Source organism: Halopelagius longus (assembly GCF_900100875.1).
Taxonomy (GTDB): domain Archaea; phylum Halobacteriota; class Halobacteria; order Halobacteriales; family Haloferacaceae; genus Halopelagius; species Halopelagius longus.
The window spans coordinates 1-57,460 of the sequence record NZ_FNKQ01000006.1 but is presented as its reverse complement, the minus strand read 5'-3'; the positions used below and the strand labels follow the sequence as shown (position 1 = coordinate 57,460).

Annotated in this window: 47 protein-coding genes and 3 pseudogenes; 29 read left to right on the top strand and 21 right to left on the bottom strand. The window is 65.0% G+C overall.

What is annotated here, in order from left to right; translation table 11 throughout:
• The first annotated feature begins 230 nt into the window (after positions 1 to 230).
• From BLS11_RS17845 to BLS11_RS19900, 3 genes are all read left to right on the top strand, one after another.
• Positions 231 to 1,079 (top strand): aldo/keto reductase, encoded by an 849-nt coding sequence (locus BLS11_RS17845; protein ID WP_092539161.1) that lies wholly within the window; start codon positions 231 to 233, stop codon positions 1,077 to 1,079.
• Between the two features lie 1,048 nt (positions 1,080 to 2,127).
• Entirely contained in the window at positions 2,128 to 3,666 is a 1,539-nt protein-coding gene (locus BLS11_RS17840) for a helix-turn-helix transcriptional regulator (protein ID WP_092539160.1), read from the top strand.
• 697 nt (positions 3,667 to 4,363) lie between these two features.
• Positions 4,364 to 7,822 (top strand): S8 family serine peptidase, encoded by a 3,459-nt coding sequence (locus BLS11_RS19900; RefSeq protein WP_139172823.1) that lies wholly within the window; start codon positions 4,364 to 4,366, stop codon positions 7,820 to 7,822.
• Here the strand turns inward: BLS11_RS19900 and BLS11_RS17825 are convergent, their stop codons facing one another.
• On the bottom strand, positions 7,823 to 8,164 hold the full coding sequence (locus BLS11_RS17825) for a PRC-barrel domain-containing protein (protein ID WP_175454497.1): 342 nt from the start codon (positions 8,162 to 8,164) through the stop codon (positions 7,823 to 7,825).
• 84 nt (positions 8,165 to 8,248) lie between these two features.
• Between BLS11_RS17825 and BLS11_RS17820 the strand changes: the two genes are divergently transcribed.
• Positions 8,249 to 9,211 carry an AAA family ATPase gene (locus tag BLS11_RS17820; RefSeq protein ID WP_092539156.1) on the top strand — a complete coding sequence of 321 codons (963 nt, stop codon included), beginning with the start codon at positions 8,249 to 8,251 and terminating at the stop codon, positions 9,209 to 9,211.
• Positions 9,212 to 9,239: 28 nt separating this feature from the next.
• On the opposite strand, the gene BLS11_RS17815 is transcribed toward BLS11_RS17820, so the two are convergent.
• From BLS11_RS17815 to BLS11_RS17800, 4 genes are read right to left on the bottom strand one after another with little or no spacing between them, the layout of a single operon-like run.
• Positions 9,240 to 10,865 carry a DUF7519 family protein gene (locus BLS11_RS17815; protein WP_092539155.1) on the bottom strand — a complete coding sequence of 542 codons (1,626 nt, stop codon included), beginning with the start codon at positions 10,863 to 10,865 and terminating at the stop codon, positions 9,240 to 9,242.
• 13 nt (positions 10,866 to 10,878) lie between these two features.
• On the bottom strand, positions 10,879 to 12,294 hold the full coding sequence (locus BLS11_RS17810; protein WP_092539154.1) for a DUF58 domain-containing protein: 1,416 nt from the start codon (positions 12,292 to 12,294) through the stop codon (positions 10,879 to 10,881).
• Positions 12,291 to 12,917, bottom strand: coding sequence for a DUF7269 family protein (locus BLS11_RS17805; protein ID WP_092539153.1), 627 nt, complete (start codon positions 12,915 to 12,917; stop codon positions 12,291 to 12,293). Before BLS11_RS17805 ends, BLS11_RS17810 begins: the two co-directional genes overlap by 4 nt.
• The gene (locus tag BLS11_RS17800; RefSeq protein ID WP_092539152.1) at positions 12,914 to 15,712 is read right to left on the bottom strand and encodes a transglutaminase TgpA family protein; all 2,799 of its coding nucleotides are present in this window, start codon (positions 15,710 to 15,712) and stop codon (positions 12,914 to 12,916) included. The genes BLS11_RS17805 and BLS11_RS17800 overlap by 4 nt, the downstream gene beginning before the upstream one ends.
• A 648-nt stretch (positions 15,713 to 16,360) precedes the next feature.
• Here BLS11_RS17800 and BLS11_RS17795 point away from each other — a divergent pair.
• The 3 genes from BLS11_RS17795 to BLS11_RS17785 all read left to right on the top strand — a co-directional run bounded on the left by BLS11_RS17795 (position 16,361) and on the right by BLS11_RS17785 (position 18,265).
• Complete coding sequence (locus tag BLS11_RS17795; protein WP_092539267.1) at positions 16,361 to 17,185, top strand: ParA family protein; 825 nt, start codon at positions 16,361 to 16,363, stop codon at positions 17,183 to 17,185.
• Positions 17,178 to 17,708, top strand: coding sequence for a DUF7970 domain-containing protein (locus BLS11_RS17790; protein ID WP_092539151.1), 531 nt, complete (start codon positions 17,178 to 17,180; stop codon positions 17,706 to 17,708). Before BLS11_RS17795 ends, BLS11_RS17790 begins: the two co-directional genes overlap by 8 nt.
• A gap of 368 nt (positions 17,709 to 18,076) precedes the next feature.
• Positions 18,077 to 18,265, top strand: a complete 189-nt coding sequence (locus BLS11_RS17785; RefSeq protein WP_092539150.1) for a DUF8097 family protein — start codon at positions 18,077 to 18,079, stop codon at positions 18,263 to 18,265.
• A 113-nt stretch (positions 18,266 to 18,378) separates the two neighbouring features.
• On the opposite strand, the gene BLS11_RS17780 is transcribed toward BLS11_RS17785, so the two are convergent.
• Entirely contained in the window at positions 18,379 to 19,275 is an 897-nt protein-coding gene (locus BLS11_RS17780; protein ID WP_092539149.1) for an alpha/beta fold hydrolase, read from the bottom strand.
• A gap of 194 nt (positions 19,276 to 19,469) precedes the next feature.
• Entirely contained in the window at positions 19,470 to 20,126 is a 657-nt protein-coding gene (locus BLS11_RS17775) for a helix-turn-helix domain-containing protein (protein WP_092539148.1), read from the bottom strand.
• Positions 20,127 to 20,383: 257 nt separating this feature from the next.
• On the opposite strand from BLS11_RS17775, the gene BLS11_RS17770 reads away from it, so the two are divergent.
• The 3 genes and pseudogenes from BLS11_RS17770 (at position 20,384) to BLS11_RS17760 (ending at position 22,915) form a co-directional block, all read left to right on the top strand.
• The gene (locus BLS11_RS17770) at positions 20,384 to 21,571 is read left to right on the top strand and encodes a hypothetical protein (RefSeq protein WP_092539147.1); all 1,188 of its coding nucleotides are present in this window, start codon (positions 20,384 to 20,386) and stop codon (positions 21,569 to 21,571) included.
• A gap of 98 nt (positions 21,572 to 21,669) precedes the next feature.
• Positions 21,670 to 21,825: pseudogene (locus BLS11_RS17765) on the top strand (anion transporter); the annotation flags it as partial.
• 259 nt (positions 21,826 to 22,084) lie between these two features.
• Positions 22,085 to 22,915: a CPBP family intramembrane glutamic endopeptidase gene (locus BLS11_RS17760; protein ID WP_092539145.1), complete on the top strand. Its 831-nt coding sequence runs from the start codon at positions 22,085 to 22,087 to the stop codon at positions 22,913 to 22,915.
• A gap of 122 nt (positions 22,916 to 23,037) precedes the next feature.
• Here the strand turns inward: BLS11_RS17760 and BLS11_RS17755 are convergent, their stop codons facing one another.
• Entirely contained in the window at positions 23,038 to 23,622 is a 585-nt protein-coding gene (locus BLS11_RS17755; RefSeq protein ID WP_092539144.1) for a hypothetical protein, read from the bottom strand.
• 221 nt (positions 23,623 to 23,843) lie between these two features.
• On the opposite strand from BLS11_RS17755, the gene BLS11_RS17750 reads away from it, so the two are divergent.
• From BLS11_RS17750 to BLS11_RS20045, 6 genes and pseudogenes are all read left to right on the top strand, one after another.
• Entirely contained in the window at positions 23,844 to 24,125 is a 282-nt protein-coding gene (locus tag BLS11_RS17750) for a hypothetical protein (protein ID WP_092539143.1), read from the top strand.
• 94 nt (positions 24,126 to 24,219) lie between these two features.
• Positions 24,220 to 25,107 (top strand): endonuclease/exonuclease/phosphatase family protein, encoded by an 888-nt coding sequence (locus tag BLS11_RS17745; protein ID WP_092539142.1) that lies wholly within the window; start codon positions 24,220 to 24,222, stop codon positions 25,105 to 25,107.
• 149 nt (positions 25,108 to 25,256) lie between these two features.
• The gene (locus BLS11_RS17740) at positions 25,257 to 26,240 is read left to right on the top strand and encodes a CDP-glycerol glycerophosphotransferase family protein (protein ID WP_092539141.1); all 984 of its coding nucleotides are present in this window, start codon (positions 25,257 to 25,259) and stop codon (positions 26,238 to 26,240) included.
• On the top strand, positions 26,228 to 26,944 hold the full coding sequence (locus tag BLS11_RS17735) for an NTP transferase domain-containing protein (RefSeq protein ID WP_092539140.1): 717 nt from the start codon (positions 26,228 to 26,230) through the stop codon (positions 26,942 to 26,944). The genes BLS11_RS17740 and BLS11_RS17735 overlap by 13 nt, the downstream gene beginning before the upstream one ends.
• Positions 26,945 to 27,119: 175 nt before the next feature.
• Positions 27,120 to 28,418 (top strand): AI-2E family transporter, encoded by a 1,299-nt coding sequence (locus BLS11_RS17730; protein WP_139172822.1) that lies wholly within the window; start codon positions 27,120 to 27,122, stop codon positions 28,416 to 28,418.
• A gap of 471 nt (positions 28,419 to 28,889) precedes the next feature.
• Positions 28,890 to 29,093, top strand: a pseudogene (locus BLS11_RS20045) (family 4 glycosyl hydrolase); the annotation flags it as partial.
• Positions 29,094 to 29,170: 77 nt separating this feature from the next.
• On the opposite strand, the gene BLS11_RS17720 reads toward BLS11_RS20045, so the two are convergent.
• From BLS11_RS17720 to BLS11_RS17710, 3 genes are all read right to left on the bottom strand, one after another.
• On the bottom strand, positions 29,171 to 31,120 hold the full coding sequence (locus BLS11_RS17720; RefSeq protein ID WP_092539137.1) for an archaea-specific SMC-related protein: 1,950 nt from the start codon (positions 31,118 to 31,120) through the stop codon (positions 29,171 to 29,173).
• 124 nt (positions 31,121 to 31,244) lie between these two features.
• Positions 31,245 to 32,021, bottom strand: a complete 777-nt coding sequence (gene rdfA, locus BLS11_RS17715; protein WP_394327407.1) for a rod-determining factor RdfA — start codon at positions 32,019 to 32,021, stop codon at positions 31,245 to 31,247.
• Positions 32,022 to 32,255: 234 nt separating this feature from the next.
• The gene (locus tag BLS11_RS17710) at positions 32,256 to 32,675 is read right to left on the bottom strand and encodes a helix-turn-helix domain-containing protein (RefSeq protein ID WP_092539266.1); all 420 of its coding nucleotides are present in this window, start codon (positions 32,673 to 32,675) and stop codon (positions 32,256 to 32,258) included.
• Between the two features lie 1,330 nt (positions 32,676 to 34,005).
• Between BLS11_RS17710 and BLS11_RS17705 the strand changes: the two genes are divergently transcribed.
• Together BLS11_RS17705 and BLS11_RS17700 are read left to right on the top strand one after the other, a co-directional pair.
• Complete coding sequence (locus BLS11_RS17705; protein WP_092539136.1) at positions 34,006 to 35,259, top strand: orc1/cdc6 family replication initiation protein; 1,254 nt, start codon at positions 34,006 to 34,008, stop codon at positions 35,257 to 35,259.
• Positions 35,260 to 35,798: 539 nt separating this feature from the next.
• A complete protein-coding gene (locus BLS11_RS17700) occupies positions 35,799 to 36,596 on the top strand; it encodes a hypothetical protein (RefSeq protein ID WP_092539135.1) in 798 nt (265 codons plus the stop codon).
• Between the two features lie 973 nt (positions 36,597 to 37,569).
• Here BLS11_RS17700 and BLS11_RS17695 read toward each other — a convergent pair.
• The gene (locus BLS11_RS17695; protein WP_092539134.1) at positions 37,570 to 38,880 is read right to left on the bottom strand and encodes a sulfatase-like hydrolase/transferase; all 1,311 of its coding nucleotides are present in this window, start codon (positions 38,878 to 38,880) and stop codon (positions 37,570 to 37,572) included.
• A gap of 72 nt (positions 38,881 to 38,952) precedes the next feature.
• Positions 38,953 to 39,510 carry a metal-dependent hydrolase gene (locus BLS11_RS17690; protein ID WP_092539133.1) on the bottom strand — a complete coding sequence of 186 codons (558 nt, stop codon included), beginning with the start codon at positions 39,508 to 39,510 and terminating at the stop codon, positions 38,953 to 38,955.
• Between the two features lie 231 nt (positions 39,511 to 39,741).
• Here BLS11_RS17690 and BLS11_RS17685 point away from each other — a divergent pair, with 231 nt between their 5' ends.
• The 3 genes from BLS11_RS17685 to aglF all read left to right on the top strand — a co-directional run bounded on the left by BLS11_RS17685 (position 39,742) and on the right by aglF (position 42,559).
• Entirely contained in the window at positions 39,742 to 40,074 is a 333-nt protein-coding gene (locus BLS11_RS17685) for a DdfA family disk-determining factor (RefSeq protein WP_092539132.1), read from the top strand.
• An 85-nt stretch (positions 40,075 to 40,159) separates the two neighbouring features.
• Positions 40,160 to 41,485 carry a phosphoglucosamine mutase gene (gene glmM, locus BLS11_RS17680; RefSeq protein ID WP_092539131.1) on the top strand — a complete coding sequence of 442 codons (1,326 nt, stop codon included), beginning with the start codon at positions 40,160 to 40,162 and terminating at the stop codon, positions 41,483 to 41,485.
• A 276-nt stretch (positions 41,486 to 41,761) separates the two neighbouring features.
• Positions 41,762 to 42,559, top strand: a complete 798-nt coding sequence (gene aglF, locus BLS11_RS17675; RefSeq protein WP_092539130.1) for a UTP--glucose-1-phosphate uridylyltransferase AglF — start codon at positions 41,762 to 41,764, stop codon at positions 42,557 to 42,559.
• A gap of 77 nt (positions 42,560 to 42,636) precedes the next feature.
• Here the strand turns inward: aglF and BLS11_RS17670 are convergent, their stop codons facing one another.
• From BLS11_RS17670 to BLS11_RS17655, 4 genes are all read right to left on the bottom strand, one after another.
• Positions 42,637 to 43,035 (bottom strand): hypothetical protein, encoded by a 399-nt coding sequence (locus BLS11_RS17670; protein WP_092539129.1) that lies wholly within the window; start codon positions 43,033 to 43,035, stop codon positions 42,637 to 42,639.
• A gap of 206 nt (positions 43,036 to 43,241) precedes the next feature.
• Positions 43,242 to 44,540 carry a nucleotide sugar dehydrogenase gene (locus tag BLS11_RS17665; RefSeq protein WP_092539128.1) on the bottom strand — a complete coding sequence of 433 codons (1,299 nt, stop codon included), beginning with the start codon at positions 44,538 to 44,540 and terminating at the stop codon, positions 43,242 to 43,244.
• Positions 44,537 to 45,676 carry a non-hydrolyzing UDP-N-acetylglucosamine 2-epimerase gene (gene wecB / locus BLS11_RS17660; protein WP_092539127.1) on the bottom strand — a complete coding sequence of 380 codons (1,140 nt, stop codon included), beginning with the start codon at positions 45,674 to 45,676 and terminating at the stop codon, positions 44,537 to 44,539. Before wecB ends, BLS11_RS17665 begins: the two co-directional genes overlap by 4 nt.
• 515 nt (positions 45,677 to 46,191) lie before the next feature.
• Positions 46,192 to 46,470, bottom strand: a complete 279-nt coding sequence (locus BLS11_RS17655; protein ID WP_092539126.1) for a PadR family transcriptional regulator — start codon at positions 46,468 to 46,470, stop codon at positions 46,192 to 46,194.
• Positions 46,471 to 46,818: 348 nt separating this feature from the next.
• On the opposite strand from BLS11_RS17655, the gene BLS11_RS17650 reads away from it, so the two are divergent.
• From BLS11_RS17650 to BLS11_RS17630, 5 genes are all read left to right on the top strand, one after another.
• A complete protein-coding gene (locus BLS11_RS17650) occupies positions 46,819 to 47,355 on the top strand; it encodes a DUF7344 domain-containing protein (RefSeq protein WP_092539125.1) in 537 nt (178 codons plus the stop codon).
• Positions 47,356 to 47,708: 353 nt separating this feature from the next.
• On the top strand, positions 47,709 to 48,317 hold the full coding sequence (locus tag BLS11_RS17645; RefSeq protein WP_092539124.1) for a DUF7344 domain-containing protein: 609 nt from the start codon (positions 47,709 to 47,711) through the stop codon (positions 48,315 to 48,317).
• A 429-nt stretch (positions 48,318 to 48,746) separates the two neighbouring features.
• A complete protein-coding gene (locus tag BLS11_RS17640; protein ID WP_092539123.1) occupies positions 48,747 to 49,919 on the top strand; it encodes a sugar phosphate nucleotidyltransferase in 1,173 nt (390 codons plus the stop codon).
• Between the two features lie 3 nt (positions 49,920 to 49,922).
• Positions 49,923 to 51,740 carry a glutamine--fructose-6-phosphate transaminase (isomerizing) gene (gene glmS / locus BLS11_RS17635; RefSeq protein ID WP_092539122.1) on the top strand — a complete coding sequence of 606 codons (1,818 nt, stop codon included), beginning with the start codon at positions 49,923 to 49,925 and terminating at the stop codon, positions 51,738 to 51,740.
• A gap of 274 nt (positions 51,741 to 52,014) precedes the next feature.
• Positions 52,015 to 52,503, top strand: coding sequence for a helix-turn-helix domain-containing protein (locus tag BLS11_RS17630; RefSeq protein WP_092539121.1), 489 nt, complete (start codon positions 52,015 to 52,017; stop codon positions 52,501 to 52,503).
• A 101-nt stretch (positions 52,504 to 52,604) separates the two neighbouring features.
• On the opposite strand, the gene glmU is transcribed toward BLS11_RS17630, so the two are convergent.
• Entirely contained in the window at positions 52,605 to 53,795 is a 1,191-nt protein-coding gene (gene glmU / locus BLS11_RS17625; RefSeq protein WP_092539120.1) for a bifunctional sugar-1-phosphate nucleotidylyltransferase/acetyltransferase, read from the bottom strand.
• A gap of 329 nt (positions 53,796 to 54,124) precedes the next feature.
• Between glmU and BLS11_RS17620 the strand changes: the two genes are divergently transcribed.
• Positions 54,125 to 54,865, top strand: a complete 741-nt coding sequence (locus BLS11_RS17620) for a DICT sensory domain-containing protein (RefSeq protein ID WP_092539119.1) — start codon at positions 54,125 to 54,127, stop codon at positions 54,863 to 54,865.
• Between the two features lie 7 nt (positions 54,866 to 54,872).
• Here BLS11_RS17620 and BLS11_RS19895 read toward each other — a convergent pair whose 3' ends face one another.
• A complete protein-coding gene (locus BLS11_RS19895) occupies positions 54,873 to 54,998 on the bottom strand; it encodes a hypothetical protein (protein WP_258555550.1) in 126 nt (41 codons plus the stop codon).
• A 285-nt stretch (positions 54,999 to 55,283) separates the two neighbouring features.
• A complete protein-coding gene (locus tag BLS11_RS17615; protein WP_092539118.1) occupies positions 55,284 to 55,952 on the bottom strand; it encodes a helix-turn-helix domain-containing protein in 669 nt (222 codons plus the stop codon).
• A gap of 187 nt (positions 55,953 to 56,139) precedes the next feature.
• On the opposite strand from BLS11_RS17615, the gene BLS11_RS17610 reads away from it, so the two are divergent.
• Positions 56,140 to 56,532 carry a DUF7344 domain-containing protein gene (locus BLS11_RS17610; RefSeq protein WP_092539117.1) on the top strand — a complete coding sequence of 131 codons (393 nt, stop codon included), beginning with the start codon at positions 56,140 to 56,142 and terminating at the stop codon, positions 56,530 to 56,532.
• A complete protein-coding gene (locus BLS11_RS19565) occupies positions 56,525 to 56,698 on the top strand; it encodes a hypothetical protein (RefSeq protein ID WP_175454496.1) in 174 nt (57 codons plus the stop codon). The genes BLS11_RS17610 and BLS11_RS19565 overlap by 8 nt, the downstream gene beginning before the upstream one ends.
• Before the next feature lie 405 nt (positions 56,699 to 57,103).
• Here BLS11_RS19565 and BLS11_RS17605 read toward each other — a convergent pair.
• Positions 57,104 to 57,460: pseudogene (locus BLS11_RS17605) on the bottom strand (cytochrome bc complex cytochrome b subunit); the annotation flags it as partial.

Sequence of the window (57,460 nt, the reverse complement as noted above, 5' to 3'; positions counted from 1 at the left end):
TTCGTCAGACGCTCGGCGGTAGATACGCGGTAATCGTTGTCGTGGAACGCGGGGTAATCGGCGTCAGATGGGGTAGGGTAGATCGGGGGAGGGTGGGTCGCGTCGGACGGAGTGGAGAGAGTGCGCGGACGAATCGGAGTCGCGTACGGACGGATCGGGTCGGACTCCCGGAACCCCTCGTATCCTCCGCTGCCCCACCGTTTAGGGGAACACGGTTCGTCGGAGGAGTCATGACGCTTCGCAACGAGAGCGACACCTTCGACATCGGCGGCGAACTGACCGTCCACCGCCTCGGCTTCGGCGCGATGCGACTCACCGGCGAGAACATCATCGGCAGGCCGGACGACGAGGAGGAGGCGAAGCGTGTCCTCCAGACGGCGGTGAACCTCGGCGTCGACTTCATCGACACCGCCGACTCCTACGGGCCGGGCGTGAGCGAACGACTCATCCGGGAATCGCTCGCGCCGTACCCGGACGACCTCGTGGTGGCGACGAAGGGCGGCCTGCTTCGGAACCGCGACGGCGATTGGCTCGCCCGCGGCGACCCGGACTACCTCCGCAACGCGCACCTCGCCAGTCAGGACCGACTCGGCGTTGACGCCATCGACCTCTATCAGTTCCACCGCCCGGACCCCGACGTCGACTTCGAGGAGTCCGTGACGGCGCTGGCGGAACTGAAAGACGAGGGCGTGATACGGCACGTCGGCCTGAGCAACGTCTCCGTCGAGCAGTTGGAGACGGCGCGCGACATCGTCGAGATCGCTACCGTCCAGAACCGCTACAACATCGCCGACCGGGAGTCGCAGGACGTCCTCGACGCCTGCGAGGACTACGACATCGGCTTCATCCCGTGGGCCCCCATCAGCGCGACCGACTTCGAGGACAAAGAGTCGGCGCTGGTGGAGGTTGCGAGCGAACACGACGAGAACGAGTACCAGATAGCGCTGGCGTGGTTGCTGGAGCAGTCGCCGGTGATGCTTCCGATTCCGGGCACGTCGAGCGTCGAACACCTCAAGCAGAACGTCGCCGCGACGCGGGTCGACCTGCGCGAAGACGAGATGGCGCGCCTGAACGAGTGACCGCCGAAGCGACGGACGCGGCGTCTCCGCCGTCGCGGGACTGACGACGAACGCGGGAACCCAAGCGGGACGGTCCCCCGTCCGTTCGTCCGCGCGTCTTTTCGGACTACTCGCTACGGATAGTAGAACGGAGAGACGCGTCTATCGGATGAGAGACGCGTCTGAATGAGTGGGATTGCCCGCCCGTAATCGACGGGCAGGGGTTCGGTCCGAGGTGGGGGACCTCGGGTCGATGGCAGGGAGGCGACGACCCACCGAGGGAGCGCAGCCTTCCACAGCGAGGCGCCGGGACACGGATGGGGGAGTCGTGTGGCCGGTGCCCGCGTTCGCCGTCGGCGCGACCGACGAGGGTGAACGGCGCGATGGGGGGCGCGCCGAACGAATCGGTGGGGTGCTGGGGTGGGATGTGACGGGATTCTACCGTCGTTCGCGCCGCGCGGTGGCGGTGAATTTGGCTCGCTCGGATGCGATGACTGACATTCGCGTGCTGGGGATGGGACGAGGCTCCCGCCGAACGCGGGCACCACTGCGGGCCTGCGTGCTGGGGAGTTCCTCTCCGGTGGGTCTGCTCGTCGTCTCGATGGCGTCCGACAGGGTCGTCGAGGCAGCCTGCGTGATCGTCGCGTACGGGCGCGTGCCCACACCATCGGAAGCCGCGCCGTCCCCGAAGGGACCGGACGCGGAGCCTACGAACGGTGTTCGTCGCAGTGCCATCGATTAGTAGCAAGAACGCTAGACGTATAATGCCGAACAGCCGTTGCAGTTTGTTGCACCGTTTCACTACTGTTTCACGTTCTGACCGGTAGTTAATCGGTCATGAACTCCAGAACCGGCTCAGAACGCCTCTTCTGACGCCGAAGAACGCGGTCGGTGTCGGATCCGAGAGAAGTAGGGATAGCATACACTGAGTTTAACTAACTAGTTATGACCCCATACATTCTTCATAAAATGAAGGAATTATGCTCACGTTATTGTGAGATGCCCCCTAAAGCCAGTAAGTTTTTGAATCATTCACACCGTGAATACTCACGACAGGGACGACACCCACATGACCCACACCATTCTCCGCTTCGTGTTCGCGTGTGCGGTCCTCATAGCCGGGATTACCGGTGCCTTCGTCGGGCCTGCGGCGGGCGCGGCGGCGGAGGGGACAGTAACGGTCACCAACGGGACCGTGGCGACGGCCGACGGAACGGCGTACGTCTGGCGCACGTCCGCGACCGACGTACGCGTCGAGACGACGAACCCGATTCCGTCGTCGTCGTCGATATGCATCGCACCGACCGGACAGAACACGACCGCCGTGAAGTGCGTTCCCGGCGACGGGACGGACAACGTCACGCTCAGCGTCCAGTCGTGGTCCACGGACGCCTCGGGAACGTACACGGTCTACGAGAAGACCGAAAACGGCCGGAACGTCATCGAACGCGAGGCGATACACGTGATGTCGCAGTCCGGCGACATCGACAACGACGGCCTCTCGAACGCCGACGAAGTGAGCGGCGACACTCAGTTCCGAACCGCCGACACGGACGGCGACGGTCTCAACGACGGCAAGGAGGTCAACACCCACGGAACCTCCCCCACCGAGTCCGACACGGACGGCGACGGCCTCTCGGACTCCATGGAGGTCAACACCTACGATACGAATCCGACGAAACCGGACACGGACGGTGACGGTATCAACGACGGCAAGGAGGTCAACCAACACGAGACCGACCCGACGAAAGCCGACACCGACGGCGACGGGTTAGACGACACCCCGGAACTGCAGACCTACGGGACGAACCCGAACAAGCCCGACACCGACGGTGACGGCCTCGAAGACGGCGCGGAGATAAACCAGTACGAGACGGACCCGAACGACCCCGACTCGGACAAGGACGGCCTCGACGACGCCTCGGAGGTCAAGGAACACCAGACGAACCCGAACAAGGCCGACACGGACAAGGACGGCCTCGACGACGCCTCGGAGGTCAACGTCCACGGAACCGATCCGAACGACCCCGACACGGACGACGACGGGCGGGACGACCAACTCGAAGTCGAGGAGGGAACCGACCCGGTCGAGTCCTCGCGCGCGGCTAACATCCCCGACGAAGCGATCGCGGGCGCGGGCGTCGTCCTCGCCGCAATCGCCATCGGCGGGTACTACTGGCGTCGGCGCGGCGGTGCTACCCTCCCCGAGGACGACGGCGACGACGACGACCGGCACGCGGACGTCACCGCGACGCCGCCCGTCGAGGAAGACCCCGACGTCGAGAACGCGGGATGGATGGAGACGCCCGCAAAGCGAACGTTCGGCGCGGACGCGGGCGGCGAAACCGGCGACGGCGAGTCGAGAGTCCCGCGACCCCTCACCCGAGAGGACGAGGTAGTGATGCTCCTCGAAGAGGCCGGCGGACAGATGGAGCAGAGCGAAATCGTCGAACACACCGACTGGTCGAAGGCGACGGTGAGTCGCGTTCTCTCGTCGATGGCCGACGACGACAGAATAACCAAGATATCGCTCGGCCGGCGGAACCTCATCACCCTCCCGGGCGAGGAACCGGAGGGCGCGAAGTCCCCGTTCGAACGCGAAGCGTAACCGCCCCGTAGACGCCCTGCGGCCCCACAATTTTACAAATTTTAAAATTTCTGCCGGTAGCTGAGCGTCGAACGTCACCGCCAAACGTCGCGGGCGGACGGCGGCGACACGGCGCGAGGCGAGGCGGGGCGGAGCGGTATCGTGAGGGGGATGGGAGGGGGAGCGCGAGGGGGAGGGAAGGGGGAGAGTCCAATCGCGCCTCCTCGCGAAATGTAATTCAAAGAGAGATTAACGAATGGAAAAGTATACAAATGGAATACCATACACACTGGACGCTGGTCGAACGCGCCATGGGCAGGGCCGTTTACGAGAACACCAGCACCGGCACCGAGCGGGTGGGAGTTAGGGGGCTCACCTCCGGTGCCACGCCCGCCGCGTTCGGCGCGGCGGCGCCCTACCCGGCGGCGGAATCGGTTCCGACGCCACGCGGGTGACGCGGTCCGACCGCGACCCACCCGTTCTCTTTCGTGTCACTCCGAGAGCGTCGGCTACGTGTTCGCGCCGAATCTGTTTTGGTTCTGATACGTATAGGTAGAACGCAGCCACAAACTGTTTAGACTGATAGTCATCAGAGGCTGATAGTGTTCGAAAGTGGGCAGACCGGGCAACTATCTGACGAGTTCAGGGACGGCTCGTCGGAGTCGAGAACCGCGGGGAACGCGTGAACCGGGAGGGACGCGGTTGGATAGCCATCACGTTGGTTACACTTGTCGTGCTGGCGGGTGTCGCCGCTCCGGTTCTCGGAGCCGGTGATGGCAGATATCGGATAAGCGGCGCGGATGGGCGCGCCGTCGAGGGGTCGGCGGAGGTCACCGCGACGCAGACGCCGGAGTCGACGGCGTCGGCGACACCGACCGACTCGGCGACGCCGACAGCGACTGCTGACGATTCGACCGACGGGGACGCGGACGGGGCGGCGGAACGCAGGCCGGGGGCGAAGATAGACTCGTCGCTCGGAACCGCCGGCGGGACGGCGCAGTCCGGCAGTGACGGGGGCGGTGTCGCCGTCGCCGCGGCGTCGAGCGACGACGCCGAGACGGTGGAGGTGGTCGTCGAACTCGACCCGAACGCGACCCGAACCGGGCGCGACGCCGTGCGCCGCGTTCTCGGTTCCGAGGCCGTGCGCGGTGGCCACGGCCGGTACGTCGAGGCGACGGCGACGGAAGCGCAGATTCGCGCCCTCGCGAACGAGTCGAGCGTCTCGTACCTCCGCGCGCCCGCCCGCCCCGTCTCCTTTGCGGGGTCCGACGGGACGACGGAGGCCGTCGAGACGATGAACGTGAGCGAACTTCACGAGGCGGGGTACACCGGCGAGAACGTGACCGTCGCCATCATCGACGTTCAGCAGTTCGACTTGGACCACCCGGCGTACGCCGACCGAATCGCGGCGACGAAGGACTTCACGAACAAGGGTATCGGCGGAAGCGGGGGTCACGGGACGGCGACGGCGGAACTCGTCGGGGAGACGGCCCCGAACGCATCGGTCGTCTTAGTCCGCGTCAACCGCCTCTGGCAGTTCTACGAGGCCGTCGAGTGGTTGGAGGCGAACACCTCGACGGACGTGGTGTCGATGTCGCTCGGATGGTACAACGCCGGCGCGTTGGACGGCACCTCGGAGATGGGCGACGCGATAGACCGGAGCGTCGAAAACGGGACGGTGTGGACCGTCTCCGCGGGGAACTCCGCGAACGGGGACCACTGGAACGGGACGTGGAACGACCCGGACGGCGACGGCCGGTTGAACGTCTCCGGGTCGCGCGAGTACTTCACGCTCGACGCGCGGGCGACGAACGGCGACGTCCCCCTCGGAATCTACACCTCGTGGAACGATTGGCCCGGCACCGACCAAGACTACAAAATCTGCCTGTACGAGACGTCCGACGTCGAGGGGACGACGCCGTACAAGTGCGCAGACGGTCCGCAGGACGGGAGTCAGCGCCCGACGGAGACCATCGGGGGCACGTGGGGCGGCGTCGATTCCGACGGCGACGGCCGGGAGAAACTGTACCTGACCGTCGAGAACGTGAGCGCGACCGAACGGGCCGACTTCGACATCTTCCTCGGCAACTACCTCACGTTCAGCGAGTCGGCGACGAAAACGCGGAGCCTCACCCTCCCCGCGACGGAACCGAACCTGCTGTCGGTCGGCGCTGTGGACGTGACGACCGGGAAACTGGAGGGCTACTCCTCGCGCGGGCCGACCATCGACGGGCGGCGGAAACCGGACCTCGTCGCCCCGGACAACGTCACCTCGAGCGCCTACCACCCGACGTTCCGGGGAACGTCCGCCGCGGCCCCGCACGTCGCGGGCGTCCTCGCGACGCTCATCGACGCGAACTCGCGCATCTCGCCCGCGGACCAGCAGATTCGACTGCGAGAGAGCGCGCGCCTCGTCGGGTCCGAACCGAACAACGACACGGGGTACGGGGCCGTGGACGCGACGCGCGCCGTCGCCGGACTGGGGTCGTACGACCTGCCGCCGGACGGCCGCCTCGCGTGGAACGGCACCTACCGACTCGACACCGGTGGCGGCCCCGCGCCGGACGCCCTCGTCGTCTCCGCGCCGAACGCGACGCTCGACGGCGAAGGCCGAGCGTTCGACGCCGGGCGCGCGGACGGAACCGCGCTCTCGGCCACCGACGACGCGAGGACGCTGGCGGTGCGGAACCTGACGATTCGGGACGGGACGGACGGCCTCGACGTGTCGAACGCGACGGTCCTCGCGGTGCGGAACGTCTCCGTGGAGGCGACGACGGCGATGACCGCGACGAACGTCTCGAACGTCACCGTCGCCGACAGCGCACTCGGAGGGACGGCGACGCTGACGAACGCCACCGTCGTCCGCCTGTCGAACGCCTCCGTGGACGGCGATGCGACGGTTCGCTCGGCGACGACGGTGAACGCGACGGGCGTGAGAATCGGCGCGAACGCGTCGCTGGTCGGTCGCACCGGCGTCGCCGTACGAGACGCCGCCATCGGCGGCGAGACGACGCTGGACGCGCCAGAGGGCAACGTCACCGTCGTCGACGGCACCGCGGCGGGGGACGTGACGCTTGCCGCCCGGAACGGGACGGCGAGCGTCGCGAACCTCTCGGCCGCCGGGATGCCGTCGGTGAACGCCTCCGGGCGGAATCTGACGCTCGCGCTCGGCGACGCCTCGGGCGCGCCGAATTCGAGCCTCGCTCGACTCTCGGCCGCCGCAACGACGACCTACCGGACGAACGACTCCGCGAACCTCACCCTGCGCTACGACGACGAGTACGTGAACGAGTCCGTCGTCGGCGTGTGGGTCCGGCCGTCGGGCGAGTGGACGGAGGCGAACGCCTCCCTCGATACGGAGGCGAACGTCGCGACCCTCGAATCGACCGAGAACGCGACGTACGCCGTGTTCGGACGCGGCCTCCCGGCGGTGTCCGCGCCGGACGGCGTGGCCGTCGAGTCCGAAGTCGAGTCCGAGACGACGGCGCACGTGGACGTCGAGAACGTCGGCAAGGCCAACTTCACCGTCCTCGACTCGGACGTCGAGGGGCCGGACGCCGACCAGTACTCCCTCGCCGCCAACGGCACGGGGAACGTCACGCCGGGCGGGGCCGCGACGGTGTCCGTCTCGTTCGCGCCGAACCGAACCGGGACGGCGAACGCGACGCTGTTCGTCTCGACGGACGAGTTCGGCGTGCTCGAAGTCCGGCTGAACGGGACGGCGACCGAGAAAGTGACGCCCACACCGACGCCGACGCCCACGCCGACTCCGACTCCGACGCCGACGGAGGAACCGGACGACGGCGGCAGTAGCGGCGGCGGTGGCGGCGCACCTGCACCCGCGCCGACGCCGGAACCGACGCCCACGCCGACTCCGACGCCCACCGTCACGCCGACTGCGACGCCCACGCCGACTGCGACGCCCACGCCGACTCCGACGCCGAGGCAGACGCCCGTCGCGAACCCGACGATAACGCCCGTTCCGGAGCGAACTGACGCCGCGAACGGGACGCGGACGGACGGTCCGACGGAGCGACCGACCACCGCCGCAACCGAGGCGGCGGGCGGCGAGTCGGGCGACGAGAGAACGGACACGAAAGCGCCGGGATTCACGCCGCTTACGGGTGCGGTGGCGTTGGTACTCGCGACGCTCGCACTCGTCCGCCGGCGCGGGTGACTACTCGGCGACCGAGGAGTTCGCGTCGAGCGTCGCCGGGGAAGCGCCGTTGACGCCGGCGAACTGCGAGAGGGGCGCGTCGACGACGATGGCGTCCTCGATGGAGCGGAGCGATTCGAAGGGCACGCGGACGCCCTTCCGTCCCGCGTCGAGGTGCGGGAACCGCTCCGTGTCCACGTCTTCGACGAGTATCTCGGTGACGCGGTTCGCGTCGAAATCGAGGACGAAATCGACCGCGATGCCGAGTTGGTACCCCTCGGATCCGTACACCGGCTTTCCTTCGATGGCTGGGAGAGGGGTAACGTCGTTCGAACTGTCGTAGGGGGCAGGGCCGAAAGGCATACCTGTCATTCTGACCCCCGGAAGACAATAAAACGTCGGCCATTCGAGGGGAACGTTCAAAGGGTGGTCCGTCCAACCGCCGGCATGGACGTACAACGGGCCGCCTCCACGTGCGACGACGTCGTCGCCGCCGTCGGCGAGGCGGTCGTCGCCGACCGCTCGTTCCTCGAAACCGTACTGACCGGCGTTCTCGCACGGGGACACGTGCTCTTGGAGGACGTACCGGGGACGGGCAAGACGCTCACCGCCCGGAGCGTCGCCACCGCCCTCGGCCTCTCCTTCTCGCGCGTGCAGTTCACGCCGGACCTCCTGCCCTCCGACATCACCGGTTCGACCGTCTACGACGAGTCGACGGGGACGTTCGAGTTCTCGAAGGGCCCCATCTTCGCGAACGTCGTCCTCGCCGACGAGATAAACCGCGCGCCGCCGAAGACGCAGGCCGCCCTGCTGGAAGCGATGGGCGAGAGTCAGGTGACGGTGGACGGCGAGACGTACGAACTGCCGGACCCGTTCTTCGTCATCGCCACGCAGAACCCCGTCGAACAGGAGGGGACGTTCCGCCTCCCCGAGGCCCAACGGGACCGCTTCGTCGTCAAGACGCGACTCGGCTACCCCGACCGGGCGGGCGAACGCGAACTCGTCGACCGGCGGGCCGACCGGACGGCGCGGTCACCCAGCGTCGAACGCGTGGTCGAGGGCGACGACGTGGCCGCACTCCGGCGCGTCCCCGAGACCGTCCGCGTGGACGAGAAACTCCGCGACTACGTGGTCGACCTCGGACGCGCGACGCGCACCGACGACCGAATCGAGGTGGGCGTCTCCCCGCGGGGCATCCAACGCCTGTTCGAGGCCGCCCGCGCCCGCGCCGTCGTGCAGGGGCGCGACTACGTCGTCCCCGACGACGTGAAGACGGTGGCGGGGCCGGTGTTCAGACACCGCCTCGTCCTCAGTTCCGCCGCGCGCGTCCGCGGCACCGACTCCGTCGACGTCGTCGCGGACGTTCTCGACGAGGTTCCGGTGCCGTCGGTGGCGTCGCAACGGCGCTGAATCGGACTTTTCCGCTCGATTTTTCCGCTCACCTGAGCGCCGCGGCGAACAGGACGACCCCGAGGAACGCCGCGCCGAGTGCGACGGGGACGACGCCGGTCGAAACCGACGGAACGCTCTGTACGACGCCGCGGAGGCCGACTGCGGCCGCCGCGCCGACGACGCCGACGGAGAGCGACGCGCCGAGGTGGACGAGTTCGGAGCGTCTCGTCGGCGCGGTTCGCCCGACTTCGGTCCCGAGCGTCGACCCGTGCGCGCCGGCGTCGCGGACGACCAGGCCGGCGACGAGGCCGGCGAGAACCAGCGCCGTTCCGGCACCGAGCGTGCTGGCGACGGCCGCGGCGACGAAGACGCCGCCGCCCGCGAACGCCGCGCCGGTCGCCCGGTCGGTCACCGCGCCCGCGACGACGGCGACGTACACCGTCACGACGGCGACGGACGCCGCGAGGAGGAGGCAGACGGCGACGCCGAGGAGGACCACCTCCGGACCGTAGAACTCGACGACTGCGACCGTGTGCGTCCGGAACGTCGCCGCGAGTTCGCCGGGGAGAACGTCCGCGACTGTCGAAACGAGCGCCGAGAGGAGTTGCCCCCGGAAGGCGAAGATGGCGGCCACGACGGCGAGAGCGGTGACGAACGGCGCGCCCGTCTCCGCGGCGTCGCGCGCCGTCGCGGCGTGCAGTCGGCGGACGGTCAACGACCCCGCCGCGAGGAGGAGGCAGACGCCGCCCCCGACGAACAGCAGAGCACGGAGGGCGGAGACGGACGCGAGGTCGGACACCGCCCGGAGGACCGCGGAGGGGACGAACTCGAACCCGCCGGGCGAGAGCGTGAGAACCGCGAGTGCGAAGAGGGCGGCCGGTCCCCACCGCGAACAGACGCCCGCGAACGCCCGAACCGGGTCCACGACGCGCCGCGCGGAGTCGGGGTCGTCCGGCGAGAGCAGGTCTGCGACGGGGAACGCCCGGAGCGCGGACCACAGGCCGAACGCCGCGACGTAGCAGACCAGCCCGAAGGAGAACAGGTGCGGCCCCTCGTGGGTCGGGTCGAGGAGGTATCGAGCCACACCACCGAGGAGTGCGCCGGGGAACTCGGCGGCGGGGACCGGGTCGGGGACGAGAACGGGGAGATACAGCGTCTCAGCGAACTCCCCGACGACGGGAGCGGCGGCGAGCGGGAGGAACACCGCCGCCGCGAACGCGGTGACGACGATTCCGACCGACGCGGCCGAGCCGAGAGCGTCCGCGGAGACGACGGCCCGCGCGCCCGCCGCCGCGCCGAACGCCGCGACGGCGAGGGCGACGACGACGAAGACGGACCCCACGGGGAGCGTTCCGCTGATCTGCTTCGAGAGCGCGTAGCCGACGCCCGCGACGAGACCCGCGCCCGCCGGGAGGAGGAGGGCCGCGGCGACGGCGCGGGTCAGCGGTCGGTAGGCGTCGGCCTCCGCGAGAGCGACGGCCGCCGCGAGGACGCCCGCGCCGACGACGGCGGGCAGGACCGCGTTCCAGAGGCCCGTCGACGCGGTGAGCGCCGCCCCGACGAGCGCCGTCGCGAGGGCGACGAACGCGACGCTCGTTCGCGTCGGTCGCCAGTTCGAACGGGGCGGTGCGGCGTCGGTCGGGGCGAGTTCGGTCGTGTCTGCGTCGGTCATCGGTGTTCCTCCGTCATCTCCGTTCGAGCGCGCGGCCGAGCGATTCCGAGAGCGGTTCGGTCGGGTCCCAATCGACGACGCTCGCGCCGGCGTCGCGGAGCGCGGAGCGCCGGAGTCGCCGTTCGAGGTCGGCCACCGCGAGTCCGGGCGTCTCTCCGCCCGTCACGTCCGGCGAGAGCAGGGTGACGCGGCGTCCGCGGCGGCCGAGTGCGCGGCAGAGCGCCACCGGAACGCCGTCCAAGAGCGGCGAGAACAGCACGACGCTCGCGTCGCCGGGGAATCGGGCGTCCATCGACGCCGCGAGGTCCTCGACGGCCGTCCGCCCCGCCGTGTCGGACCCCGAACCCGCCGAACCGCCGTCCGGAACCGCGTCCCGCACCCACTCCGGCGCGTCGGCGTCGCTGGCGTCGCCGTACCGGCCCGTTCGGGCGGCGTCGCCGTCCGCGCCGGTCCGTCTCGGTTCCGCGCCCGCGACGGCGGACGCGACTTCCAAAATCGCCTCGGCAGCGCGCGGGCCGTCGGGCCACGGGAGACCCTCGGGACCGACGGCGACGCTCTCGGGGACGTCTACGGCGTCCAGACCGAGAACCGTCACGTCGGCGTCGTCGTTCGCCGCGAGGAGGGCGCGGTGCGTCCGTCCGGCGGCGTGAGCGCACAGTTCCGCCGCCGTCGGGTGCCCCGGCCGGGCGACGACCCTCGATTCGGGGCGGACGTCCGCGACGAGAGCGACCCGCGTCGCCCGTTGCTCGCGGAACTCGACGGTGGTGAGTTCGCCCGTCTTCGCGAGGTGTCGCCAATCGACGCGTGAGAGGGGGTCGCCGGGCCGGTACTCCCGCGTCGAGTGGAACTCGATGCCGGGGCCGCCCGAGTCCGCCGGGAGGGACCCGGCGCGGACGGGGGCGGCGTCCGGCGCGGGGCGCGAGTCGAGCGCGTTCGTACAGGAGAGCGTCGTCTCGCCGCCGACGGGGAGTTCCGTCGTCGCGACGCGGACCCCCGAAAGCGAGCGCAGGCGGACGAGGGCGTCCTCGAAGGCGTGGTCGCCGCGCTTGCCGACGACGCAGTACTCGACGGTCCGTTCGTCGCCCGGCGCGAGAGAGAGGGCGGCGCGGGGCGACCCCTCGGTGACCGCCAACGCCTCGGGCACGCCGTCCACGACGCGGAGGTCGGTGAGCGTCGAGTCGCCGGCGTTCCGGACGGTGAGCGTGACCGTCGTCGTCTCGCCCGGCGCGGGCGCGTCCGGGTCCAGTTCGCGTTCGAGTTCGAGCGTCGCGCCGTCTGGAAGCGACGAGATCAGCCCGTAGAAGACGTACGCGAGGGGGACGGCGGCCGCGGCGACGAGTTCCGTCGAGGCGTACGCGAGGCCGAGGCCGACCAGAGAGAGCGTCCCGACGATGCCGGCGTTCCACCGCGGGTCGCGGCGGACGTTCATTCTCCCCCTCCGGTCTCGCGGAGTTCTCGAACGGCGTCGAGCGTCCGTTCCGCCCGGCGGCGGCGTTCGCGCGCCGGGTCGAGCCACAGTCGGAGGCGGGAGCCGAACGGGTACGACGCGTCGTCGCCGTCGGCGACAGTCGCCGCCGCGAGTCGGTCGTCGGTCCACTCGCCGGACTCGACGGCCCGCCTCGCCTCGTCGGCGGGGGCGTTCCGAACGTCGGCGTACGTCTCGGCCGCGAGCGCCCGGAGTCGGTCGCGAACGGCCCGCATCGACCCCTCCGAACGTCCGTCCGTCGCCTCCGCGAGCAGTCCGTCGAACCGACCGCCCGGACGGGGAGCGCTCGAACCCGTCGCCGCCTCCGGCGGCGCGTCCCGGAGCGACTCGAACCGCGCCTCGGCGTCCGTTCGCGGACGGGGTGCGGGGCGACGCCGGGAGAACCACGCCCCCGAAAGCACCGCGACGGCCGCGAGGCCGAACAGGTACGCACCGGTATCGACCGACGCGACGGCGCTCTCGGCCGTCGCGACCGGTCCGTCGGGGACGACGCCGACGACGAGAGCTACCGCGACTGCCACCGCGACGACGCCGAGGAACCCCGCGAACGCCCGAAGGCGGTTCACGCGCCGTCACCTCCGTTCGGTCCCTCTCGGCCGGTCTGTGCCGCTTCCTCCTCTCGGTCGGCGAGTGCCTCGCGTATCTCCCTCGTCGCGGCCTCCATCTCCGCGGACCGGTCGGCGGGGGAGCGTCCGCCGTACTCCACCTCGCGGAACCCGTCGCGGAGCGTTCGAACCGGGCCGACCGGGAGACGGTCCACCTCGACGGCGTGGGCCGCGAGTTCGCCGGGGGTTCGGGACGCCTGTTTCGGGACGCTCACGCGTTCGCGGAACTCGTCCCAACACTCGCGGACGGTTCGGGCGTCGGGGTCGCCGTCGCGAACGCCGGCGTCTTCGCCCCCCGGAGTTCCGACGGTCCGACGCCGAATCCGCCGTCCGCGCTCTCTCGCGTCCGCGTATCGGTCGGTCGCCCACGCGAGGAGTATCGCCCGAACCTCGGTCAGCGAGTGCGTTCGGGCGACGACTCCCCGGACGACGGCACCGACTCGGCGGCGGAGGCCGCGGAAGCGGTCGAGTGCCGCGTCCGCGACGCTCGCACCCGAGAGGAGGGTCGCGAGGAAGCGGTCGAACAGGCGAGGGACGCCGCGCACGAGTGCGAGAACCAGCGTTCGCGGCGTGAGTCCGCGTCGGTACGCGCCGCCGCCGACGGCGACGAGGCCGGCGAGTCCGACGCCGAGGAGTGCGAGACCGTTTACGAGCATCCCGGAGACGGTCGTACTGCGCGATTGGCCGTAGCGTTCGACGGCGACCGTCGCCGTCCGCGAAAACGGGAGCGAGACGGTCGCAGTGCCGTCGGGGCCGGTGGTTCCGACCGTCCGTCCGTTCATCCTGACCGGCACGCCCGTCGCGTTCTCGTCGCCGAGGGTCGTCCGAACCGTCGCCGACGTAAAGGGAAGCGAGAGGGGGAGCGACCGCTCGACGCTCACGTTCAGTTCGGGCAGCGAGAGCGTCTCGCTCCCGCGGACCGGGCCGCGAGAGACGTTCACCGCCACCTCGCCGGGGTCGGAGGGGAGCGTCACCGAGACGCGTCCGCGGTCGTTCGTCCTGCCGGCGGCGTCGCCGTCGACGGTAACCGTCGCGTCGCGGACGGGGACGCCGTCTACGGTCGCGACGAGGAGTACCTCGCTCCCGGTGACGGGGTCGACGACGACGGAGAGCGTCGCGTTCGTCTCCAACTCGTAGGAGGCCGAATCGTTGTCGGTCACCTGCGAGATAGTCGGCGATCGGACGGCGTACGCGGCGTCACCCGTCGCTCCGCCGGTCGGGGGCCGACCGCCCGCACTCGCCCGGAGCGACGTTCGTCCGTCGCCGTCGGAGTCGGCGAGTTCGACTGTCAGCGTCTCCGCGTACGGTACCTCGCCGACGACTCTCCCCTCGGCGTCCGTCGTTCCGACGGGGCGGCCGTTGAACGTCACGACCCGCCCGGAGACGGGCTCGTCGCCGCGCGTGACCGTCACTTCGACCGTCGCACCGGGCGCGGGGGTTCGGTTCGTCGCGAACGTCACGGACGGTGGGGCGGTCGTCTCCGACGCCGTCCGTTCGCCGTCCGACGACACCTCCTCGTCCGCTGTTCTCGTCCGCTCGGAGCCGTCGGGCGTCGTCGCGTCGTCGGTCGATTCTGAACCGTTCGGCGTCGCCGAAGTCGGTTCGGGCGTGGCGGTGTCGTTCGCGCCCGCGGCGTCGTACGTTCCCTGCTCCCGTTGCTCGTAGGCGCGTCGTTCGGAGTCGATTCGGTCCTGTCCCGGCGTCGGATCGAACCGGACCCACCCGGTGTCGGGGAAGTACACCTCGACCCACGCGTGGGCGTTCATGTTGCGGACGGTGTAGGTGTTCGGTCCGGTCCGTTCGCCCGTCGAGTAGCCGACGACGTAGCGCGCCGGAACGTCCTGCGACCGGAGCATCACGGCCATGGAACTGGCGAAGTACTCGCAGTAGCCCTCGTCCATGTCGAAGACGAACTCCTCGACGACGGTTCCGCCGTCGTCGTCGTGCGAGGCCGACAGCGAGTACTCCTTGTTCGACTCCAACCAGCGCTCTATCGCGACGGCCTTCTCGTACGGCGTGGAGGCGTTCGCCGTGATGTCCTCCGTCAGGCGGGCGACTCGCGGCGACGCGTCGTCCGGGAGAGTCGCGTATCGGGATTCGACGCCGTCGGGGTAGTCGGTGCCCGCGGTCCGGAGGACTTCGGGGTCGCGCGTCTGCACGCTACTCTCGCCGACGTAGGAGGTGCCCTCCGGGAGGGTCGTCTCTGCGACGACTGCGCGCCCGTCGGTGACGCGCAGGGAGGGGGACACCCCGGAGACGGAGACGGTGTTCGGACGCCAGACGGTCGGAAGCGCCGTCGCCGACTGGTTCAGCGTCACCGAGTAGGAGACGCGTTCCCCGCGGGCGTCGGGCGATACGTCGCCGTCGTACGGTCGGGAGTCGTCGGTCTGCGTCCATCTGTCGCCGGTGTACGTGCCGTACGCGCCGGTTCGCCAGTAGCTCGGGGACGAACTCCGAACGGTGAAGTGGACTTCCGTCCCGAGCGAGCGGTAGGGGTTCTCGCCGTCGGCGACGGACTGGCCGACGGTCGTCGAGGGCGTGGGGTCGAGTGCGCCGAGTCTGCCTCCCGCGCCGTCGCCGGTCCCCTCGCCGAACACGAGAAGCGAGTGCACGGGAGAGGAACCGAGCGACGCCGAGGCGGGGACGAGGAGGGAGGCCGAGAGGACGACGGCGACGACACAACAGCACGCGAGGAAGATTCGACCGAGGTTCGGGCTGTCCGATCCGGACAGCAGCGTTCGAGAGTCGTCTGACATCGTTGGAGGGTGGAAGTTCGACGGGCGGCGTTCACGTATTCGAACTCGTCGTACCGACGAGTCTCTTCTCCCGGTATAAATACTCTCGTCTGCGTTCGGTGCGACGATCGGAAGCAGTTCGGACATCTCACACGAGGAAAAATGCGCACCGAGTCTCCAGTTCCTAAACAGCGAGGACCGCTCAGACAGCGTGCACACCGCTGAAATCCCACAAATTGTAGAATTTGTGCAGTTTCGATAGGCCCGCATCCCGCTGAAGTTTTAAGAATCCCACATGACCCACAAATTTTAGAAATTGTGGAAATTGTAGTATTTTTGGATAGTTTAAGAGTTTTTAGATGTGAACGCTTTTCGAGAACTCCAGAGTTCGCAAATTGTTTACAAAATTCGGCCGGATATAGATAGGCTATCCATATTATAGGGATAGTTGTAGACACATCTTGCATTATCTGCGCCGCTTAGAGTTTCTGCAATTTTCACAATTTGTAGAATGCTCCCGAACTGTCGCCTAGTTCGAATATCCGGGGAGGAATTATATGGGAAGACGCGGAAGGGAAGAACGATTCCGGACGGAAACGCCGTCCACAAATTCCACGATGTCTACAATGTGTGCAACGTCCGAACGCGCTGGAACGGGAGGAAAGTAGGATGGCGAGGGCAGTGAGCGTCTCACTACAGAAGGGCGGCGTCGGGAAGACGACGGTGGCGATAAATCTCGCGGACGCACTCGCCGCGCGGGGGAACGACGTCCTCCTCGTGGACCTCGACCAACAGGGCAACGCGACGGAAGGCGTCGGTCTGAAGGAGTTCTACGAGGACGCGACGCCGAACATCGGCGACGTGTTGACCGACGACGACCCTCTCGACGTCCGCGAGGTGATTCGCGACCGGGAGGCGTTCGACGTTATCCCGGCGCACGTGGACTTAGACGACATCGAAGACCGGATTCGGAACTCCACGTTCGGGGTGCTGTGGGTTCGCCGCCGCATCATCGAACCTCTCCTCGACGACGAGTACGACTACATCGTCATCGATTCGCCGCCGAGTCTGGGCCCTCTCTCCGACGCGTCGCTCATCGGCGCGGGACACGTCATCGTCCCCCTCCTCATGAGCGAACCGAGCGTCAGCGGATTCGAACGGATGGTCGAACAGCAGATTCGGCCGATTCGGAACGAAGTCGGCCTCGAAATCCTCGCGATCGTCCCGAACGACCTCAGCGGAAACAACGAGGAGCGCCGTATCATCACGGACTTGGAGGACTCGCCGTTCGAGGAGTACCTCCCCGAGTTCGCGGGGTCGGCGAAGTTCGACGAGACGGGGACACCCGGACCGGGCATCCGACACCGCATCGCCTTCAGTCGCGCGTGGCGCGACGGGAAGACCCTCCGGGAGTACGACCCCGAGAACGACATGCTGGACCGCCTCGACCAACTCGCCGCGGTCGTAGAGAACGGAGGGACCGACGATGCCTGACGAGAACCGATTCGCCAGACTTGGCGAAGCGATAGGGGAGACCGACGAGGACGCCGACGCCGAGGAGGCGGACGAATCCGGAGAGGGAGAGTCGTCCGCGCCGGCGCGAACCGACTCCGAGTCCGCCGAACCGACGCCGGAGTCCGAACCCGAACTCGACGAATCGGAATCGGAGGCGGAAGCCGACGACGCGGAGAGTCCAGAGGCGTCCTCGGAATCGACCGAAGGCGAGGAGGACGAGACGGCGGACGACTCCTCGGAGACGGACGACTCGTCCGAAGAGACGGCCGGCGGGCCTGCGTTCGAGTTCGAGGACACCACCGCAAAGAGCATGTACGTCCGCCCGGAGACGGTAGCGGTGTTGGACGACGCTGAGTTCGAAGTCGAGTCGCACCTCCGACGCGAACACGACGTGCGGGACCTGACGGGGCGGGAGTTCCACGATGCTCTCGTCCGCGTCGCCGCCGAGTACCCCGAGGAAGTCGCCGACGCGATTCTCGACGCGCGCGAGGAGACGGAGTAAACCACACAGCGCGATATTCTCCGTCGTCGGACGACAACGATACTCGCCCTCCTCGAAATGCGTTTACTCGAAGACTGAACGATAACAGGGATTTCTCGCTCCCCTGCACAGACGGTAACTACGTGTGTGCATCTGCCGACCCGCAAACCAGCCGAATACCTATTTAGAGGCAATACGAAAGGAGGACGATGATTTCACGACGAACGTGGGCCCGAATCCAGTTTTTGCGTAGTCTATCGATATTGGTTCAAACAATTGCTCGAATGTGGAGCAATCAAGGTGACGAAACCAGCCGACTCGACCTTCGATATTCCCTTCTCGGAATTGTAGAGCAACTCGGTTTTTCATGGATACACGACCGTGATTACATGAGACTCCGTACGAACTACTGGCGTCGTTCGTACACCTTCGTCGGGGGTGTTCTCCTGTTTTTGAAGTGGTTAGATTCGCTTACAGAGGCAGAACGCGAGAGCCTCTCGCTGGGGACCGCAGTTGGAGGAGTACTCTACCGACTCTGGTACGGCGTCCTCTATCCCCTCCCCAACTCGATTGAGTAGCTACTGATCTGATCATCCTCCGAGGGCGTGAGACATCAAAGAACGGTCGGACCCGACACCGAACGAAACTCCGTAACTGTGAGAAAGTGGATGGACCACCCAGAGAGCCGCGGTTACGAGAGGTGACTGAGCAGTGCTTCGGTTACTTCCTCACGCTCGTCGTGTTGCACCCAGTGTGAAGCATCGGAGAACATCCGCAGCTGGCTGTTTTCACAGTAGCCGAGGCTCTTTACGGCCAGTGAGGGGAGGAGCGCGATGTCGTCTTGTCCCCAACAGATCAGCGTCGGTTGGACAACCGTGTCGCGCGGTGGGCCCTCCGACCGACGGAATCCGCGATACCAGTTGATCCGCGGGGCAACGCCGGTGTGCCGCCACGCCGCCCGGTAGCGACGGATCGTTTCTTCGTCGAACGTCCCCGGATTCGACGTTTTTTCGAGGGCGGTGACCATCGCGTCCGCGTCGTTCCGACCGAGTATCCACTCGGGGAGCTTCGGTACCTGATAGAACCAGACGTACCAGCTCCGAGCGATCTGTCGGGGACTGGAGCGTACCACGTCTCGATACGCCGTCGGATGCGGCACGTTCAAGATACCGAGTCGGTCGACCACGGACGGCCGACGGAGCGCTACGTTCCACCCGACGAACCCGCCGAAGTCGTGTCCGACGACGTGTGCCGGTTCCCGGCCCTCGCTGCGGATCAGTTCGCAGACGTCGGCGGAGAGTTCCGATTGCCGATAGGCATCGACTCCGTCGGGAGCGTCGCTCAGATTACAGCCCCGTTGGTCCGGTACGACCACGCGGAAACCGGCTTCGACGAGCGGGAGTATCTGGTCGCGCCAGCCGTACCAGAAATCGGGATGGCCGTGCAGTAAGACGACCAGTGGAGCGTCGGGGTCGCCCGCGACTACGACGTGTAACCGGACGCCGTTGACGTTTCGATAGGTGGATTCGACGCGGTGATCGGCGAACAACGATGCGTCAGTGTTCGGGTGCGTTTTCGTCTCAGTCATCGGTATCGGCTCGGATGCGCAGTAGCTGTACCGCGGTAGAGTTTCGGGTCAATACGGCTGAGGATACACGCTGTGGCCGAATACGATTACTGCCGCACTCGTGAGGCTACTTTTAATCCTCCTCCGAGTCGCTCCGGTCGTATCGGTTGGGAAGGAGCGAGAGAGTTCACGAACGGGAGAGGTGCGGGGCAAAATCAGCGAACGATTTCGCTAAACACGCGTGCTTCGACTTTTCGAAGGTGTTCGCTCGCCGTCGGCGGAGCGATTCCGACAACTTCGGCGACGTCTTCGAGTTTCGCCCGTCGGGGAACGTCATAATATCCCATATCGACTGCCGCTTCCAGCACTTCCTCCTGTCGAGACGTGAACATCCTGCTGAACGACGAGTCGTCGGGGTCGTAATCGCCTATCTCGAGAAGTTCGAACGTAATCGATTCTACGTCGTCGACGTCTTCGGACAGCTTTTCGAACGTCTCGTCGGCCCCTAAGCACGTTACCTTGAGCGCTCCGTCGGACGTGAATCGAATCGGCGTCTCGATTACGAGATGCGATTCTCGTTGTAGCTCCAGAGCCCGACGAACCCCGTCCGTCGGTTCGAATCGACTCACGGCCATCCAACGGTCGCCTCCGGTGACGAGATACTCCTCGACGTGAGGCGAGTCCTCCATAATCTGCTCGTAGCGTTCCTGACTGCCGCTCGCCTCGGCAAATAGCAGCACGGTATCGTCGGCAAGAAGTTCGACGCGGTGGATGGCTCGCCGTTCGATAGCGGGGTCGTCCGTCAGCCTCCCCCCGAGTGGATGGAACGCCCTCCCTCCATCCGGTTCGATGAGAATCGTAAGATATCGCATACGATGGCTTGGAGTGCGTTACTGTAAAAGAACGCGGACGGACTGCATCTCGGACCGCTCGTGCCGTCCGGTCGGTTCGCTTCCGAAGTTTCACCCGCACCGAGACGGTCACGGGGACCTCCCCCCGCCATCGCACGGTGGACGCCGCAACGTCGCGTCACCGCGTTCGTGAGTTTCCGCGATTCTGAGAGAGATTCAAGTTTTGACGCTCCTCGCGATTACTATACGTGACCGTACTGTGAATCAGACCGACTGATATGAACGGACTCGAATTCGGGGAGACGACCGTAGCAGTCGGCGACGATACAGTCGGCCGAGCGCTGGTCGAACGGTTCGACCGCGTTCATCGGACGAACGCCGACGAAGCAGACGTGACCATCGAGTTCCGTCCGGGATTCGTCCGCCCGCCCGACGGATGCGTGGAGATACACGGAGGGTTGTGGGTGGACGGCGACGAACTGTTCGTCGACGCGAGCGGCGGGTCCGCCGCGTTCGGTCCGTTCGGGGAGGTTCTCGAACGAATCGGTCGGGCCGGCCATCAAGCGAGAATTCGGGGGAATCCGCTCCGAGAGCCGGTCGAGGTGACCGTATTCTACGACGACCGGGTGGTCGATTCGGACCACCGGATGCTGCGACAACTCGTCCGGAGTTACGACAAAAACTACGCGAGTCGGCCCGAAGTCGTCGCAGTCAAACTCGTGGACGATATCGTCGAAGCGGTCCTCCACCAACGGTTACTCGCTCGCGGGAGCGGACTGCTTCACGCCAGCGGCGTCGTTCGAGACGGCGACGCCGCCCTCTTTTCGGGATGGAGCGGCGTCGGAAAGTCGGACGTGAGCGGGGAACTCGTCCGCGAGCACGGATACGACCTGTTGGGTGACGACCTCGTACTCGTCTCCGAGGACGGAACCGCGTCGCCGTACCGGAAACGAATGCGGGCGTCTCCCCGGTCGATAGCCGACGGGGAGGCGACCTACGACGAGGTGATGAACGGGCGAGGACTCCTCGACCGAGGGCAGTGGCGGGTTCGAGAGCGAATCGGCGGACCGACGGCCGTCCGCCGGAACGTCCTCCCGTCGGTACTCGACGGCCACTCGGCGGACGTCGGCCACCTCTCGGAGAGTCCGGTGGCGACCGTCGTCAATCTGGTCGTCGAGGACCGCGAGACAATCGGCGTCGAATGGACGACTCCCGACGATATCGCGGAACGCGGTGCATCCACGGTGATGTCGGAACTCGAACCGTTCACCGGCGAGATGCGGGCGGTTCACGCCGCGGCGCCGACGCGTTGGCCGGACCCACGAACGGTCGCCGAACGGTCCGACCAGATATACCGGCGGGCGTTGGCCGACGCCGAGACGTACGTCGTCTCCGTTCCGCCGGAGGTGTCCGGGTCGCGACTCGCAGACGAACTGTCGAATCGGGTGCTTTCGGACGCGAACTGACGTTCACCCGCGAAGTCGCGGAGACGAAGGACGTGCGAAACAAACCTCGAAAGCGGAACCCGCGCGCTATCCCAGTCCCGACGGCGGGTCCTGAGACCTCTACGCCGCCGAACGCCATCGTCTTCGGGAGCGGGTACATCAAGCAGAGCCACATGTTGCGGGCCGGGACGATTCTCAACGTCCTGATGACGGGCGTGCTGACGGCGCTGATTTGGGGCCTCTTCGAGTTCGTCTGGCCGCACCTCCTCTGGTGACCGACTCGTGTCGTTACCGAGTCGAAGTCCCCCGGTTTCGGAGGAGATGTTCCGACAGTGGACGGACGAGTCCTCCCGACGGTACTGGAAGAGGGGAAAACACCATATGTATTCTGGTTGATGTGAAGACGACAGATGGGAGATGGTACCGCTCCAGCCCGTACGGGACAGTACGACGCCGGTGCGGCGGTCTCGGGGGCGCGGTTCGACGGCGTCCGCGGACGACAGACCCGCCGGCGGTTCGACGGAGTGAGGTGAGATGGTTCCCGCCGTACTCGAACGGTCCGCCGAGGACCACCCGGTCGCGACGTTCTTCGCCGTCGCGTTCGGGTACTCGTGGGGAGTCGCCGGACTGCTGTACGCGCTGACCCGCGGCGACGTGTTCTATCTCTTCGCGGTGCCGTTCGCGTGGGGACCGCTGGTCGGCGGCGCGGTGACGCTACGGTTGCGCGGCGAGTCCGTCCGGAAGTGGGTCGGACAGGTCCGCAACTGGCGAGTCGGCGTCCGCTGGTACCTGCTCGGTGTCGCGTTAGTGATGGTGGGGGACGACGCGGGCGCTATCGCGGCGTTCCTGCTGGGCTCAGACGTGACCGTCGCGCTCGGCGGGTGGCAGCTCTACAGCGCGCTGTTCAACTTTCTCGTGACGCTTCTGGTCGCCGGTGCTCTCGAAGAGTTCGGCTGGCGCGGGTTCGCTCAGGCGCGACTCCAGCGGCGGTACGACGCTGCGCTTGTGAGCGTCGGCGTCGGGCTCGTCTGGGTGGCGTGGCACGTCCCCCTGATGGTAATGAGTCTCGGGTCGTTCGCCGACCCTATCAACTACACCGTGTTGATGGCCGCAAAGTCGGTCCTCTTGGGGTGGCTCTACAACAAGACCGGAGGCGCGTTGCCAGTGGTGATGGTCACCCATGCGGCGGGCAATATGCCCGGCTTCCTCACCGTGACCGGGGAGACACCGCCCCTGCTAGCGACATCGCCACTGAGCGCGAGTGCGCTGTTCACGCTCGCCGTCGCAGTCGTCATCGTTTGGTACGCCGGGTCGGAGACGCTCACCAGAAGCGGGTCGTTGCCGGACCGCCTCGGGTCCCGATAGCGCCGAGGGGTCGTTCGAGAACCGGACTAACTGCAAGCATCCGAAGGCGTCGGGAACGCGCTCGAACGTCTAGCGTCCAACTCACTCGGGGTGCATCGCTACGTTCTCGACGGTGTGAGCGGTCAGAACTCCACCCCGTCGGCGGCGTCGAGGGCCGACGCGAGTCTGGAGTCGGACGGGACCGCCCGCCGGAACGTCTCGGATCCGAAGGGCACGTCGCCGTTCACCGAGAGGAAGCCGAGTTCCCCTCGGTTCGCCGCGTCGAGGTTCGTCAGGAAGGCGACTTTCCGGACGGCAGGGACGCCGTCTATCGCGGCGTCCTCCTCAACGCTCCCGTACAGCGTCCGGTGTTCGTTCACGTGTTCGACGCAGGACTTCGTGGGCGCGAACAACAGCAGAAAGTGGGCTCCCGGCCCGTTACGAGCCAGTTTCGGCCCGATGGAGTGCTCGTCGTCCTTGTAGAAGTACCGCTCCATGCGCCGGTACTGGCGGAGAATCTCGTTGGCACCGCCGGCGATGCGAACCGCCGGGTCGGCTTTGAGTTCGACGAGGTAATCGACTCGCGCGGGCGTCCGGACGCGCGCGTACACGTCCACCGAACCCCGATTTCCGTAGTGGTCGTACGGTTCTTCGAGGCGCACCGCCGACCGTTCGAAGGCCGCCTCGAAGTGTTCGACCACCCGCGTCGCCAACTCGTCTTCGCGCATCGCTCTCGGTCGAAGAAACGCGAGGACGGATATAGGTTCGCCGATTCGGAGAGACGAACGGCGAAGAGAGGGGCGAACGTGACCCCTCGTACCGAGAGGGATGCCGACGCGGTTCGTGATTCCGAAACCGACGTTCGCCGGGGGGAAAGAGTCACCCTCGCTGTTATTTTCGGTCGTTATCCCCGTCAAAACTATTGGTATCAATACCACTAAGTAGAGGTATGGACGCACACGAACGCCTCTTCCTCGAGGAGATGGTCGAGACGTTGGCGGTGAGCATCGCGAGCGGAATGAGGAGCGAACCGAACGAGCGTCTGGTCGCGTCGCGGGACGAACTCACCGACCGCGGGCGGTTCTGGGTTCACGGCTACCTCATCGGTCGGCTCTCGATGCTGAAGAGTTGGACCTCCGGCAACCCCAACCTCTCGCAGAACGACGTCGAAGAGGTGATCGAGTTGGTAGACGGACACGAATCGAGCATCGCAGCGGAGCTTTACAGTTAATTAATCGTGGGAACGAGGACAGAACTCTATCGTTAAGTAGGCTGGGGCGCAGACAGTACAGCTAGATACCCTAATGCCGCGGCCCATCACCGTAATGTCGTACAACATCCGATACGACAACCCGAACGACGGGAGGTACGCGTGGCGAATCCGCCGAGACAACGTGGCGGGCGTGATTCGATTTCATCGACCTGATATCGTCGGACTCCAAGAAGCGCTTCACGACCAGCTACAGGACTTGCGCGAGCGACTTCCCTCGTACGAGTGGCTCAGCGCCGGCCGGGCGAAGGCGGAGAACGCGGGGGAGTACGCCGCCATCGGCTTCGATAAGCAGCGCTTTAATCTCGAAGAATCGTCCACGTTCTGGCTGTCGGAGGAACCCGACGACGTGGGGAGCGTCGGCTGGGACGCTCGCTTCCCGCGTTTGGTCCGGTACGCCAAACTCCGCGAGCGACAGACCGGAATCGAGCTGTACCACTTCAACACGCACTTCGACCACGAGGGGGAGACGTCCCGACTGAAGGGCGCGAAACTCCTCCAACGCCGCATCGACGAACTGGCCCCGAACGAACCCGTCGTCGTGACGGGAGACTTCAACTGCCGGCAGTCGTCGCCGCCGTACCAACACCTGACGAAGCGCACGCAGGCGTGCGAGGGGAGAACGCTCCGCGACGCGATGTTCGCCTCGCGGACGCCGCACCACGGTCCGACGACGACGATGACGGACTTCCAGAACCTCGTCCCGGACAAGAAGATAGACCACGTGTTCGTGACCAGCGACGTAGTCGTCAACCTCCACGGGGTCTGTTCGGACAGTTATCGGAACGGACAGTACCCCTCCGACCACCTGCCCATCGTCGTGAACCTCTCGTTCCCGACGCACACCGCCGAGGGGGAGACCAAAACACGTAGCCAATCGACGTTTTACCGCACGGATTCGATTACAGAGTCCGTACGAGTTCCGTCGAAAGACGTCGAATAGCCGACGGCGGCGGACTCTCTCCCCACGACGTTGTAAATACTGGTAGAAGGTTAACGTGGTTGGGGAACGCATAGCATAAGCGCCGAATTTCAGGCCGAGAAGGCGGTGAGAGCCGTTATTTCGGCAGAAAATCCCCAACAGGTGATAGTATGGTTTCCATCCTCTACACGTTCGACAGAGAGTTCATGAAGAAAACGTTCGAGGCGGTGGACGGGCACGTCGATGTCCCCTCCGCGTACCTCCCTCTCGCACCGGAAGCGCGGGGATGCTCGGACGAACTACGCGAGGTGAACGTCGACGACGTCGAAGCGGTCGACGAGAACGTCTTCGACGTGGACCCGGACGTCGTCGTCCGCAACCACACCTTCCGCGCGGGCGAGTTCCGCTACGAGGACGAGTACCCCGTCGTCCACGTTCGACACGGAGCGTCGTACGGAAGAGACGAAGTCGAGACGACCGTCTCGCGCCTCAAAGATCACATCGACGCCGCGTTGGCCCCGGGGACGTGGTGGGCGGACCGGTACCGGGAGGGGTTCTCCGACGACACGCGCGTGGAAGTCGTCGGCATCCCCGAGGCGGACCGACTCGTGAACGCCGACCCGCCGCGACGACGGCGCGTCCTCTACGCCCCGACGAACCACAACTACGGCGGCGGGAGCTACCTCGACACCGCGGAACACGTCCTCGACGTCTTCGAGGGCACCGACTTCCACCTTCGTTTCCGACCGCACCCGATGGACCGAACGGAGGAACCCGGTCGGTCGGTGACCGACCGGTGCAAGGAGCGAATCGAGGAGATGCCGAACGCAGTCTTCGACCGCAACGAGACGCCGACGGAGAGCCTCCTCGATTCCGACGTTCTGCTGTCGGACTACTCCGGCATCGTCACCGAGTGGTTGCACACCGACCGCCCGTTCGTGCAGTTCACGACGCTTGCGGCCGACGCCGAGGTTCCGAAACTCGGCTACCAGACCCGCCGCCTCGACGTCGAGACGGTGGACGAACTGTACGAGAACGGACTGCCCGATGACGTTCTGCGGCGACAGGAGTCGTTCCGCGACGAGTTGGGAATCCCGATGGACGGGCGGGCGGGCGAACGCGTCGCGACGGAGGTGACCGCATGCACGCAGTAATTCTCTCGGCCGGCGACGGCGGCCGGATGGGCCACCACACCGAGGAGGTTCCGAAGACGTTCATGGAGGTCGGCGACCGCATCCTCTACGAGTACCAGAAGGAGTCGATAGAACCCCACGTCGACGCCGTCACCGTCGTCCTCGGCTACCGCCACGAGGCGGTCGAAAGCCGGTTCTCGCCGCGTCGAACCGTCGTCGTCGAAGGGTGGGACGAGTACGAGAACTCCGAGTCGCTTCACCGAGCGCTCCGCGAAATCGACGACGACGTGCTCGTCCTCAACGGCGACGTGGTGGTCACGCGAGACGCCATCTCGAAGGTGTGCCGCGCCCACGAACGGGCTGACGACCGGAGCGTCGTCGCCTGTCTGCCGGGCACGCAGACGGAACACACCGCCGTCCAACTGGACGACGACGGGCGAGTGGTCGCCTACGGGAAGATTCCCGGCCACCGCCACGCCGGACTCGGCATCATAGACGAAGACCACCTCGACGCGGCGGTCGAACACCTGCGGAACAACCGCTACGAGTGGTACCCGACGGTGTACGAGGAAATCGAGACGCGGGGCGTCCGCATCCCCGCCGACAGCCACCTCGAAATCAACCGCCCGGCGGACAAACAGGCGGCGAAGGAACGATTGCCGCTCGATTCGCCGCGCGAGACCGAACCGACCCCCTCCCAGACCCGACGGGACAGTTCGCTGTAACCGGACGCGAACCCTCGACGCCGCACCGCGGTACGAGACGGCCCGTCGCTACTTCTCGTCTCCCTCGTCGAACCTATCAGTATCGTTTATAGTACGAATTTTCTGCGAGTAGAATTATGTCAACTGAGGACGTAATTCGGGTACGTTCGCGGTTTTTTCGAGGCGAGATACAAACGTGACAGACGAAACCGACTCAGACCGGCCGACCGGGCTTCGAGAGCGTGGTAGTACCGTCTTCGACGTAGTGGAGTTCCGTCGCGGGCGCGTCGCGTTGTGGGTACTCGCGTTGTTCCTGTTGATGGTGCTGCTGTACCTCTCCTGGACGTACGTCGGGACGGTCATCCTCGGCCTGTTCGCCTACTACGTCACTCGGCCGGTGTTCCACCGGATGCTCCACCGCACGTCCTCGCGGACGGCCGCGGTGGCCGCATCGCTGTTGCTCGTCGCCCTGCCGGTCATGGTTCTCATCGGGTGGACGCTCATCGTCGCAGTCCGAGCACTCCAGGACTTCGGAAGCGAGGGTACGCTCGGCCAACTGGAGGACGCGCTGGCCCCCTACTTCGACATCGAAGCGTCGGTGGAGGGACTGCAGACGACGGCGGAGCAGGTTATCGCCAACCCGGGTCAGTTGAACCAACTGAACCTCGGGAACATCACGACGAACGTGGTGGACGTGCTGAGCACGTCGGCCATCATCCTGCTCAACGGCGCGCTCCACATGTTCATCGCCCTCGTCATCGTCTTCTACCTCCTCCGAGACGGCCACCGAATCGCCGACTGGGCGCGGGACACCGTCATCGAGGAGGGCGGTGTCGTGGACACGTACCTCCTCGCGGTGGACCGCGACCTGAAGAACGTCTACTTCGGGAACATCCTCAACGCGCTCTTTACGGGCCTCCTCGGGGCGGTGACGTACACCCTGTTGAACGTCTTCTCCCCCGAGGGCGTTGCAATCCCCGAGGCGGCCCTCATCGGACTACTCGCCGGCGCGGCGAGTCTAATCCCGGTCATCGGAATCAAACTCATCTGGGTCCCCGTCGGCTTGTACCTCGTCGGACTGTCGCTGTTCGTCGACCCGGGGACGCTGTGGTTCCCCGCGGTGTTCATCGGCGTCTCCGTCGTCGTCGTCGACTACATCCCCGACCAACTGCTCCGCCCGTACGTCTCGGGTCGGTCGCTCCACGTCGGCGCGGTGATGATAGCGTACACGCTCGGTCCTCTGCTTTTCGGCTGGTACGGCATCTTCCTCGGACCGTTCGTCCTCGTCGTCGTCTTCGAGTTCGCGCGCATCGTCTTCCCGTGGCTAATCAACCCCGACCGCCCGGTGACGGACGCCGACTCACTCGCCGAAACCGACGAGTCCGAACGGTCGGAAGCGGCGGAACCCGCGTCGGACGCCGGCGAACGCGAGTCGTCCGCGGACTCGACGGGCGGGCCGGACGCCACCGACACGGACCACCGAGAGACGGGGTGACTCCGCGAGCGAGCAGCGACCGCCGCGCTCGAAATTATTTGGTCATCTATACGTGAACTTCATTAGAAATAGAGATGACATCGCCGCGGAGTCGTCGTCCGAGCGAACCGAACCGGGAGACTGCACGACCTGAACGATGTAAACCCCGTCTGAGTTCCGTTATCGTGAGAATAGAGGCGGTACGGCCGCATTCGAGACGCGAGAGTCGCCGGAAGGCGGTTCGGCGTTCTCGTCACCGTCTCGAATCACCTCGATCGGGCGTACCTCGTCAAAGTGGTCGTTTACCCGGTCCCACGCATTTTCTCCGAATCGATGTCCGCCCGAGCGGTGCGATCGAACGGTTTTCGTCGCGTCCCCCGAACCGACGCCGACATCGGGGACGGGGCGGACGTCGGGCGAGACGATTATCCAATCTATTTCGTTCGGAAGCGCCGATTCGGTACCGGTTCCCGTTCGTCTTCGGCCCGCGGCCTCGACGCCGCCGTCACCGCACCCACCGACCGGCGGGAGGCACTCGGCGGGGCAGATTGCGTCCTGAGCGTCATCACCGTCGGCGGGCGCGAGCCGTTCGAAAACGAGATCCGAATCCCGGAACGCTACGGCGTCGAACAGACCATCGGCGACACCGCCAGCCCGGACGACATCTTCCGCGGCCTGCGTACGATTCCGACGTTAAACAGGGGCGAATCGGGCCGACGAAAAGGAGGACGGACCGAGTCCGACGAAAACGAAGGCGAATCGAGCGCGACCGCTCAGATTTCCGTGACGCGTTCGTACTGGTCGCTGACCGCCGCGGCGTCCTCGGGAAGGAGGGCGGCGACGGTGTAGTCGGCGTGGTCGCTGATGTAGTCGATGAGTTGTGCGATGCGCTCTGAGTCGATGGCTTCCAGCGAGTCCAACAGCATGAACGGCACCGTCTCGTGCACGTCGTGGACGAGGTAGCCCGCGAGGGCGAACACGAGTCCGGTCACTTCGCGTTCGCTCTCCGAGAGGTGGTCGATGGTGTCCTCGTAGGACGCACCGCTCTCGGAACTGCGGATGATGTGCATGTCGAAGACGGACTTATCGACCTTCCGCCGGCCCTCGCGGACGGTCTTTTCGGTCCGTTCGATCCAGATGCGATCGAGGTTGGCGTAGTCGAGGATGTCGAGGACCGTCTCCATGTGGGTGTTGAACTGCTCGATGGCCTCGCGTTCGATGCGTTCGATGCGGGTGCGGAGCTCGCCGAGCTGTTCCGAAATCTCCTCGCGGCGTTCTTCGAGGTCGTCGCGTTCGTCGAGGCGCGATTCGACCTCCTCCATCTCCGATTCGACGTCCTCGACTTCGCTCTCCAGGCGGCCGATTTCGAACTCCAACTGGTTCGCCTCGCGGTGCAGTTCGAGCACGTCGCCGTAGTCGCGTTCTTCGAGTTCCTCGACTTCGCTCTCGAGGTCCTCGATGCTCTCCGAGAGCTCCGTCCGGCGGGACTTCAGTTCCTCGCGGCGGTTCTGCCGCCGGTCGAGTTCGTCCTCGATGCTCGCGATTCGGTCGTCGAGCTTCTCGCGCCGTCGCCGCATCGAGTCCAGTTCGGCGCGTTCGTCCTCCAGTTCGTCGATTCGCGAGCGCACGTCGTTTCTGCGGTCGAGCTTCTCGCGTCGCAGGTCGCGCAGGCGATCGATGGTCGCCTCGATCTGCGACGTCTCGACGTTCGTCCCGCACGTCCAGCAGACGACGGTGTCGGACTCCACGAGTGCGTCCGTGACGGACCCGTGGTCGTGTTCCTGCCCGTCGCGAAGCGCCTCGGCGACGTCCGCGCTCGTCCCCTCCAACATGTCCTCGTTGAACTGGATGACCGTCTGGAGCTCGTTGACGGTCGAATCGAGCGTCTGCATCCGGTCGCGGAGGTCGGAAATCTCCGACTGGATGGCGGTGCCGTCGTCGAGTTCGTCGGGAATCTCGGCTCGCTCCTCCCGCAGTTCTTCCTGTTCGTCTTCGAGGGCTTCGATGCTCTCGGCCTCCGCGTCGAGGTCGTACCGAACGTCTTCGAGGTCCGACCGCGCGCTCTTCAGTTCGTCGAGCTTGTCCTCGAGTTCGGCTCGGTCCTCGCGGGACTGCTCGATGTTGGCGTCGGCCTCCTCGATTTCCCGCTCTTTCTCCTCCAGTTCGTCGCGCTTCTCCTGAATCTGGGACTTCAGTTCGGTTCGGCGCTGTTCGAGTTCGGGGAGGCGGCCGTCGAGCGAATCGAGGTCGTCTATCTTTCGGTCGAGCTGTCGTTTCTCCGTCTCCAGTTGTTCGACCTCGGCCTGAATCGCGTCGGTGTCGATGGGCCGCATGATGAGTTCCCGGAGGTCGTCGCCCCGGGCGACGGCTTGTCGCGCCTCGTTCGTCTCCAACAGGAACGCAAAGAGGTCCGCGAGCGTCGAATCTTCGAGGTACGGGTCGCCCTCCGTGACGACGGTGTCGCCGCGGCGCTTCAGCGTCCGCGAGTACGTTCGGTCGCCGATGGTGAGCGTGACGGACCCCTCCTTGGCGTCGCCTTTCAGCGACGCGCGGTCGCTCCCGAGAGCGGCCATTATCGCTTGCAGCAGAGACGTTCTGTTTGTCGCGTTTCGACCCGACAGCGCCGTGACGCCGGGTTCGAGTTCGACCGTCGTTTCGGATATGCCGCCGATATTCTCGACGTGAAGCCGAGCGGTCTTTTCTGTGGACTGCGCGGAACTCATACGCGACAATCAGAGGGCGCGTATATAATACTTCATCTGTTTCGTCTCGCGCTGTTACAGGTATAAGGGTGTAATGGGCGCTGTAACAGTGAAAGAGCGCATCGGTGGCAACGGAAAAATCGGGTTATTCGTTCGCGTACTCGTCCGCGTCTGTATCCGGGTTCGCCGCTGTATCCGGGTTCGCCGCTGTATCCGTGTTCGTGGCTGTATCCGTGTTCGTGGCTGTATCCGTGTTCGTGGCTGTATCCGTGTCCGCGTCTGCGTCCGCCACGATGTCACCGCCGCATTCGCACCCTCCTCGGTTGAGGAGTTCCTGCACGTCGTACTGCGTGCCGCAGTCGCGGCAGAACACGCGGACGTCCACGAGAACCTCGAAGTCGCCGAGGTCTATTCGCTCGGTCCCCGCGAGGTTCTCCACGATGTTCTCCGAGACGGCCGAGGTCCGACTGCGGAGACGCTGAATCGTCTCTAAGCCCTTCTCGACTCGGTCGACGTCCGCTTGTTCTTCGCGACTCGCGTCGCGGTATTTCGTGAGGTAGGTGTGAATCGCTTGATGAGAGACGAAGTCCGACCGGAGCGATTCGACGTCGACTCCCTCGCGTTCGAGGGTCTGACGCGCTTGCGTCTGCATCCCGCGACTCACGTCGTCGTCGGTCAACAGACGGTAGGTGTTCTCGACTTCGCCGTCGAGCGGATTCATCCCCGCCGCCTCCATCGCCGCGCGGAGGAGGCGACGGTTGAAGTAGTCCGCCAGTTCGCGGAGACTCCGCCTGTCCTCGCCGTCGGTCGTCCAGTACGCTTCGAGGCGTTCGCCCTCCCCTTCGAGTCCGTACTCCCCGATGAGACGTCCAACCTTGCTCCCCCGACCGGTGGTGGACGAATTATTCCCTTCAGTACTCATTCACAGTTTAAATTAGCGTTCGACTCGGTATATACGTTTCCGTCCGCGACGAGACGACGGTGGTCTGACGACGAGTGCAGACGATGGTCTGACGAGAAGTAGACGACCGAACGGTGGCGGACGAGGGCGACTGACCGACGACGGACGAGGGCAACTGACCGACGATGGACGAGGGTGACTGACCGACGACGGACGAGGGCGACCGGAATCGCCGTGTCTGGCAGTAACGAGGGCTCAGACGTCGAGTTCGCGGAGGAGACGCCGGACGTGACCGAGGGAGTAGGAGACGTCGAACGTCCGTTCGATGTGTTCCTGCACGAGTTCGGGCGTCCACTCCGCCGCGTCGATTCCGTGGGCGTTCGGTTCTTCGCGGAGATGATCGCGGAGTCGACGTCTGTCGTCGTCGTCCAGTTTCCGCGGCCGTCCGGGTCGGTCCTCGTCCGTCACCGCCTCGTCGATGGACTCCTCCTCGAATCGGTCCAACCAGTAGTACAGCGTCGAACGAGGGATGCCGTAGCGTTTCGAGAGCGTCGAGACCGGAACGTCGTCGAGGTAATCGAGCGCAACGACGAGTCGTTTGGCGGCCTTCGCGGAGTCCGCATCCGAGAGTGACTGACGAAGGTCGTCCGGATCGACGCCGTCCAGTTTCCCCATGAACGCCATTCGACGCCGCGTCGGATAAGTCTAATCACTTCTATCATCTTAGTTTCGCGCTCGCGTCGTATCTCAAGGCCCACCCGAACGACGAGACGATTCCGTACCGCCGGTTCGCACTCGTCGGTTTTCGCCGAACGGCCCCACGGAACGGCTCTCGTATCGACTCGTACCCGCCGTTCGGGTGACTCCTCGTGGCCGACTGGGGGATGAATCCTCGCCGGAAACTCCGGACGAAGTGGTGTCGTCCGTCTCTCGGACGACGAGGAGACGGACGAGAGAGTGATGACCTCCTCCCGTTCGACTGAGAAAGCGACTGGCGAGACGGTCACTCTCTCGAAGGGTTACGGCGGACACGTCGGTGTGGTTCGGTAGGACATCCCGTTCACAGAGGCGGTGGTCGGTTTTTACACGCAGTACGGTGAACACTGTCACCGGCTCAAAGACACCACCGTGTCCGCTGTTTTCGGCGATTATCGTTCGGACACTCTCTCCTCGAAGCGCAGGTCCGTTCGAGTTGGTCTCCCGTCCGACGAGAGGTCGTTTATCCGAGCTGGGAAGATGATCTCGGCGCCGAGAATGTCGTTCGGATCGACCACACACCACCGTGTCCGCTGTTCTGGATGCCGGTCGAGCCCTGTCCGCGTTCGGAGTCGTCCGAACACACCCCCTCCACTTTGTCCGCTGTTCTGCCTCGAACGGGGGACCCCCCAGCTGAGAAGGCGCGAGTTCCCCCGGACCGTTTCGCTGCGCGTCTGCGTGGGTACTCTCGTCGATTGGCGGGTAGAACTACCGATACAGCGGTTGTAACTCTCGAAATCGCCTTTTCGGTGGTTTTGCGGGGAACGTCGCTCTCCGAGAGGAACCGAGACTACGACACACCCACACCACCGTGTCCGCTGTTCCGGGGGAGAGAGGCGGGTGGTGGGGAGACGAAAACTCGCTTCCGGCGTGAGGCCGGTGCCTACTCCGCCGAGGTAGCGCCGATGGGGCTCTCGGGCGCGACGTCCTTCGCTGAACATTCGAATTTTCCAATTCGGTGTTTCCCGTCCTTAGGGCTCCTCGCTTGCCGCATTGTCTCGTTTCCTTACGCTCACTGTTCCGTTCCGCAACCGCATAAATTGGATTACGGACTAACTCGTGCTACTGTTACATAAAGCCACTGGTGTATAATACTCCGCCGTACTGTCCTCCCCCCACCCCCACCCTTGAACGGCAGAACAGCGGACATGGTGGAGGGGGTGTGTCCCACCGATCATTTATATACTCGGAGAACAGCGGACACTCCGGACACGGTGGTTTTATTATCGCGGTGCGAAATTGAGACGGTATGGCGCTGTTCGAGCGAGACACGGATATCTATCGGGACCGTGATGCTCTCCGGGAGGATTACCAGCCGGAGCAACTCGTGGGGCGCGACGAGGAGTTGCAGACCTATCAGGCGGCGTTTCAGCCCGTGATCAACGGCGAACAGCCGAACAACGTGTTTCTCTACGGGAAGACAGGCGTCGGAAAGACGGCGGCGACGAAGTATCTCCTCTCTCATCTCCGCGAGGACGCGGCGCAGTACGACGACTTGGACCTCACCGTCATCTTACTGAACTGCGACGGACTGACGAGTTCGTACCAGATAGCCACCCGCCTCGTCAACACCCTCCGCTCGGAATCGAACCAGATTTCGACGACCGGGTATCCCCTCGCCTCCGTCTACGAGATGCTCTGGGAGGAACTCGACAAGTGCGGCGGAACCATCCTCGTCGTCCTCGACGAGATAGACCACGTCAACGACGACAGTATCCTCTATCAACTCCCGCGCGCCCGCGCCAACGGAAACCTCTCGGAGGCGAAAATCGGTCTCATCGGCATCTCGAACGACTTCTCGTTCCGCGACGATCTCTCGCCGAAGGTCAAAAGCTCGCTCTGCGAACAGGAGATTCACTTTCCGGCGTACAACGCGGAGAACCTCCGCGCCATCCTCGAACAGCGTGCGGAAGTCGCGTTCCACGAGGGCGTCCTCAGCGAGGAAGTCATCCCGCTGTGCGCCGCGTACGGGGCGAAAGACGCGGGCGACGCCCGACAGTCCATCGACCTCCTGATGAAGGCGGGTGACCTCGCCCGCGACGAACAGACCGACAGCATCACCGAGGAACACGTCCGTCGCGGACGCCGCGCGCTCGAACGAGGGCGAATCAAGGAGGGTATCAACGGTCTCACCGAACACGGCCACCTCGTTCTGTACGCGCTGTTGACGCTCGATTTGGAGGGGGAGACGCCGATTCGCTCCCGCGACGTTCGGCCGCGGTACACCCGATTCGCGGAACTGGCGAACCGCGACCCCCTCGTTCCGCGCCGGATGCGCGACCACCTGAGCGAACTCGCGATGCTCGGCATCGTCTCGGTGACCGAACGAAACGAGGGGCGACGCGGTGGGACGTACCGGGAGTACGCACTCGACATGGACGTCGAGCTCATCCTCTCGGCGATGGCGGAGACGATAGAACTCGTCGGCCTCCACGACTCCGTCGCACCATACGTCGAAGGCGACGAGGAGATGACGACGCTCAACGACTTCGGAAGCGCCTGACCGTCAGTTCCCCGCGGCGACGCTTCTTCAGTAAACTCCGTGTGCTAGTCCTTCTCTGTAAGAGTTACTTCGGACATTGTGGTGTTCGAACGTATCTGTTCCGGCGAAGGAACACCACCGCGTCCGCTGTTATGGACCATATAAATGTCAGAGAATGTAGTGATTCTCGACTGGTAGATTTTGACTGTACTGTTCCCTACCCCTCGATGTCCGCTGTTCTTCACCGACAAATCCGGAGTTAAGAACGCCATAACTCGGCGGTTTCGAACCGCATCGCTCCGGCGGAACGCTCCGTTCGTCGAACGTGCCCTCGTCGCTCTCTCGGCACACGTGATATGTACGGAGTAACGCGCCCGCGAGTTACGGACCGCAAGGTTGTGTGTACAGTACTTATGCCGGTCGGATCCGACGGACGTGATGACGCACTCGGAGCGGACGATTTACCGACGGACGACTCGAAGGAGATTCCGAATGGTTCGATCGATAATCCGGACGACTCGAAGGAGACTTCCGCAGCGTAGTCCGTTCGCAACGTATCCATGTCACTCGCAATAACTCACTTCGTCGTCGGCGCAACCGCGACGATGCTCGTCGTCATCTTCTTTCTACCGCGCGTCCGGTTTCCGCGGACGCTGATGGTTCTCGGCGGTCTGTGGGCGATGATTCCCGACCTGAACAAGGTCGTCCCCTCGGAACTCGGTTTCGTCGACGCCGTCCACGATAGCGCGTGGGCGAACGTCTTCTGGGCGCACCACTTCCTCGACACCGTCGACCCTTCGGACACGACAAAGGCGGCCGTCCTCGCCCTCGCCGTCTTCTTCCTCGTCTCGTTGGTCGCCGAGGGCGTCGGCTACCACCTTCGGTTCTCCGAACCCGCCTCCAACGGTGGCCGGACGCGAACGTCCTCGCCGTTCGAGACCGCTACCGAGTCGAGGGCGTCGGCTTCCTCCGGCGCGTTCGCGGCATCTCCTCCTTTCCGACTGGCGTACGGGGTGAGACAAGCGGGCGGACTCTGTTCGGTCGTCGTCGGTACGGGACTCCTCTCGTTCGTGTTCCGAACGCCGGAGTACACCGGTCTCCTCGCCGGAATCGGTCTCTTGCTCGAACTCTCCGGCCTCGTCGTTCTCCTCGAAGGGATCGACCCCGACGAGTTCGCGCGCCGAGTTCCGAGTTGGGTCTCGACGGGGACGAAGACGGCGCTGACGCTCGGGTCGTCGCTCGTCGTCGTCGCCCTCCTCGTCACCCTCTCGAACGTCACACCCCTCAGCGTCGCCTACGCCGGTATCTCCGTCCTCGTCGTTCTGCAACTCGTTCGACTGTGGGAACTCCCGATCTAACTCGTCTCGCGCTCGCCCTCGCGCGCCCGCGCAAAGAAATATAACAACTCCTCTAAGAATTCACTCTAAAACAATCTCTCTAAGAACTTCCTCTAGAGGCGGCTCTTCCTGAACTCCACGTACTCTCCCCGAAAAGTAGACCCGTTACGCGTTCGAATCTGCCTCGACACGCAAAACCGCTAGTACCTCACGTTCGACGTTCAGTTCGGACGAATCGGACGGCGACTCCCCCGAGTCTCCGACGACGTCCGTAACCTCCCTGCAATCGCGCGTCCCCCGAGTCTTCGTTCGGATTCCCCAATCCTCACGTCCCCCGGATCTCGTTCCCATGCGTCCCGTTTCCCCGCAGGTCGTTCCCCCACGTTCCCCAAGTGGTACCTCTGGCCGTCTTCCCTTCTGCGTCCCCCGACGCAGGTGCCTCCGACGTACGGCGGCACGGTAGACGACGTTCGTTTCCGCGTTCGAGAGGCGGCGACCGAAGCGGACGTCCGCTCGACGATACACGCACGATCGGGAGCGACGGTGACAGTCGCGGCAGCATCCGTCTCGTCGAGTTGCGTCCGGCGGCGGTCGCTCTCTCGCAGTGCGAGGCGCGAACCGAGAGTGGTGACGAAAGTAACGTCGCGCCCCGCGTCGGTACCCGCAGACTGGCACACCCGCAGGTACGTTCGGATGGCGTCGGACCCTCTACTCCGAAGCCGTCGAGGTGCGACGGCCCCTCGGAGCGTAAGCGAGGACCATCGACCGACGCGAGACGCCGGTCGGTAGAGCGGGCGAGTAGTCGCCCGCGCTTCATGCCCGGAAGCGGTTTTCCACACCATCCACATGGTTAATCGACTGTTAATTACAAAAGCCTTCCGATGGAATATTAGTAGGATTGGATGAATTTCACGTTTCGAAGAACGACCCTCGATAGGACGTGTTCGGCGAAGTGAGCGTTCGAGAGTCCGATTATTCGGTCGTTATAGGTGCGTTAACGACCGGGTTTACGGACCGCTTCGGTGCTCGAACGGCCGCCGAATCGAGAACGGTCGCGGAGGCCGCGCGATTCGACGAAGCAATCGAGGGCGTGTCGGAGCGCCCGGTGGACGGGAAGGTTCTCGCCGGACCGGTCCCGCATTCCGTCGGCGTCCTGACTCCGGTCGTAGAGGCGTTCTCGACCGTCCGACTGCCGCCGGACGAGTTTCCACCGGCCGTTGCACACCATCACTTCCGGAGGGTCGCCTGTCGTTCGGGCGAACACCTGACGCTCCGTCACCCGGCGGTCGGTGAGAGAGCCGAGGTCCGACCCCGCGCCGACCTCCGGCGGTTCGCGGTTCGCGGCACCGATAAGCGTCGGGAGGACGTCGACGGCCGACACCGCGAAGTCGTACCGACCGGAGGTACACGTCGGACCGTCGACGAAGACGGGGACTCGAACGCACTCGTCGGCCAACGAACGACCCTGTTCGTGCCACCCGTCTCCGTCGCCGAGAGCGCACCCGTTCGTTCCGGCGAACGCCACCGTACTCTCGGTACGGTCGAGGCGGGCGTCGAGACCCTCCAGCAACGTGCCGATGCACCGGTCGAGGTGCTGTAGTTCGCCCCGGTAGAGCTGCTTCAGGTCGGCCTCGTCCTCCTCGGAGATGTCGGCCGAGTCGCGTCGGCACGCGTGGGCGAGTCTCGTCGCCCGACGCGACGTGAGCGATTCGCTCTCCGTCTCCGGTCGGGGCTGGTGCGGTGGGAGCGCGTCGCCGTAGTGGACCCACAGGAAGCGCGGACCGTCCGTCTCGTCCATCCACTCCAGTGCGCGGTCCGTGAGGACTTCCCCGGGAACGAACGACGACGAGGCGATGTTGACGCCGAACGACGACCCGAGCGTCCGGTTGGTCGCTTCGAGGGCGCCAGAGAGCGTCGAGTCGTCGGAGATGCGCCGACCGACGGCGCGTCGGAACCGGTCGGAGACGCCGCTCTCTCGACTCTCGCCGTTCGGAACGGTGAACCCCCGCGACGTCAGTTCGTCGTCGTCGGGGTTCCCGTGGAAGGCGGCGGTGGCGTACCCCGCGTCTTCGAATCGTTCGAGTATCGTCGGTAACTCCGCGGCGTTCTGGCCCGTGGCGTGACTCCCCGTGAGAAGCACGTGCATCGTCGTCTTCGAGGACGGTGCCCCCGAGTAAGCGCAAGAGAAGACTGCCGACTCGGACGCCAGCGTGGAGAGCGCCGGAAGCGAGTCGGTCACTCGACCGTCGCCGTCGAACACGTAGTCGTGCCGGGCGGCGGCCGCGGTGATGAGAACTACGTCCATACTTCCCCCTAGGAGTCCGCCCCAATGATTATGAATCTCGTAATGACCTGACCGACCGAATCGCCTCGGCCGTCAGGTCGGGAGTCGGGGGACGCGCCGCCGCGCCGCGCGCCACAGTTCCGCGGCCCCCGGCGCACCGTCGAGCAACCACCACAGGCCCACGACCCCGGCTAACCCCATCTCGAAGAGGTACCTGACCGTCAGGTCGGGAGTCAGGATGTATCTGATGATGCCCACTGAGGGAGTGTGGCCCTCGGGGACGGAGAGCACCGGCCAGAGGAGAAAGCCCAACTTCCGGAACTCCCCGTTCGCGAGGGGGATGAGAACGTCGCCGACGAGATGCGAGTAGTACCCGACGGCGAACGCGCCGCCGCCGTCGATATCGAGGCGCCGCAGAACAACCACGACGAGGCCGACGAGTACCGTTCCGAAGATGAGCGAATGCGCGAACGACCGCCCGTTAGGGAGGACGCTGAGCGTCCACGCAAGCGGTTTGTCGACGAGGTCGGGTGCTTGGGTGCCGAGCGCCAGAAACAACACCGCGGGCCACGCCGGGGCGCGACCCCGAGTGAGTCGTGAGACGAGCGAGTAGACGACGTATCCGAACGCGAGATGTCCCCACGGCCACATAGGTCACCTTCGACTCGCCGCCTTCATCTACTTGTCGGTACGTGTGACAATTTGACGGACGAGCCGCCCGACGGCGGGGGGTCAGCCGAACCGATTTCCGTCCCCGTCGGTCGATTTTTCGGACAGTACAGGCCGTCTATATACGATGGTAGATTAGCATAGTTCTGTGAACTGTACGGAGAACAGGAATGTTTATATACGATAGTCAATACCCGTCGTATAACTCAGCCAATGACCGCACAGTCCGAGGAATGGGGGCGGAGCCGCATCGATTACGACAAGCGTGCCGACTCGTATCACGTCGCCTGCGAGGACTCGGAACTCGCCAGCACGAACGTCGTTCTCAGTATCGCCGCTCTGGAGGGGGTAGGGCCGATGGAACTGCCGCCGCTGGCGGAAACCGTCGACCCGGACGCGCTCGACCGGGTGTTCGCCCCCTCAGCGAGCGTCGAGGGCTCCGTCTCCTTCGAGTACGCGGGCTACGACGTCACGGTCACCTCCGAAGGCAAACTCGAAATCGTCCCCGGACGCGACGCCACGCGCCGTCGCCAGCGACGAAACTGACCGCTCGCGGCCGGTCGTACGGTACCGGGAACGCCGGTCGGCTTAGGTGACGCATACCAATACTGTCGCCCCGTCAGACTCCTTTATGTTCGGTACCAGCGGTATCCGTGGAGCGGTCGGTGAGACGGTCACCGCCGACTTGGCGCTCCGCATCGGTCAGGCCGTCGCGGCGGACGCGGACCGCGTCGTCCTCGGGAAAGACGTTCGAGACAGCGGTCGAATGTTGGCCGATGCGCTGAGCGCGGGCCTCCGCGAGTGCGGGACCGACGTCGTCCGCATCGGCGTCGCGTCCACCCCGACGGTCGCTCGGTGCGTCGAGTGGCTCGACGCCGACGCCGGCGTCGCCGTCACCGCCTCTCACAACCCCGCCCCCGACAACGGCATCAAACTCTGGAACCCCTCGGGACAGGCGTTCGACGGCGAACAGACCGACGCCATCACCCGACGCCTCGAATCGGACGACGTCGAACGCGCGCGGTGGGACGAACTCGGCCGAGAGACCGAGGACGGGGACGCCACCCGCCGCCACGTCGAAGCGCTCTCCTCCTCGTTCGAGTCGATGGACGGCCTCGACGTGCTCGTCGACCTCGGAAACGGAACGGGTCGCGCCACTGTCGATGCTCTCTACGAACTCGACGCGACCGTGAACACGCTCGACGGCCAGATGGACGGACGGTTCCCCGCGCGCAAGAGCGAACCGAACGCGGAGACGCTGTCGCTTCTGCGCGCCGCCGTCCCCGCCGCGGAGGCTGACGTGGGTATCGCCCACGACGGCGACTCCGACCGGATGGTCGCCGTCTCCGAGACGGGTTCGTACGTCCCCGGCGACGTACTGCTCGCCCTCTTCGCGCGCGACGCCGTCTCAGCCGGGGATAAAGTCGCCGTCCCGGTCGATACGAGTCTCCTCGTGAGCGACGTCGTCGAAGCGGAGGGCGGGGAAGTCGTCTACACGCCCGTCGGCGACGTTCACGTCGCGGAAGCGGTCGCGCAGTCGGGGTTCGTCTTCGGCGGCGAACCCAGCGGCGCGTGGATTTGGCCCGACGAGACGCTCGCGCCCGACGGTCACTACGCCGCCCTCCGTCTCGCCGACTTGGTCCGTCGAGAGGGACCGCTCTCCGAACTCGTCGCCGAACTCGACGAGTACCGATACGAGACGTGCCGGATGAACGTCACCGTCGAGGACAAGGCGGAGTCGATGGCTCGCATCCGCGAGTCGCTGTTGGCGGAGTACGACCGCGTGGACACCACCGACGGCGTCCGCGTCGAGACCGACGACGGGTGGTTCCTCGTTCGAGCGAGCGGAACCGAACCGCTCGTCCGGGTGACCGCGGAGGCGAGAGACGAATCCGCCGCGAACGACCTTCTCGAATCCGCTCGCGGCGTCGTGGAGTCCGACGGAATCGTCGCTTAACTGAGCGAACTACTGCCTAACCCTTTCAACTTCATTATCATTCAAGCATTGGTGTAATACTATTTATAACGCTTTGGGCCGTTTGTGCACTCGTTCAGGCCCACTCGTCGCACTCGGCTTTTCCCCACTTCGCTGCCGCGACGTGAGGCCCGAACGTGAGCTTATCTGCCTCGGCCCGTTGGAAGGGTTCGACACCGCACGCCGGTGGATGTGGCGCAACACTGCGCCGCTATCCGCCGTATAACGATACGCCGACTCCTACTCCTAGTGAATCGTATGAAAGCAGTCGTACTCGCCGCCGGCAAGGGGACCCGTCTCCAACCGCTGACGAACGACAAGCCGAAAGCGCTCGTCGAAGTTGACGACAAACCGATAGTCGAACACTGCCTCGACGACCTCGTATCGCTGGACGCCGAGGAGTTCGTCGTCGTCGTCGGTCACAAGAAAGAGCAGATAATCGGGCGGTTGGGCGACGAGTACCGAGGCGTCCCCATCACGTACGCGCACCAACGAGAACCGTTGGGTCTCGCGCACGCCGTCCTCACCGCCGAACAGTACATCGACGACGACTTCATGCTGATGCTCGGGGACAACATCTTCCGGGCGAACCTCGAGGACGTGGTCGAAGAACAGCACAGAGAAGCGTCCGACGCCGCCTTCCTCGTCGAGGAAGTGCCGTGGGAGAAGGCGTCCCGGTTCGGCGTCTGCGTGACCAACGAGGACGGCGAGATAACCGAAGTGGTCGAGAAACCGGAGGACCCGCCGTCGAACCTCGCGATGACGGGGTTCTACACGTTCTCCCCGGCCATCTTCGACGCCTGTCACCTCGTTCAACCGTCCGACCGCGGGGAGTACGAACTGCCCGACGCCATCGACCTGCTCATCCGTTCGGGGCGGAGCATCTCCGCCGTCACGCTGGAGGGGTGGCGCGTCGACGTGGGCTACCCCGAGGACCGCGACGAGGCGGAACGCCGCCTCCGCGCGACGGACGGCGACGCCTCCGTCGAGCAGTCGGACTCTCCGTCGTACGCGTCGTCGAAAGAAGTCTTGTCCGGCGATAGCGAAGACGACTGACGGTCTCCGCCACTTTCGCGCCGGCCGTGAGCTAGTTGCGTCCCTGTTCGTAGCGGCGAGTCGCCTCCCTGCGTCTCTTACTCTAGCCGTTGGCCGTCGAGGTACGCCTCGGCCGGTCCGTTGACGCGAATGTGGGTCACGTCCCCCTGGACACGGTAGTGGCGGACCGATTCGACGATGGCGTCCTCGGCGCTTCGACCGGCGGACACCGTCACGTCGTGCGCGGGCGAGAGCGCTTCGATGCGTTCGCTCGTCGTCACCTCAAACGTCGCGACGCCGTCACCGATCGGTTGGATGGTGAGCGTGCGCGACCCGTCGTTCGCTTCGACGAACTCGTCGGTCGTCGCGTCGTTGCCTGCAAACGTCCCCAGCGTCGGCGTCCCCATCATCGATTCGGTGTCGAGTAGACTGTACTCGACCCCAGATTCGTCGTTCATTTCACCCTCGCGGTTACCCTTGTTCTGTTCACATCCCATACCACACAAGTGCCCCATTAACGAAATAAGTCTTGTGGTAAAAGAGGAGTCAGAAGGCCTGAAAGTGCCGAATACGTGTTTTTCAGCTGCGCCTCAAACGAGTAACAAAAACGTCTCCCAGAGCGGAATTACTGCGAGGTTTAACACGGGGTTAACGTCTATTCCTGCTCCGTGAGATGCGTTCGGGCCCGCCGAAGGCTCCGAACTCAGAGCGCGAGGTAGTCGAACCCTGCCGCCCGCCACTCCTCTGCGTCGAGCGTCGCCGTCGCGTCGACGACCAGTCGGTTATCGACGAGCGACGCCGCGCGTTCGGCGTCGATATCCTCGAAGTCGTCGTGGTCGGACGTGATCACCACGGCGTCGGCCCCGCCGAGCGCATCGTCTAGCGGTCGGAGGTCTATCTCCTCGTCGTCGACGTAGGGGTCGTGGAGGCGCACCTCCGCGCCACCGGTCTCCACGTAGCTCCCGCCGTCGGTGAGGGCGGACGCCCGTCGGTCGGACGTTCGGGACGACAGCGACCGGGCGAGTCGCAGACCGGGACTGCGCCGCGTGTCGTCTACGTTCCCCTTGTAGGCGACGCCGAGGACGGCGACCCGAGCGTCGTCGAGCGTTCCGAGTTCAGACTCCAGCAACTCGACGATGTACTCGGACATCCCGTCGTTGACGCGGCGTGCGCTCTTCACGAGGTCCAACGAGTCGGACGACTGTCCGAGGAACCACGGGTCGATGGGCAGGCAGTGGCCGCCGACGCCCGGCCCCGGATTGAGAATGTCGACGCGCGGGTGGTTGTTGGCGAGCGAGATTGCGTCGCGGGAGTCGATTCCGTAGTCCGCGGCCACCCGCGCCAGTTCGTTCGCGAAGGCGATGTTCACGTCGCGGTAGGCGTTCTGCGACAGCTTCACGAACTCCGCGGTGGTCGCGTCCGGCGCGCGGTGAATCGTCCCCTCCGTCGCAGGTTCGTACAGGGCGATGGCCCGGTCGGCCGACTCCGCGTCGATGCCGCCGACGATGCGGTCGTTGTGGACGAGTTCGTGCGTGATGTTCCCCGGCAGGACAGTCTCCGGACAGTGCGCGAGGGAGAAATCCTCGCCCGGAGCGAGTCCGGACTCCGCCAGCACGGGCGCGAGTACCTCCTCCGTCGTTCCCGGCGGGACGGTCGATTCGAGGATGACCGTGTCGCCGGGACGCAGGAGGTCGGCGACGGTCCGCCCCGCCGCCTCGACGTACGTCAGGTCGGCCCGCTCTCTGTCCTCGTCGTACGGCGTCGGGACGCAGACGAGGTGACAGTCGGCCTCGACCGGTTCGGTGCGCGGTTCGAAGCCGTTCTCCATCGCCTCCAAGACGTACTCGCGCAGGTCGTCCTCGGTGGTTCGAGGTTCGCCGGCGCGCAGGTCGGCGACTAACTCCTCGTCGGGGTCGTACCCGACGACGTCGTGGCCGTTGTTGGCGAACAGTGCTCCGGTCGCGAGTCCGATGTATCCGATTCCGTGTACGCAGAATTTCATGTAAGAGCCTCCATCTTCTCGGCGTCGGCGCCGTCCGCCGCGACGAGGACGTCGAGTATCCGCTTCGACGCGTTTCCGTCGCCGAACGGCACCGTCCAGTCGCCGTCCTTCTCGATCATCGTCTCCGCGGCTTCGACGATGTCGTCCGGGTCAAGTCCGGCGAGGCAGTTCGCCCCGGCGTGGACCGTCTCCGGACGCTCCGTGCTGTATCGAAGCGTCACGCAGGGGGTACCGAGGATGCACGTCTCCTCTTGGACGCCGCCCGAGTCGGTGAACGTCAACGCGGCCTCGGACTCCAGACAGAGGAAGTCGAGGAACTCGAGCGGTTCTATCGTCCGTATCGGTTCCGGTATCTCCAGCCCGAACTCCTCCACACGCGCGGACGCTCGGGGGTGAATCGGGTAGATGACGGGGCGGTCCGTTCGCTCCGCGAACCGCGCGACGCCGGTCAGGAGTCGCTCGAACGACTCCTCGTCGTCGACGTTCTCCGCGCGGTGCGCCGTGAGAAGGTAGAAATCGCCGGCGCTGAGCCCGTGGTCTTCGAGGACGGTACTCTTCTCTCGAACGGTGTCGCGGTACTCGTAGAGCGTATCGACGACGGTGTTTCCGGTGACGAACACCTCGCCGCCTACGGACTCCCGTTCCAGATACCGGCGCGTCTCCTCCGTCGGCGCGAACAGGTAGTCGGAGATGTGGTCCGCCGCGAGGCGGTTCACCTCCTCGGGCATCTCCCGGTCGAAACTCCGCAACCCGGCTTCGACGTGTCCCACGTCGATGTGGAGCTTCGTGGCCGCGAGTGCGCCCGCGAGCGTCGAGTTCGTGTCGCCCTGAACGACGACGGCGTCCGGCGACTCGTCCTCGAGGATCCGTTCGATACCGGCGAGCATCTGTCCGGTCTGCTCCCCGTGGGACAGCGACCCCACTTCGAGGTTGTAGTCGGGTTCGGGGAGCGCTAACTGGTCGAAGAACACTCGGTCGAGGTCGTCCGAGTAGTGTTGCCCGGTGTGGATGAGGAGACAGTCCACGCCCCGGTTCTCACACTCGTTTATCACCGGAGCGAGCTTGATTATCTCCGGGCGGGTCCCCAACACGACGGCCACCTGCCGGTCGCCGGACCCGTCTACGCCGTCCGTCATGGTCCTCGACCGGGCGTACGCCCGCAGTGAGGCTCGACTTCGGGCCGTTCGACCTCGTTCACGTTGTACGTCATGAATCGTTCTCTACCTGTTGGATGCCGTGTATCTGCTTTGTTATGGGGAACCTGTAGTGCGCCGGACCACTCGAGCCGAACGTATGGCTCTATTTCTGTCTTTAGCCGTTCGGCCGAAGTGGTTGTTTCTGCGGTATCTCTCCCGGAGGTCATTGTCAGGCGCTTCGAAACGTCTCGCGCGCGAGCGCCGTCCCGTCGTGGACCGCCGTCGCCTATCGCCGAGATTAATCGACGACACGTTCGATTTGTTCGGAATTTGCTCCGACGCCGTCCCCTCGCCTCGGAGGCGCGGAATCGCTCCGACGGACGAGTCTCACCGAGGTGACAGACCCGGCTCGCGCGCGAACGCGCGACTGCGAAAACCATCCCCTCCCTTCGGTTCCGACGTCCGCGGGACTGCCGGCTACCGAGTGCTTCGAGTACGGTGGATGGAGAGGTGAGCTATTCCCCGAGCGAGACGTACTGATCTTCCCACTCGCGGCGCCGTTCGATCGCTTGCCAACCCTCTTCCGAGATTTTGTAGTAGTTTGTGCGTCGGTCCTGCTGCCCTTTTTCCACGAGTCCCTCCTCGACGAGAGCGTCGAGATTCGGATACAGTCGGCCGTGGTTTACCTCTCCCACGTCCTTTCCGATCCGCTCTTTGATCTCTTGGCCCGACGGCTGGTCGGAGCCGGCGATCACGTACAGGAGGTCCCGCTGAAAGCCTGTTAGTTCGAACATCGCGTTTTCGGACCTATCATTTGTCCCCATCCGGTATTGTTAGCCACTTGAATACGTTTCCTCCCCGTGTATTAACATCCCCTCGTAGGGTCCGATTCATGACCATTCGGAACCCTCCGGAGAGGGCGAAGGTGATAATGGTGGCCTTTATGAGTGAAATTGTACTGTGAAATTATCCATCGAGGTATCAATTATATCCTGATTTTCTCCATAGTTGAACCGGGTAGGGGCCGCCGTAACCCGATAAGCAGGCAGATAACAAAGACTACGACCGGAATAAATCGAGACGACGATTCACCCGCAGAAGTGGGTACACGGGGAGATAGACGACGACGCATCCGAAATGTGATGACTGACCTATCAAAAGACGAGTTGTTCCGAATACTAAGCAACTCGCGGCGGCGATACATCATCTACTACCTCCACGAGGAGGGCGACGAGATGAGTCTCAAGGAGCTCGCCGCGCGTATCGCCGCCGTAGAGAACGGAACGGCCGTCGAAGACGTGACGGACGAAGAGCGCCAGCGGGTGTACATCTCGCTGTATCAGACGCACCTTCCGAAACTGGAGGAGGCCGGAATCGTCTCCTACGACGACGAGGAGCGGATGGTCGAGTTGACGCCGCAGACGGCGCAGGAGGGGTTCTTCTGGATGCACGACGAGGAACCCTCCCGGTCGTGGGCCACGTACTACGCGATTCTCGGCGCGGTGGGTTGGATACTCATCGCCGCGCGCGAGTTCGCCCTCCCCGTCTTCGCCTCGCTTCCGTGGCTCGCCATCGCCGCCTTCGTCTCGACTGCGGTTCTCGTTCTCGTCGTCGCGCAGTACTTCTCCGAGACGAGAGAGCAGGAGACGACTGACTCCTTCGAGTCGCTCATCGAGTGACCCCGCGTGCGGGCGTCGGACGACGCTCCGCCGTTCGGTCCCGTCTCTCCGACGAGTTACACGGACGAAAATTCGGTTACCCGGTGACTCCGGACCAGTCAACCCGTTGCTAACTCTCTATATTATATGATACGTAGGATACATAAAAAGAGCGTACTTCGTCAGCAACTGCAACCATCAGTTAGTTATATAATATTGGATTGTAATTGTACAGTTGACCTCTCGTGCGGGGTCGAACCAGTAACGTTAGGATGCCATCAGTCGGAAACGACCGGGGAAACGTTAGATTAACCCGTCTGATGGGGTCGTGACGTAGAAAAACGGTGTACTCTCTACGAGAGGGAGGTAGGCAGATGGCTCTCGAATCACTCAACAAGACCAAGGAAACCTCGGCGAACGAGGAACGAGAGGAACAACCCAGTGAACAAGAAGAGCAAGCGAACGTCGAAGAGACGCTCTCGAAGGACGTTATCTTCGAGATACTGAAGAACCAGCGCCGGCGCGACGCGATAGAGTACCTGAAGCAGAACGACGGCGAAGCGAAGCTCGGCGACATGGCCGAGTACATCGCGGCGAAAGAGAACGGCATCGACATCGCCACGCTCTCGTCGAGTCAACGCAAGCGCGTCTACATCGGACTGTATCAGTGCCATCTCCCGAAGATGGCCAGCTCCGGTGTCATCGACTTCGAGAAGAACCGCGGCGACATCGAACTCAAGCCGATGGCCGAACAGCTCGAACCGTACCTCGGTTCCTCGACGCCCGCGGACGAGTCCGCGTCCGGAGCTCCGAAGCGGAACCTCGCGGTGGCGTCCGCCGTCGGTGCCGTCGTCGCCGCCGGGCTCCTCGGCGTACCGGGGTTCGCGGTAGTCCCTGACGCCGCGTGGGCCGTCGTCAGTACCGTCGCTCTCGTCGTGTTGACCGCGATGGAGACGTACCGCGAGACGTCCGAGGCGGAGTAACTCGGCGTTCTCGCTGGCCGCTCGATCGCTTTCTGCGTTTTCTTCCGTCTGCGCCCTCCGTTTTACCCTCCTAACTCCGCGCTCTCCGTCCGCGATACGGCCGAGTACGCCCGCGAGTCCGGCTTTCGGTCCGTCGCAACTTTCGGACGAAACAGCAAGATGTAAGTCAGATGAGAGTTGATATGGTTTCTACTCTTCGAGCCCATACTGACAGATTATTGATGAATTGGGGGAGTTCTGCCGCGTTAGCGCTCGTATCTCCGTTTGAAACCGATTGTTCAGGTAAAAACGCACGTCCTAACCGACAGACCCCCCGGTCGCATACTGCCCATAACAATGGCCGTCCGTCACCGTTACTAGTAACATGTCCTCACAGTCCGTCCGGCCCGATGGCGCCGTGGCGACACACGAGCGTCGGGAGGCGAACGGATGACCGATATCACAGAGGCAGTCGTCCTCGCTGCTGGGGAGGGACGACGGCTCCGACCGCTGACGAAGTACCTACCGAAGCCGATGCTGCCCGTTGCGAACCGTCCCGTCATCGACTTCGTGCTCGAATCGCTCGTCGATAACGGCATCGAGCGCGTGGTCGTCGTCGTGGGGTACCGGAGCGACCGCATCCAGACGCACCTCACGGCCGAGCATCCCGATACGGAGATCGAGTTCGTCCAACAGCCGTCACAGTTGGGAAGCGGTCACGCCCTCCTCCAAGCGAAGGACGCCGTCGGCGACGACTTCGTGGTCGTCAACGGTGACAACATCATCGACGACGGAATCGTCGCGTCGACGCTCGAACGGTACACGACGACCGACTCGGCGGCGACGGTCGCCGTCGCACACTCGGACACGCCCGAAGAGTACGGCGTGGTCATCTCGGACCGCGGCCTCATCTCGGATATCGACGAACACCCCGTCGAACGAGAGGGGTACCTCGTCAACGCGGGCGTGTACGTGTTCGACCGCGGGGTGTTCGACGCGCTCGACCGGACCGACCCGTGGCAGGGCGAGATACGTCTCACCGACGCTATCGCCCACCTCGACGGCCCGGTGACGTCGATTCTCGTCAACGGCGGGTGGCTCGACCCCTCGAACCCCTGGAAGCTCCTCTCGGTGTCCGAGACCGTACTGGCCGACGAACTCGGCTCGCAGGTCAAAATCGCGGACTCCGCGAGGGTTCACGAAACCGCCGTCATCGAAGGTCCGGTCATCATCGGCCAGAACTGCGACGTGGGCCCCGGCGCGGTCATCCGCTCCGGGACGTGCCTGCAGGACAACGTCCACGTCGGGGCGAACACCGTAATCGAGCGGTCTATCGTCTCGAACGACGCCTACGTGGGCGCGAACGCGCTCCTCCGAGACTCGGTTATCGGGTCGGGAGCCGAGATACGCGACTGCGTGGCGTCGCCTGGCGGCCGCGCGGACGTCGTCGTCGACGGGAAACTGTACACCGACCGGCGACTCGGAAGCATCGTGGCCGACCGGGCGACGGTCGGTCCGAACGCGACGCTCGAATCCGGCTGTAGCGTCGGCGCGGAGGCGACCGTCGGCGCGGGCGTCGTCGTAGACGGCACCGTGCGCGAAAAAACGGAGATAGCTGCTTAACTCATGTGTGGAATAACTGCGTGCATCGGAGAGAACGATTCGGTCGAACCGCTCATCGAAGGACTCGAACGACTGGAGTACCGCGGGTACGACTCCGCGGGCATCGCCGTCAAGGACCGTTCGGACATCTCGCTGACCAAGAGCGTCGGCGAGGTGTCCGAACTCGTCGAGGAAGTCGAGGACGACCCCCTCACGGGCGAGTACGGCATCGGTCACACCCGATGGGCGACCCACGGCGGGGTCACGGACGAGAACGCCCACCCGCACACCGACGAGTCGGGCCGTGTGGCCGTGGTCCACAACGGCATCATCGGTAACCACCAGTCGCTCAAGTCCGAACTGGAGTCGAGGGGACACAACTTCACGAGCGAGACGGACACGGAAGTCGTCCCGCACCTCATCGAGGAAGAACTGAACAACGGCGCGACGCCGGAGGAGGCGTTCCGCTCCGCGGTCGCCCGACTCTCGGGGACGTACGCCATCGCCGCCATCATCGAGGGCGACGAGGCCATCTACGCCACGCGGTCGGGGTCGCCCCTCGTGTTCGGCATCGGCCCGGGCCGCTACTTCCTCGCCAGCGACGTCCCGGCGTTCGTCGAGTACACCGACCAGGTGGTCTATCTCCACGACGGCGACTTCATCAAAGTCCTCCCGGACGGCTACGAGATAACCGACGGCGCGGGGCGGAAGATAAACCGCGAGGTCGAACGCGTCGAGTGGAGCGCCGAAACCGCCACGAAGGGCGGTTACGAGCACTTCATGCTCAAGGAGATTCACGAGCAACCCGGCGCGCTCCGGAACACCATCCACGGCCGCCTGAACGCCCTCGACGGGTCCGTCGAACTCGACGACTTCCCGCCCGGCACGTTCGAGGACATCGAGGAGGTCCAGTTCGTCGGCATGGGAACGTCGTACCACGCGGCGATGTACGCCTCGAGTATGCTGTCGGCCCGCGGCGTTCCGGCGTACGCCTTCCAGTCCGGCGAGTACGGCCTCGTCAGGCCGCCGGTGAAGTCTAACACGCTCGTCGTCGCCGTCACGCAGAGCGGAGAGACGGCCGACACGCTCGACGCGATTCGACGCGCACAGAGCGCCGGCGCGGAGACGGTCGCCATCACGAACACCGTCGGGTCGTCGATTACGCGGGAGTGCGACGAGACGCTCCTCATCCGCGCCGGTCCGGAGATAGGCGTCGCCGCGACGAAGACGTTCTGCTCGCAGGTGACCGCCCTCTCGATGATCGGCGAACGACTCGTCGAGGATATCACCGGCGGCCAGTCCAACAGCGCTCGGGACCTCGTGGAGTCTCTGTCCCGCCTTCCGGGGCACGTACAGGAGGTTCTCGACACCTCGCTCGCGTCCGCCGTCGCCAAGGAGTATCAGGACGCCGACTCGTACTTCTTCATCGGGCGCGGCGTCGCCCACCCCGTGGCGCTGGAAGGTGCGCTGAAGTTCAAGGAGATATCGTACGAACACGCCGAGGGCTTCGCGGCGTCCGAACTCAAACACGGACCGCTGGCGCTCGTCACGCCGAACACGCCGGTGTTCGCGGTGTTCACCGGGTTCGACGACGAGGCGACGCTGAGTAACATGAAGGAGGTCCAAGCCCGCGGCGCGCCCGTCATCGCCATCACCAGCAAGACCGACGGCGAAATCGCGGAGTTCGCCGACCACGTCCTCTCCATCCCCGACACCCACCCCGACGTGGCGGGCATCCCGGCGAGCGTCCAACTCCAACTGGTGGCGTACCACGCCGCGGACCTGCTCGACCGTCCCATCGACAAGCCGCGGAACCTCGCGAAGTCCGTCACGGTCCAGTAACGCGTGCCGCCCGCGCCCGAGACGTTTCGACGCGCGCCGCGGCCGTCGGCCGAACCCGGTTCGTTCCGGCAAGAATTTCTCGGTTATCGGGGCGTTTTCTCCCGACGACGGGCCATTTGACGAAAAACTCCGCGAGAGAGGTTCTGAAACTGTTTCTCAATTTCCGCGACATGCCAGTATGCGGGACTTACCGGCTCCGGTACGCGGTGATTACCAATTCGAGCCGGGTAGTAAGAGGCGATTACATAAGGTGGGGACTCGCAAAGGGAATTCCATGGCAGCGAGCACGCATTGGGTGGCATCGACGCCTCTCCAACTAGAGGACGTAGATAGTGACGATCTCCTCGACTCCCTCGGAGACGAGGTGGCGCGCGAGATTCTGGTCGCGGGCAAGCGCGGTGCGGTCACCGCCGAGGAACTCGCCGAACGGTGCGACGTCTCCGAATCGACGATATACCGACGCTTAGACCGACTGAACGAACTCGGCCTCGTCGAACGGTGCAATCCGCTTCTCAGCGCGTCGAAGGGGTCCTATCGCACGCGCATCGACGGCGTGTCCATCCAGATAGACGAAGACGAGATGAAGGTGCAGCAGGGACCGAGCGACTGCACCGAGGACGCCCTGGAGACGGTCATGGACGTCGTGGACGTCCAACACGTGAGCTACGACGCGGACGACGAACTCGTCGACGTGCAGTTCAAACTCGACCCCGAACTCTTCGAGAAGTTCATGCAGGTCTACAGTCGCTCGCGCGACTGCTGACGGCCCGGCGACCACGTATCCGCTAGTTCTCCCGTTTCCCGTGGCTCTTCAGTCGCGGGACGACTCCGTTCGAGAAACCGAGAGCGCCGCCAGTCGCCGATTCAGCGGTCCCGAGTGACCGACTCTCCGGGGCGGACGGTCGCACCCGGCGAGAGGACCACGCCCGCGTTCAGACTGCTGTTTATCCCCGTCTTCGCGCCGCCGCCGACGACGACGCCCATCTTCCGGCGTCCGGTCGAGACGCGTTCGCCCTTGACGGTCACTTTCACGTCGTCGCCGTCGTGCCGCAGATTCGCCACCTGCGTCCCCGCGCCGAAGTTCACGTCGCGCCCGAGGACGCTGTCGCCGACGTACGAGAGGTGGCCCGCCGTCGCGCCCGCCATGAGGACGCTGTTTTTCACTTCGACGGCGTGACCCACCTTCGCGTTCGGGCGGAGGAGCGTCGCGCCGCGGACGTACGCATTCGGACCGACGGTGGCCCCAGACTGAATCAGCGCGGGTCCCTCGACGACGACGCCCGAGCGAACGGTCGCACCCTCCTCGACGACGACGGGACCGGTCAGTTCGGCGTCCTCGCTCACGTCGCCGTCCACGCGCGTCTCGAGTTCTCCGAGTTTCCACTCGTTGGCTTCGAGCAACTCCCACGGGCGGCCGACGTCCAACCACCGGTCGAAGGCGACGGCGCGCACCTCGCCCCGTTCGCAGAGGCGGTCCAGGACGTCCGTCAGTTCGAGTTCGCCGCGTTCGGACTCCTCCACGTCGCGAAGCCACGCGCCCGCCTCCGCGGGGAAGACGTACGCGCCGGTGTTGACGAGGTTCGAGGGCGGGTCGTCCGGTTTCTCGACGACGCCGGAGACGAGGCCCGCGCCGTCGGTTCGGAGGACGCCGTAGGAGGTGGGGTCGTCCACCTCGAACGAACCGACGGCCGGCCCGCCGTCGTAGAGTTCTTCGAGCGACGGGACGTCGTAGAGTGCGTCGCCGTTCAGGACGGCGAAGGGGCCGTCGTCGAGGACGGCGAGCGCCGATTTGACGGCGTCTGCGGTTCCGCGCTGTTCCTCTTGGACGGCGTAGCGGACGGGGACGCCCGCGTACTCCTCGCCGAAGTACTCGCGTACGTCCTCGGACCGGTAACCGACGACGAGGACGATTTCGGACGCGCCGGCTTCGACGGCGGACTCCACAGTGTGTGCGACGAGGGGGCGGCCGGCGACCGGAAGCATCGGTTTCGGTCGCTCCTCCGTGAGCGGACCCATTCGACTGCCGACGCCTGCCGCGAGAACGACTGTCTGCATACCGGGCGTACGCGGCATCGCGGAAAATGTATTTGCGGACTACGGCTCCCCGCCGCGAGGTTAGGAGGCGTCTACTCGCCGGTCTGCCCACGGACGCGTTTGCGACTGGTAACCGCTCGGTCCGTCCGTTCGTCTCCGATACTTGCCGACGAAATTCGACTGTTTCGACAATTTCACCCGAGAAACAGTGTCACTCGGGACTGTTATTTCGATTGTACTCGAGTTAATTGCGTACTATCCGTTTGAACTGTCCCCGGGCGGCACTCGACGGCCCGAATCCGACCGAGACGGTGTAAACGGTCAAATAGGTGGGTCGCATCTCGCTCGGCATGTCGCTGATGGACCTCGTCGCCGGCGTCGAAGGCGCGGAGCGGACGCTCACGGTGTACAACCCGGAACCGGGCGTCGTCGAGGAACTGAGAGAGCGGTTCGCGGACCGCAACCTCGCGGTGGTGACGAGGACGACCCTCGGCGGACCCGGGAACTTCGTGGTGCTGAGCCACCGCGAGTCGTTCGTCACCGCCCTCGACGCCGCGGAACTCCTGCGCGGCGACTCGGGCGCGCGCGGCGAGTCGGCGCCGACGCCGTACCGGTCGATACTCGACCACCTCGACGAGACGACGTTCACCTCCTACGACCGGCGGCGGATGCTCGCGGCGTCGCGCGAGATCGAGGACAGGGCGTGGCGGGTCGGAGACGGGTCGCTCCACGCCGGCTTTCAGTCGGTCGAGCACTTCGAACGACAGCGCGAGGTGTACGAACGCCTCGGCGGCCGCGACGAACTCTCCGTTCACGCGTACGTCCGCCCGAGTTCGCGCGTTCGCCCCGTCGAGAACGTCCGTCTCCACCTCGAACGGAGCGCCGAGATTCGGGACTCGTGGTTCGTCGCGTTCGACGGCGGGTCCGAGGCGGACAGTCGGTGCGCGCTTCTGGCGACGAAACGCGACCCCGGACGGTTCTACGGCTTCTGGACGTACGACTCGGAGACGGTCGAGTACGTCGTCGACCACCTTCGAACGTCGTACGCACTTTCGGGCTCGGACCCCGACGACGGCGCGAGTCGGTGTTGACCCGAGTTCACGCGCTCCGGTCGCACATCGGACAGAGGGTCGTCGCCGAGAGGGCGAGCGTTCCGGTGGACTTGCGGGTCAGTTCCGCGCCGCACTCTTGGCACCGGGGAGGGGGACTGGTCGATTCGGTCATCACGCGACTACGTGTCTCGCCGGAGGTCTTGGGTGTATCGGCGCTTCCACCGACTCGGCCGCAGACGACCGTTCCGTTCGGTTCTCTCCTCCTCGGTCGGTCTGTCGCGGATACTGTCAACACATCCACATAATTCAACATAGGGAGACATTCGCTAATCCTTACAGGCTTAGACCTGTAACGGAGCGGCGGAAAACGCCGCGAAAGACGAGTGAGACAGGAGTTCAGTTCGCACTGCCGCGTCGGCGAGTACGTTTCTCTCGTCGAACACGAGTGGGCCGCGTCTCAGACGCCGTACTCGTCTAGTTCGCTCACCAACGCCCGCGAGAGAACCGTGTTCGCGGCGCGGCGGACGAGTTCCGACGCCGCCTGTTGGCTGATTTCGAGTTCGTTCGCGATGTCCGAGAGCGTCGTCCGCCGGGGGACCTCGAAGTACCCCTCCCTGAGGGCGATAGTGAGCGCTTTTCGCTGCCCATCGCTGAGGTCGCGCACCGGGTTGGGGCCGGGCCGGATGCCGCCGAATATCCGCCGAACGCCGACGTCCACGCAGCAGGCGTCGCAGGTCTCTCGAAACCGCGAGAGGGCGGCGTGTTCGGCGAACCGGACGCGCCAGAACCAGTGGTTCGCCCCGGCTTTCCCCCGAATGGTGAGGACCGCACCGCCCACTTCCCGGATGAGAGCCGAGAGGTCGTCCTCCGCCTCGACCCACTCCGCCAGATAGATCGCTTCGTCGTCGTCGTCGCCGACGAGTTCGAGTGCCTTCACCGACCGGTGGGACCGAACGGCCCCCTCGAACTGCGCCCGGTCGTCCGCGACGACCCGTATGTAGGGACTCACCGTCCGGTCCAACGGGACGACCCGTTCGGCCTCGACGCTGGCGGGCCCGGCGTTCGCCGTCGCACGACCGAGGGGGAACGACTCGGCTGGCGCGTCTAGCTCCAAGGTCACGGCCATCGGTTGTACGAGTGTCCGAAAAACCAAATACTTACTCACCCTTCGCGCGGCCGTTCTGTCGCTCTGGACGCCGAAGTTCTCGGGTTCGCGGTGCCGACCGACGACTCCGTTCGCCGCCGCGCCGATTTATATACGGCACGTGATTACAAGGGACAGTAGCAAGCAGATTTGGTAACGTGTAACAAATATGTCCGTCCACCCCCCTCGGTCAGACAGCGAATCGCCTCCGACGTGGGACACTCTGTTCGAAGTCCTCAGTTCGTCGCGCCGCCGTCGCCTCCTCGCGGCCCTGTACGACGAACCCGAGACGCGGGTGTCGCGCGTCGCCGACCGAATCGCGGCCGCAGAGGGGGAGCGTTCGGTGGGGAAACTCACCCCGGAGGAGGCGACTTCGCTCCGCGCGTCGCTTCACCACGTCCACCTTCCGGCCCTGCAGGAGGCGGGACTCGTCTCGTGGGACCGGCGGGCGCGTACGGTCTCTCTCCGTCTGGAGGCGCGCAAACTTCCGATCTTCGAGTCGTTCGACCGACCTCTCGTCTCCGTTCGAGGGGCCGTCGCGGAGGTGCGGACGGATGTCTAGCGACGACCGAACCGGCTCCGCCCCCCGAACCGAGTGCCCCGAATGCGGTGCCGTCTTCGGTACCGCACTCGTCCGCGGACTCACGGCGTTGGGGACGAACGGACTCTACGGACGGTTCGACTGCCCGGCGTGCGGCGCGCAAGTCACCCTCCCCGAGGACGACTGACCGAACACTGCTCCGGCGTACCCTCGCGCCGTTTCGCGAGGACGGCGAGGCGATAACGGAACGTATCTGTTCGCACAGTACACCCTACTGACTGGTACGCAACTTAACTCGACGCGGGTGGGGCGAGTTTTATACGTGGTCTCTACGAGTTCTTTCCGACGCCACGTCGATAGAACTCGAATACGCGCACTGCTCTCCGTACTCTAGTTGTCCTATCTCTTTTGTCCGCCGGCGTTCTCGTCGAACGCTCGGCCGTTCGGTCGGCCCCTCGCGGGACGCCGGATACGACTCCCTTCTGTTCGCGGCTTCCGCGGCCGAATAATTCGTCACAGGGCTAACGTTGTAACGGAAAATTCGCACCCCGCGGCGGGGTCCGACGACGACCGGAGCGGATACCGCCGGGGTTCACCGCGGCGGGCGGAGGCGGTAGTAGCGCTTGTTGAGGCCGTACATGTACCCCTCGCGCATCGTCTTCAGCACCGCGTAGGTGACGAAGAACGCGACGATGGGGAGGATGAACGTGAGGTCGAACAGCAGGTCAACGTTCATCGGCATCAGGTTCTTGATGGCCAGAATCGAGATGGTGAACGCGAAGACGACGCCGCCGACGCCGACGGCGGACCAGAACGGTTGCTCGACGGGGCGTCGGGCGCTCCCCTTGTTGAGGAACGGCACCATCGCGATGATGCCGACGACGACGACGTTCGCGAGCACTCCGTACGTCCGGTCGGCCGTCAGCTTCTGCCCGCCGAGGACGGCCAA

What these genes read in the sequence shown, in the direction of transcription:
- BLS11_RS17815 (WP_092539155.1), bottom strand. Translation starts at nt 10,865, where the DNA reads ATGACCGACGCAGACACGACCGAACTCGCCCCGACCGACGCCGCACCG.
- BLS11_RS17700 (WP_092539135.1), top strand. Translation starts at nt 35,799, where the DNA reads ATGTCACTCGCAATAACTCACTTCGTCGTCGGCGCAACCGCGACGATG.
- BLS11_RS17820 (WP_092539156.1), top strand. Translation starts at nt 8,249, where the DNA reads ATGGACGTACAACGGGCCGCCTCCACGTGCGACGACGTCGTCGCCGCC.
- BLS11_RS17755 (WP_092539144.1), bottom strand. Translation starts at nt 23,622, where the DNA reads ATGCGCGAAGACGAGTTGGCGACGCGGGTGGTCGAACACTTCGAGGCG.
- BLS11_RS17750 (WP_092539143.1), top strand. Translation starts at nt 23,844, where the DNA reads ATGGACGCACACGAACGCCTCTTCCTCGAGGAGATGGTCGAGACGTTG.
- BLS11_RS17775 (WP_092539148.1), bottom strand. Translation starts at nt 20,126, where the DNA reads ATGCGATATCTTACGATTCTCATCGAACCGGATGGAGGGAGGGCGTTC.
- BLS11_RS17640 (WP_092539123.1), top strand. Translation starts at nt 48,747, where the DNA reads ATGACCGATATCACAGAGGCAGTCGTCCTCGCTGCTGGGGAGGGACGA.
- BLS11_RS17790 (WP_092539151.1), top strand. Translation starts at nt 17,178, where the DNA reads ATGCCTGACGAGAACCGATTCGCCAGACTTGGCGAAGCGATAGGGGAG.
- glmU (WP_092539120.1), bottom strand. Translation starts at nt 53,795, where the DNA reads ATGCAGACAGTCGTTCTCGCGGCAGGCGTCGGCAGTCGAATGGGTCCG.
- rdfA (WP_394327407.1), bottom strand. Translation starts at nt 32,021, where the DNA reads ATGAGTACTGAAGGGAATAATTCGTCCACCACCGGTCGGGGGAGCAAG.
- BLS11_RS17825 (WP_175454497.1), bottom strand. Translation starts at nt 8,164, where the DNA reads ATGCCTTTCGGCCCTGCCCCCTACGACAGTTCGAACGACGTTACCCCT.
- BLS11_RS17740 (WP_092539141.1), top strand. Translation starts at nt 25,257, where the DNA reads ATGGTTTCCATCCTCTACACGTTCGACAGAGAGTTCATGAAGAAAACG.
- BLS11_RS17670 (WP_092539129.1), bottom strand. Translation starts at nt 43,035, where the DNA reads ATGGGATGTGAACAGAACAAGGGTAACCGCGAGGGTGAAATGAACGAC.
- BLS11_RS17610 (WP_092539117.1), top strand. Translation starts at nt 56,140, where the DNA reads ATGTCCGTCCACCCCCCTCGGTCAGACAGCGAATCGCCTCCGACGTGG.
- aglF (WP_092539130.1), top strand. Translation starts at nt 41,762, where the DNA reads ATGAAAGCAGTCGTACTCGCCGCCGGCAAGGGGACCCGTCTCCAACCG.
- BLS11_RS17620 (WP_092539119.1), top strand. Translation starts at nt 54,125, where the DNA reads ATGTCGCTGATGGACCTCGTCGCCGGCGTCGAAGGCGCGGAGCGGACG.
- BLS11_RS17810 (WP_092539154.1), bottom strand. Translation starts at nt 12,294, where the DNA reads ATGAACGTCCGCCGCGACCCGCGGTGGAACGCCGGCATCGTCGGGACG.
- BLS11_RS19895 (WP_258555550.1), bottom strand. Translation starts at nt 54,998, where the DNA reads ATGACCGAATCGACCAGTCCCCCTCCCCGGTGCCAAGAGTGCGGCGCG.
- BLS11_RS17800 (WP_092539152.1), bottom strand. Translation starts at nt 15,712, where the DNA reads ATGTCAGACGACTCTCGAACGCTGCTGTCCGGATCGGACAGCCCGAAC.
- BLS11_RS17770 (WP_092539147.1), top strand. Translation starts at nt 20,384, where the DNA reads ATGAACGGACTCGAATTCGGGGAGACGACCGTAGCAGTCGGCGACGAT.
- BLS11_RS17645 (WP_092539124.1), top strand. Translation starts at nt 47,709, where the DNA reads ATGGCTCTCGAATCACTCAACAAGACCAAGGAAACCTCGGCGAACGAG.
- BLS11_RS17705 (WP_092539136.1), top strand. Translation starts at nt 34,006, where the DNA reads ATGGCGCTGTTCGAGCGAGACACGGATATCTATCGGGACCGTGATGCT.
- BLS11_RS17760 (WP_092539145.1), top strand. Translation starts at nt 22,085, where the DNA reads ATGGTTCCCGCCGTACTCGAACGGTCCGCCGAGGACCACCCGGTCGCG.
- BLS11_RS17785 (WP_092539150.1), top strand. Translation starts at nt 18,077, where the DNA reads ATGAGACTCCGTACGAACTACTGGCGTCGTTCGTACACCTTCGTCGGG.
- glmS (WP_092539122.1), top strand. Translation starts at nt 49,923, where the DNA reads ATGTGTGGAATAACTGCGTGCATCGGAGAGAACGATTCGGTCGAACCG.
- BLS11_RS17735 (WP_092539140.1), top strand. Translation starts at nt 26,228, where the DNA reads ATGCACGCAGTAATTCTCTCGGCCGGCGACGGCGGCCGGATGGGCCAC.
- glmM (WP_092539131.1), top strand. Translation starts at nt 40,160, where the DNA reads ATGTTCGGTACCAGCGGTATCCGTGGAGCGGTCGGTGAGACGGTCACC.
- BLS11_RS19565 (WP_175454496.1), top strand. Translation starts at nt 56,525, where the DNA reads ATGTCTAGCGACGACCGAACCGGCTCCGCCCCCCGAACCGAGTGCCCC.
- BLS11_RS17845 (WP_092539161.1), top strand. Translation starts at nt 231, where the DNA reads ATGACGCTTCGCAACGAGAGCGACACCTTCGACATCGGCGGCGAACTG.
- BLS11_RS17695 (WP_092539134.1), bottom strand. Translation starts at nt 38,880, where the DNA reads ATGGACGTAGTTCTCATCACCGCGGCCGCCGCCCGGCACGACTACGTG.
- BLS11_RS17720 (WP_092539137.1), bottom strand. Translation starts at nt 31,120, where the DNA reads ATGAGTTCCGCGCAGTCCACAGAAAAGACCGCTCGGCTTCACGTCGAG.
- BLS11_RS17795 (WP_092539267.1), top strand. Translation starts at nt 16,361, where the DNA reads ATGGCGAGGGCAGTGAGCGTCTCACTACAGAAGGGCGGCGTCGGGAAG.
- BLS11_RS17745 (WP_092539142.1), top strand. Translation starts at nt 24,220, where the DNA reads ATGTCGTACAACATCCGATACGACAACCCGAACGACGGGAGGTACGCG.
- BLS11_RS17650 (WP_092539125.1), top strand. Translation starts at nt 46,819, where the DNA reads ATGACTGACCTATCAAAAGACGAGTTGTTCCGAATACTAAGCAACTCG.
- BLS11_RS17840 (WP_092539160.1), top strand. Translation starts at nt 2,128, where the DNA reads ATGACCCACACCATTCTCCGCTTCGTGTTCGCGTGTGCGGTCCTCATA.
- BLS11_RS17630 (WP_092539121.1), top strand. Translation starts at nt 52,015, where the DNA reads ATGGCAGCGAGCACGCATTGGGTGGCATCGACGCCTCTCCAACTAGAG.
- BLS11_RS17780 (WP_092539149.1), bottom strand. Translation starts at nt 19,275, where the DNA reads ATGACTGAGACGAAAACGCACCCGAACACTGACGCATCGTTGTTCGCC.
- BLS11_RS17665 (WP_092539128.1), bottom strand. Translation starts at nt 44,540, where the DNA reads ATGAAATTCTGCGTACACGGAATCGGATACATCGGACTCGCGACCGGA.
- BLS11_RS17710 (WP_092539266.1), bottom strand. Translation starts at nt 32,675, where the DNA reads ATGGGGAAACTGGACGGCGTCGATCCGGACGACCTTCGTCAGTCACTC.
- BLS11_RS17655 (WP_092539126.1), bottom strand. Translation starts at nt 46,470, where the DNA reads ATGTTCGAACTAACAGGCTTTCAGCGGGACCTCCTGTACGTGATCGCC.
- BLS11_RS17615 (WP_092539118.1), bottom strand. Translation starts at nt 55,952, where the DNA reads ATGGCCGTGACCTTGGAGCTAGACGCGCCAGCCGAGTCGTTCCCCCTC.
- wecB (WP_092539127.1), bottom strand. Translation starts at nt 45,676, where the DNA reads ATGACGGACGGCGTAGACGGGTCCGGCGACCGGCAGGTGGCCGTCGTG.
- BLS11_RS17690 (WP_092539133.1), bottom strand. Translation starts at nt 39,510, where the DNA reads ATGTGGCCGTGGGGACATCTCGCGTTCGGATACGTCGTCTACTCGCTC.
- BLS11_RS17685 (WP_092539132.1), top strand. Translation starts at nt 39,742, where the DNA reads ATGACCGCACAGTCCGAGGAATGGGGGCGGAGCCGCATCGATTACGAC.